Consider the following 56,951-nt stretch of genomic DNA (forward strand, 5'->3'; position numbering starts at 1 on the left):
CGCTGGAATTGCAGCGCGGCAAACCGTTCAAGGCCCGCATTGGCGCCAATGAGAGTAGTTTCGGCCCAGCACCTTCGGTGATCGAAGCGATGCAGCGCGAAGCTGCAGAGGTCTGGAAATATGGTGACCCGGAAAATTACGAACTGCGCCATACCATCGCCGGGCATCACGGCTTGAAAGCCGAGAATATCATGCCTGGTGCTGGCGTCGACGCCCTACTTGGTCTGGTCGTTCGCCAGTATGTTCAAGAGGGTGACAAGGTCATCAACTCACTCGGCGGCTATCCGACCTTCAATTATCACGTCGCAGGTTATGGCGGCGCGTTAGTGACGGTGCCTTATCGCAATGATAAATCGGATCTGGATGGCCTGCTCGCTACTGCAAAGCGCGAGAATGCAGCCATCGTCTATGTGGCCAACCCGGATAACCCGATGGGGACCTGGCACGAAGGCGCCGACATTCAGTCATTCATCGACGGGATTCCGGAAACGACGATGCTCATTCTGGATGAAGCCTATTGCGAGACCGGACCGGATTCGGCCTTCCCACCTTTCGAAGCAGATCGCCCAAATATTCTGCGTATGCGCACCTTCTCCAAGGCCTACGGTTTGGCGGGCATTCGCTGCGGTTATGTCGTCGGCAGCTCTGAAGCGATCCGCTCATTCGACAAAATCCGCGACCATTTCGCCGTCAACCGTGTCGCGCAGGCAGCAGCTATCGCAGCGCTGAAAGATCAGGCCTATCTCAAGGACGTTGTCGGCAAAATCCATGCCGGTCGCGACCGTATCGCTGCCATTGCCGCGGCCAATGGCTTGAGCGCCATCCCTTCGGCAACCAATTTCGTGGCTATTGACTGTGGACGCGATGCAGCCTTCGCCTCCGCCATTATGAATGGACTGATCGCGCGCGATGTTTTCGTGCGTAAGCCCGGCGCACCGGTTCTCGACCGCTGCATTCGCGTGAGCGTGGGAATCGACGAGCAGCTGGATGTCTTCGAAGCCGCCCTGCCCGGCGCATTGGAAGATGCCCGCCAGTCCGTCAAAAGCACCGAAACCGTTTGAACAGCGAGCCATCATGTCCAGTTTATTGAATGGCAGACCCTATAACGTTCTTTTCAGCACGCTCGGTGGCCTTTGCGGCGCGCTGGCAATTGCTGCCTATGCGGGCGCTGCCCATGGGGGTGAAAACCACCTCGGCAGCATAGCACCTTTGCTTCTGGGGCACGCGCCAGCCCTGTTCGTGCTGGCCCTATTGGCACCTGCAAGCCGCGCAGCCATGATCGGCGGCGCACTTCTGGTCGTAGGCCTTGCACTCTTCTGCGGTGATCTTTTCATGCGCGATATCACCGGCAATCGGCTGTTCCCCCTTGCCGCGCCGACAGGCGGAAGCCTGATGATTCTTGGCTGGCTCGGTGTTGCGCTGACCGGCTGGTTTTCACGACAAAAATAAAGGGCCTCACGGCCCCTTTTTCTTAAAGTGTGTCGCATTCAGTCATATTCACGCGACACATTTTAAGCTTTTGTTTTTACGCATGTCTCCCGAAACTGGTTCCCACTTCGGGAGACATGCTTTAGATCAGGAATTGCCCTTGAGGCGTGCATTGCAAAGGCTGTAATAGCCGCCGCCCTTCTGCACCCACTTCAGGCCGCCAAGTGCATTGGCATCCTTCAATGCGTGATACTGCTCAAGGCAGGTGTGCATGCGCGCCTTGCCAGCCGATTCATTCGAATATTTCGCAGAAACGGCAGTTGGGAACTTCACGCCCTTTGGAGCCGCGACGGTTGGTGCAGCAGGTTCGCTATTGCCATCCGTGCTGAGCGCAACCGGATCGGCACCAGCGCCGCATTCGGCCTTACGGAAATCGTTCCACTTCACGCCACCATCTGTGCCTGCGTCCTTGGCAGCCTGATATTTGGCGCTGCACTGCTTCATCGTCAGGCCCTTGGCGCTGTCATCAGCGGCAGGAGCTGCCGTTTTTGCAGCCTTGGCGGCTGGCGCTGCTGCGGCAGGTGCCGCCGGAGCAGCTGCGGTATCGTCGTCGCCGCACTGCGCTTTGCGGAAGTCGTTCCACTTCAGATTGCCGAGCGTTCCGGCGTCTTTGGCGGCCTGATACTTGGTGCTACATTCCTTCATCGTCAACGCGCTTGCAGGCGACGAGAAGGTAAAAGCCGCTGCACCCATAATGATGGCGGTGCCTGCCAAAGCTGTGATGGTTCGAATGGACATTGCGTCACTCCCTATCGAATACGGCCCCTTGGATCGCGAGACACCGGATTGATGCTTCCCGACCGATCTCTATTGCATATGCAGGGATTCTATATTCCTCAGCATATGCCGGAATTAAGAAGAACGCAGGCCCAACCTGTTGCTCCTGTTCATTCCTTTTCCGCGCCAACATTGCTCCTGGCAAAATTGACTGTCAATCGTTTGCTTAATATTACAGGCTCTGGCAATACAAATTTTCTAACGATCATTTTCGGCCCGTTATGGTTACCACCTTCATAGTAACGACATAGTAACGTCATCAAATTGACCCCATTCTATTTAAGCAGAAACTGCATTAAGGACGGTGGACGATGCCACAGCGTATCATGATTATCGGTGGCGCCGGTTCAGGAAAATCGACGCTGGCGCGGGAACTGGGCCAGATGCTGGACCTGCCGGTCATCCACATCGACACCATCTACTGGCAGCCCGGCTGGGTGATGCGTTCGCTGGATGAAATCGCGCGTCTGACAAAGGAAGCGGCGGATGGCGAGGCTTGGGTCTTTGAAGGCAATCATAGCCATACCATGCCCTATCGCGCCTCACGCGCCGACATGCTCATCTTTCTCGACATTTCGACGGGCCGCCGCCTCTGGCGGGTCATCAGGCGCATCGCGAAATATCATGGCCGCACCCGACCGGATATGGGCGAAGGCTGCCCGGAGCGTTTTGACTGGGATTTCATCAAATGGGTGGTCGATTATCGCAAAAATGGGCGGATTCGCGCCGTGAAATTCATGGAAGAGCCCCCAAATCACCTCATAAAGCGCCATTTACGCGAGCCCCGCGAAGTGGACGCTTTTCTCGACAGCATTCGTCGCGAAACAAAACAAAAGCAAACCAACCATAAAAAGTAGCGAGCCGATAAAGGCAGGCGTAAAATAGCAATATTGCAAATGATGCCAAGGCGCTCTGGCACTGCTATATTCCATGCGTCTCCCAAGACTTGACGCTCGTGTACGATCATCGCAACAACGACCCTATCGGCACAGCGCAATCATCTGTTAAACGAGCGCCGGACCCAATCCGGCTTTTGACTTTTGAGCCGGTTTCCCGGCTCTCGCTGCTGGAGTCCGAACGTGGCCAATATCGCAGATAGCGCCGCTCCGCTTGCCGGTGTGCCCAATACAATGAGCCACGACCGTCATCGCCTCTACGAAGACGCGATGGCCATGCTCATTGGCACGTCGTTCATCGCGCTCGGAATCAATCTCTACAGTCATGCAACTTTGATGACCGGCAGCACCGCCGGTATCGCCCTTCTCATTCACTATGCGACGGGCACAAATTTCGGCCTTCTCTATTTCCTGATCAACCTGCCGTTCTATTATTTTGCCATCCGGCGCATGGGATGGCCATTCACGATCCGCACCTTCGTTGCGGTCGGCATGTTGTCGGGTTTTGCATGGCTGATACCGCAGAGCGTCGATTTCAGCACGGTCAATCCGCTGTTTGCAGCGCTGATGGGCGGCACCTTGATGGGAATGGGTGTGTTGGCACTTTTCCGCCACCGCTCCGGCGTCGGCGGCGTCAATATTCTGGCGCTCTATCTCCAGGACGCTTATAAAATTCGGGCGGGCTGGTTTCAGCTCGGCCTTGATCTGGTGATCATGCTGGCATCACTGTTCTTCATCCCGTGGCAGAACATGGCGCTGTCCCTGCTGGGCGCAGTGGCGATGAACCTCATCATCGCGATCAATCACAAGCCGGGCCGCTATCTCGGCATGAGCTGATGCACAAAAGCCGCCTTCGAAGGCGGCTTTTGTTTCCGGTCATGACTTTCGCAGTATCAGTGCGTGGTCATCCATTCGCGTGCATCGCGAAGGGCTGCAGCCAGTTCAGTCTTGCTCATTGTAGCGGCAACCTGATTGCGCATCCGGGCGGCCTTCTCGTTGCCGCGAATGGCAGCGATGTTGAGCCACTTATGGGCTGCGACCACGTCGATCTCGCAATCACGACCGATTGCAAACTTCATGCCCATTTCCAGAAGAATGCGGTCCTGCGAGGCGATCTTTTGCTGCTGCGTAAAGCTCTGAAACTGTGCCATTTTTCTTTGTCCCTGTTAAATCCCGAGAACCGTCCGGTCTTTCTTTCGTGGCGGTTGCTACCGCTTTGAAAACGCCGTCTCTGTCGTTCCGTTCATGATGTCGAGAATAGAGCTCAGGGCTGAAATGCGCGTTAAACCAGATGCTTAACGTCTGACCAACAAAATCCCAACAAGGTGTAAACTTGGGATTTTGTTAAACATCCAAGCCTCGCGGATTGCTGGGTTTTTCCAAAAATTCAATTCAAATCCGCTCGGTGCATGGAAACCGGATGATAACCATAGGACAAACGCTGTCCGTCGGATTGGTGCATTTCGACGTTTACACATGCGCAGAGAATCCCTTCACCAACGCTCCCGCGAGAGTGAAAATTCCACTTCCGCTCTTGCGAAATCTCGTTTACGTTTACGTTTGCGTAAGTCGTGGCGATTGGGGGAGAACACTGTCGTCTTGCAAAACCGGCGCAATCCGAGGCTTTGCGATCAGGCAAAGGCCCCGGTTACGGCGACCACAGCAAATGAACGAAGCGGTTTGCGCCATATCCCGATGGAGCGGGACTGGCGCACATTGGGAGGAATGAATGATCCGCACTCTTATTCTTGGAATGACACTTGCAGCCAGTTTCGCCGCGTCCGCCTTGGCGGAGGAAGGCATTGTGGGCAGCTGGAAGCGCCCGAACGGTACCATCATCAGCTATGCGTCCTGCGGCGGCAACAAATTCTGCGGCACGGTCATGACCGGCGAGTACAAGGGCAAGTCCATCGGCACCATGTCCGGCACGGGTGGCAGCTACAAGGGCGAAGTCAACAAGCTCGACGAAGGCAAGACCTATACGGGCAAGGCATCGGTGAAGGGCAACACACTATCGCTGTCGGGATGCGTACTCGGCGGCCTGATCTGCAAGAGCGAAAGCCTGACGCGCCAATAATCGCGGCGGCAACAGTCACCAAACGAAAAGGGCGGCCTGAATAGCCGCCCTTTCCTTTTATTCCGCGTTTAGCGCGCTTTCTGGCCGAAGAGAATCTTCTGCGCTTCCTTGTCGTTAGCGAGATTGGATTTTTCGCGCTCTTCCTTACCGACAAGCAGACCGCGCGCGACGGCCGGACGCGCGTTCATGGTTTCATGCCAGCGCTTCACGTTCGGGAAATCATCGAGGTTCTGCTCGTAGTTCTTGAAAGCATTCACCCAGCCGATACTGGCCATATCCGCGATGGAATATTCGCCGGTGATATAATCCTTGCCTTCGAGCTGACGGTTCAGCACGCCATAAAGACGGTTGACCTCATTGGTATAGCGGTCGATGCCATACTGCACCTTTTCCGGCGCATAGAGACGGAAGTGCCCCGCCTGCCCGGACATCGGCCCCAGCCCGCCCATCTGCCACATCAGCCATTCGTCGACGGCCACGCGCTTGCGTTCGTCAGTCGGGTAAAACTTACCGAACTTACGTCCAAGATATTGGAGAATAGCGCCGGATTCGAAAACCGAGATCGGTTCGCCGCCCGGACCTTCAGGATCGATGATAGCTGGCATGCGGTTGTTTGGGGCAATCTTCAAGAAGTCCGGTTTGAACTGGTCGCCCTTGCCGATATTGACATATTTGACCTCGTAAGGAACGCCCAGTTCCTCCAGCATGATGCTGATTTTGACGCCATTCGGCGTTGGCCAATAGTACAGCTCGATAGGCTTTGTCTGTTCAACCATGGGCTTTCTCCAACTCGTTCGAATGTGTGCAGCAGATTTGTGCGGGAGGCGTCCCGCGTTCCAATGATGGGAAACATAAGACCCATTTCGACAGGCACAAGACCAATCCGGCGCATTTAACGGAACATCAATATTTTTGAACCGCACATGAACGACCGTATCAGCTGCGGTTCAGGCGCGCTCGCTAAACTGGGCAACAACAAGGACGGATTTGAACCTTTTGGGGGCTTTCATGTTGCTCAGGCGCCTGACGATCGTTTGTCTGCTCATTGCCGGATTGGCGGTTGTCGCCGGCGTCTTCGCAGACAGGAAACACGATAGCTATCGTGACCAGACGATGTTCGGCCCGCTGGCTTCCATGCAGGTCAAGACGGGGAAACAGCCATGACCAGAACCATTCGTTCCAGTGCCGCAATCGCGCTGCGCGTATTCCTATTCACAGCGATTTTCACCGGCCCGGCAGCAACCTTCGCCTATATGCAAATCGGCGAGCACACCAAGATGAGTGGCGTCGGCCTGGTGCTTTATGTCAGCCTGCAACGCACCGCATAATCTGCTTCATTTTATGGTCATGGACTCTGCTATACTAAGCCATGACACAGCGAATCGAACAATCATTTCTCAATGAAATCAAAACGCCGTCGCCGGTCGAGCCGGAGGTGTTTACCGATGCGAGCGCGGCGGTTGCCGCGCTGCAAAAGCTTTACGAGCGCAATACGGGTTTTCTGCGCAATGCTTTCGAGAAAGTGGCGCGCGGGGAAATACGTGCCCAGCGATACCGCGCCTTCTACCCCGAGATTTGCCTTTCCACGTCGAGCTTCGCGCATGTGGATTCGCGTCTGGCTTTTGGCCATGTTTCGACGCCGGGCGATTATTCCGCCACCATTACCCGTCCCGACCTGTTCGACCATTATCTGACCGAGCAAATCCGCCTGCTGATGCGCAATCACGGCGTGACGGTTACGGTGCGCGAATCGTCCACACCGATCCCGATCCATTTTGCCTTCATGGAAGGCACCTATGTGGAGGCCTCGGTCGCGAGCGCCTTCCAGCATCCGCTGCGCGATCTGTTCGACGTGCCGGATCTGGCGGCCACCGACGACAAGATCGTCAATGCAGACTTTGAACCCGCGCCGGGCGAACCGATGCCGCTTGCGCCCTTCACGGCACAGCGCATTGATTATTCGCTGCACCGGCTGGCGCATTACACGGCGACCAGCCCGGCGCATTTCCAGAACTTCGTGCTCTTCACCAACTACCAGTTCTACATGGATGAGTTCTGCGCCTATGCCCGCGATTTGATGGCGCAGGGCGGCGGCGGTTACGAACAATTCGTGGAACCGGGCAATCTCATTACCCGTGCGGGCGAAACCGCGCCAAGCAGCGGCACCCCATTGGGACGCCTGCCGCAGATGCCAGCCTATCACCTGCAGCGCTCCGACCATTCCGGCATCACCATGGTGAATATCGGCGTTGGACCTTCCAACGCCAAGACAATCACCGACCATATTGCCGTGCTGCGTCCGCATGCATGGCTGATGCTCGGCCATTGCGCAGGCCTGCGCAACAGCCAGCAGCTTGGCGATTACGTGCTGGCCCACGCTTATATGCGTGAGGATCACGTTCTCGACGACGACCTGCCGGTCTGGGTTCCCCTGCCCGCGCTGGCGGAAATTCAGGTCGCGCTGGAAGAAGCGGTCGAAGAAATCACCGGCCTCGAAGGCTATGATCTCAAGCGCATCATGCGTACCGGCACCGTTGCCACCATCGACAATCGCAACTGGGAACTGCGCGACCAGCGCGGCCCGGTGCAGCGTCTTTCGCAGGCACGCGCCGTTGCGCTCGACATGGAATCGGCCACCATCGCCGCCAACGGCTTCCGCTTCCGCGTACCCTACGGCACCCTGCTCTGCGTTTCGGACAAGCCACTGCACGGCGAGTTGAAGCTGCCGGGCATGGCGACCGAGTTCTACAAGCGGCAGGTGGCGCAGCATCTGCGCATCGGTATCCGCGCGGTGGAAAAGATCGCCGCCATGCCGGATGAAAGGCTGCATTCGCGCAAGCTTCGAAGCTTCTACGAGACGGCGTTCCAGTGAGGTTAGGGCAGTAGGGGAGTAAGGGAATAGGTGAGTAGGTCTTTGGGAATGCGGCCTCAGCACCAACATACTCCCGTACTCCCCTATTCCCTTATTCCCTTATTCCCCTACTGCCCTCCTTCCATCATCACGCCGTAATCCATCCCTAAAGGCATCTCATGTCGAAGAGCCGTGAGAATATCCCCTTCCTGTTGCTGCTTGCCGCTGTAGCGGTATCCATCCCGCTCGTGCTGGGATTTCTCGGTGCGGTCCATCCGGCGCTCGATTCGTTTTCGCATTTTCGGGCACATCTCGCGGTTCTGATGATCGTGCTGGCTCTGCCGCTGCTGTTCACCAAGATGCGGCGCGAAGGTGCGATGTTGCTGCTGTTCGCCATCATGGCGCTCAGCACCACGCTCGGCATGGCGCGTGATTTTCTCAGCGGTACGGCAGGCGCAACCTCAGCCGAAGCAACAGGGCCGCGCTATAGCCTCGTTCAGATCAATCTGCGGGAGGACAATCCGGAGCCAAAGCGCATCTTGCAAATGATCGCTCGCGAAAAGCCGGACATCATCACCTATCAGGAAGCCAGCGAGCAGTGGACGAAGTGGCTCGATATTCTCCAAGGGACTTATCCCTATCGCCTGCATTGCCGTAAGGATCCCCGCACTTGGGGCGTGGGTATACTGTCCCGCCGTCCTTTCGTTGAAGGCGCACAACCTGTTTGCATCGGTGATGGCGTGCTCGCTATCGCCCCCGTCGATCTCGGCGGCACGCATGTCAACGTAGCTTCACTGCATTTTTCATGGCCATGGCCGCGCTGGCAGCCCTATCAGCTTGGCTTCATAGAGCCGAGCTTAAGGGAGTTGGCTGGGCCGACGATCATCGCTGGTGATCTGAATGCCGTGCCGTGGAGCAATACCGTTCGCCGGATTGAGGCCGCGTCGAAGACCGCACATATGACAGGCATCGGGGGAAGCTGGTTCCCGTCGTTCCTGCCGGTGTCGCTGGCGCCTTTTCTCGGCCTGCCTATCGATCAGATTTTCACAAGCCCGGATATTGTTGCGCCCAGGGCTGCAGCCCGCGAAGATGCCGGGTCGGATCACCTGCCCGTTCGGCTGGACTTTTCGGTCCCAGCCCCGGTGTGCCCGGACGAAGACGAACCGGAAACGCAGTCCGTCATGCTTCAATAAAAAAGGCGGCCAATGGCCGCCTTAATAGACCAGTCCTTCGCCGACACTTTTACAGCGGCGGACGAGACGGACACGGTCTCAAATGTGAACACTTACATGTTCACATAGACCGGTCCTTCGCCGCCTTGTGGCGGCACCCAGTTGATGTTCTGGTTCGGATCCTTGATGTCGCAAGTCTTGCAGTGCACGCAGTTCTGCGCGTTGATGACGAAACGAACATCCTTGGCGCTCGGATCGGCAGCGGAATTGCCGTCCTTGTCCACCCATTCATAAACGCCTGCCGGGCAATAGCGTGTCGATGGGCCTGCAAAGACATCGTGTTCCGACGTCGTCTGCAACTGCATATCGCGGACTTGCAGATGGATTGGTTCATTCTCGTCATGATTGGTGTTCGACAGAAACACAGACGACAGACGGTCGAAAGTCAAAACACCATCCGGCTTCGGATAGTCGATCTTCTTGTGCTTTGCCGCCGGTTCGAGCGACTGCGCGTCGTTCTTGCCATGCTTCAGCGTGCCAAAGAACGAGAAGCCGAACAGCTGGTTCGTCCACATATCGAGACCGCCGAGAGCGACGCCCACCACTGTGCCAAACTTCGACCACAGCGGCTTGACGTTGCGGACCTTTTTCAGGTCCTTGCCGATCAGGCTCGAACGCCAGCTGTTTTCGATCTCGACCGGTTCGTCATTGGCGCGACCGGCTGCAATGGCTTCCGCCAGCTTGTCGGCGGCGAGAATGCCGGACAGAACCGCATTGTGGCTGCCCTTGATGCGCGGCACGTTTACGAAACCTGCCGAGCAACCGATCAGCGCGCCGCCCGGGAAGGACAGTTTCGGCACCGACTGGAAGCCGCCTTCGGTAATCGCGCGGGCGCCATAGGACAGGCGCTTGCCGCCTTCGAAAACATCCTTGATCGCCGGATGCGTCTTGAAACGCTGGAATTCTTCAAACGGCGACAGATACGGGTTCTTGTAGTTGAGGTGCAGCACAAAGCCGACCGCAACCATATTGTCTTCGAGATGATAGAGGAACGAACCGCCGCCGGTCTTCATGTCGAGCGGCCAGCCGAACGAATGCTGGACCAGACCCGGCTTATGCTTGGACGGATCGACCTGCCACAATTCCTTGAGGCCGATACCGTATTTGCCCGGCTCGCGGCCTTCATCAAGCCTGAACTTCGAGATCAGCTGCTTGGCCAGCGACCCGCGCGCGCCTTCACCAATCAGCGTATATTTGCCGAGCAGCGCCATGCCGCGCGTATAGTTCGGCCCATGCGTGCCGTCGCGCTCGACGCCCATGTCGCCAGTGGCGACACCGATGACCGCGCCTTCGTCATTGTAAAGCACTTCGGTTGCGGCAAAGCCCGGGTAGATTTCGACGCCAAGTTCTTCCGCTTTCGTGCCAAGCCAGCGGCAGACATTGCCGAGCGACACGATGTAATTGCCGTGATTGTTCATCAATGGCGGCATGGCGAAATTCGGCAAACGCACCGAACCGGCAGGGCCGAGCAGCAGGAAATGATCGTCCGTCACCGGCGTCTTGAAAGGGTGCCCCTCGTCGTCCCGCCAGTCCGGCAGCAACTGGTCGATGCCCACCGGATCGACAACCGCGCCAGACAGGATATGCGCACCGACTTCCCCGCCCTTTTCAAGGACCACGACGGAAAGCTCTGGATTGACCTGCTTCAGACGGATCGCTGCCGCAAGGCCCGCAGGACCCGCGCCGACGATCACAACGTCAAATTCCATGCTCTCGCGTTCGGGAAGCTCCTGGTTCGCATGTTCTGGGGCTTCGGACATTCATCCCTCCGTTCGGTATGCCATCATCGTCTCATTACGACAGCGAGATGATGCATCCAATTGTTTTTACGCATAATCCCCTTGCGAATACCCATCAACCAGCGCATTGGCCAGTAATGATTGGCATCCGATTGGATTTACCTGTTCCCGTCATTCGCCTTAACCTCTTACAGAGTTAGTCCCTGTCGCAAATGCGTCCAATTGTCCAAAATCAGCGTCTGACTGCGTTTAATCATATTTACTTTGACGTAAACGTCAATTTCAATTGTTTGAAATCAGAACGCCGGATTTTTTGTCGCGACCGGGGTGGTTTTCACTTCCCCGGCAAGCTTCCGGTGGTTAGCACTACAGTTGCAAATTCGTCAGGCCGTGGCGAAACGAGTGATTTTCGAGCACCGGAGCGGAGCGTACTATTGGGTACGTGAGCACCGGAGCACAGGAAATTGCTCGTTGCAGACCGGCATCACGAAGAATGCAACTGTAGTGTTAGTCGGCGGTTTGATGGCGAAAAGCAAGACGCGCTCTTGCATTCGCGGTCAAAATTCGCCACCTCATCTATTGAGGTACAAAATGACTGATGGCCGCGAGATACTGGATATGGAAGGCTTGCTCCGCTTCTATGCGGAAGCGGGCGTTGACATGCCGCTCTCGGAAACACCGATTGACCGCTTTGCCGAAGCGCAGCGTGCGCCTGCCGCGCCACGACCGGACATGCAGGCCACAGATCACCCTCGCCCGCCACAGCAGCAACCCAACCAGCAACGCCGTTCGCAAAACTGGCAGCAACCCTCGGCCGCCGCAACGCCTTCGCCGGAAAGCAGGCCTGTTCAGGCCGCAGCCGACGTGCCCGATACGGCCCAGATCGCCCTGGCCCGGGAGGCCGCGGCGCAAGCTGCGACATTGGACGAACTGCGCGAGAAGCTTGCGGCATTTGACGGCTGCAATTTGAAATTCACCGCGAAGAACCTTTGCTTTGCCGATGGCGATCCTACCTCCGACATCATGTTCATCGGCGAAGCGCCGGGACGCGATGAAGACATGGAGGGGCTGCCTTTCGTCGGCAAATCGGGCCAGCTTCTCAACCGGATGATCGAATCCATCGGCCTGAAGCGCGAGAGCGTTTATATCGCCAATACGATCCCCTGGCGCCCCCCGGGCAATCGCACGCCGACGCCGCTGGAAACCGAGCTTTGCCGCCCGTTCATCGAACGGCAGATCGAGCTTGCCGCGCCGAAAATACTGGTCGCACTCGGCGGTCCGGCTGGCAAGGCGCTGACCGGAGCAACCGAAGGCATATTGCGGCTTCGCGGCAACTGGAAAATCCACCGCACGCCATCCGGCATGGAAATTCCTGTGCTGCCGACATTGCACCCGGCCTATCTTCTGCGCACACCGGCACAGAAGCGTTTTGCCTGGCGTGATTTTCTGTCCGTGAAGTTGAAACTAGACGAATTACGCAATTGATATTTCGGCCTTTCGGTGTCATCGCCTCTCGCACGAGAGCAATGCTTGTCACCAACATGCCGCAAACTTGTTCTATTTCGCCGCTTGCCAAAGCGCCTGACGGCGACAAGTAGTTTTAAAATCCAGACTCTTCGTTTCGGAGTATTTCATGGCTGGCCAGCTCCTGCCCATCGCCGCCCTGCTTGCAAGCACGTTCCTGATGCTGCTTGCCGGTGGCCTCGCGGGTATTCTTCTGCCGCTACGCGGCGGAATGGAAGGCTGGTCCACAACCACCATTGGCTGGATGGGAACAAGCTATTCGCTGGCCTTCACCATCGGCTGTATCGTCGTGCCGCATCTGGTGCGCCGCGTCGGCCATGTGCGCGTGTTTTCCGCTTTGTTGACCTTGCTGTCGATGGCGCTGTTGTTTCATGCGCTTGTGGTCAGCCCGGCGGCCTGGATGATCTTTCGTGGTGTCGCGGGCTTCTCGCTCGCAGGCAGCTACATGATTATCGAAAGCTGGCTGAACGAGCGCGTGACCAATGAATCGCGCGGGCGCATTTTCTCGATCTATATGATCATCACTATGCTCGGGCTTATGTGCGGACAGTATATCCTGCCCTTCGGCGATGCGATGACGCAGACGCTGTTCATCGTCTGCGCGATCATCTATGCCAGCGCCCTGCTGCCAACGGCCTTGTCCAGTGCCCAATCGCCGAACCCGCTGACGCAAGTGTCGCTCGACATCAAGGGGCTTTACCGCCGCTCACCCGCCGCAGCCATCGGCTCGCTCATCGCCGGTATCGTCGCCGGTACGTGGAACTTTCTCGCCGCGATCTATGGCGAGATGAACGGTCTTTCGACCTTCGGCATTGCGACCATGCTGGCCTCCGCAATGATCGGCGGTGCCATTTTCCAATATCCGCTCGGTCGCGCTTCTGACTTCGTGGACCGGCGCTATGTCATGGTCCTGGCCGGGCTTATCGGCTTCGCATTGTCGCTGGTCATGGTGCTGTTCCACCCGACCGCGCCTTATGCAATCTATGCGATGATGTTCCTGTTCGGCTCGGTGATCTATCCGATCTACAGCCTCAATGTCGCGCATGCCAATGACTATGCCGACGCCAGCGAATTCGTCAAAATCTCCGGTGGACTGCTTATCATCTATGGTGTGGGCAGTGTGATCGGACCCGCACTTTCCGGCCCGCTGATGGATGCCATCGGCCCTTCCGGCTTCTTCGTAACCATGGCCATAGCCTTTGGCGTTTATGGCCTGCACGCCTTCTGGCGCATTCGCAGGCTCCAGCGTCCCGCGATCAGCGAGCAGAAAACCGAATACAAGTTTCACACACCGGACGGCCAGTCCACGCCGGAAACCATGCAGCTTGATCCGCGTTCCGAAGGGCCGCAGGAAACGACAAGCTGATCTTTACTGGCCTTGCGGCGCGTTGACCTTATGCGGTTCGAGCGCGAGCTTGTGTTCGCGATAGATGATGAACCCGCCCGCTGCCATCACAATGACGCTGCCGACCAGCATTTCCAGCGTCGGCACATCACCGAACAGCAGGAAGCCGATCAACAGGCCAAGCAACATCGACGTATATTCAAAGGGCGCGATGGTGGACATCGGCGCATGACGGTAGCATTCGGTGAGCAAAATCTGCGCAATGCCGCCCGCAAATCCCGCACCGACAAGCAGAGCCAGCTGTGTCCAGCTCGGCACGACCCAGCCGAAAGGCAGGCTAAACAGCGCAATGACGCTTGCCGATAGCGAAAAATAGATCACGATTGTTGCCGTGCGTTCTGTCTGCACCAGACGCCGCACCAGCAGCATGGCGATGGCGGAGGTGAAAGCTGCACCCAATGCGGATAGCGCTCCAATCGCCTCGTCCTGCCCGACATTGCCTTGCGAAAACAGCGTCATTCGCGGCCAGATAATCACCAGCACGCCGAACAGGCCAACCAGAACCGCGCTCCAGCGATAGAACCGCACGACTTCATGCAGGATGACCGCGCCGAGAATCACCGTGATCAGCGGCGAGGCATAATTGATGGCGATTGCTTCGGGCAGCGGTAGTTTCATCAGCGCAAAGAAACTCATCGTCATGGAACAGACGCCGACCAGCCCACGCCAGAAATGACTGAAACCGTGCTGCGTCCGAAACGCGCCGGAAAGCTGCCCCCGCCATTGCAGATAGAGCAGAACGGCAATCACCGCAAAAAAGGATCGGAAGAAAATCAGCTGCCCAAGCGGCACGCCGTCAGCGGCCTTGAGCATGGTGGACATGCCGACGAAAACGGCAACGGAAGCAATCTTGAGGCCGATGCCGAGCATCGGATTCGAGTTCAACCCTGCCGCCTCAACAGGTGCACTCGCACGAGCGTTCACGATGCAATTCCCCAAGCGTACCGCGTAAAAAGCGTGGCCTGAATATTATGACCACATTGATTTCTTAAGCTTGTTTGCAGAGAACCGCCACCCGGACTTGGCGTGATCGCGAAATTAAATTGACGCAAGCGCTTTTCTTGTCGTTTGCGCAAAAGCCGGGTACGAATCCAGCATGAGAGCGGTTCCTGTTTAGACGGAATCGTCGGAACCGCTCTATCCATTTGTGTTTACGCATTTCCGAACGCAAAACCGCTTCGCACTTTTGCTGGAAATGCTCTGAAGTCCACAGAAAGAGTTCCGCAATGCGTACAGAAACCGGCCAGACATTTCGTCTCGAAGATTACCGCCCGACGCCTTACGCGATACCGGAAACTAAACTCGACTTCACGCTGGAGCCGGAAAACACCATTGTCCGCGCCGAGTTGACCATCGAGCGCCGCCCGGGCACCGCGCCCGGCACACCGCTGGTCCTCGACGGCGACGAACTGAAGCTCGTCAGCATCGCCATCAACGGCACGCCGCTTGCTGATAACAGCTATGCCGCGACGCCAGATATCCTGACCATCAGCGATTTGCCGGAAGGCGAGCGTTTCACGCTGGAAATCGTCACCGCCGTCAACCCGTCGACCAACCGCCAGCTGTCAGGGCTTTATCGCTCCAGCAGCGTCTATTGCACGCAATGCGAAGCGGAAGGCTTTCGCCGCATCACCTATTATTATGACCGGCCCGACGTGCTTTCCGTCTATACGGTGCGCATCGAAGCCGACCGCGCAGCCGCGCCGATCCTGCTCGCCAATGGCAACCCCGTTGAAAACAGCGCGACGGCAGGCAATGCCGACCGGCACTTTGCAGTGTGGCACGATCCGCATCCGAAACCGTCCTATCTCTTCGCTCTCGTTGCCGGCTCGCTCGGCGTCGTGAAGGATCATTTCACCACCGCTTCGGGACGTCCGGTTGATCTCGCCATCTATGTCGAGCATGGCAAGGAGAAGCGCGCGCTTTACGCCATGGATGCGCTGAAGCGCTCCATGCAATGGGACGAGGAAAAGTTCGGGCGCGAATATGATCTCGATGTTTTCAACATTGTCGCCGTGTCGGATTTCAATATGGGCGCGATGGAAAACAAGGGCCTCAATGTCTTCAACGACAAATATGTGCTGGCCGACCCGGAAACCGCAACCGATGTGGATTATGCCGGTATTGAGGCCGTCATCGCGCATGAGTATTTTCACAACTGGACCGGCAATCGCATCACCTGCCGCGACTGGTTCCAGCTCTGCCTCAAGGAAGGGCTGACCGTCTATCGCGATCACGAATTCTCTGCCGACCAGCGCTCCCGCCCGGTAAAGCGCATCGCCGAGGTGAAGATCCTGAAGGCGCAGCAGTTCCCGGAAGATGGCGGCCCCCTCGCCCATCCGGTGCGCCCGCGCGAATACCGCGAGATCAATAATTTCTATACGGCAACGGTCTATGAAAAAGGCTCGGAAGTCGTGCGCATGATCCGCACGATCATCGGGCCGGACCTGTTCCGCAAGGGCATGGACCTCTATTTCGAGCGCCATGACGGTGACGCCGCCACCATCGAAGATTTCATCAAGGTTTTCGCCGACGTTTCCGGGCAAGACTTTGCGCAATTCGCACTCTGGTACGATCAGGCAGGCACCCCGCGCGTGGAAGCGGATTTCGATTATGATGCGGCGGCTGAAACCTTCACCATCCGTTTGAAACAAGCGCTGGCGGCGACACCCGGCCAGCCGGTGAAAAAGCCGATGCATATCCCAATCGCGTTCGGCCTCATTGGGCCAGACGGCAAGGATATGGAGGCCACTTCCGTGGAAGGTGGCGACGTGCATGACCATGTCATCCATCTGCACCATGCGTCTGAAACCATTCTTTTCCACGGCATCAAGGCGCGCCCGGTTCCCTCGCTGCTGCGCGGCTTTTCCGCGCCGGTCAATCTCACTTCACCACTCTCCGAGGAAGACCTGACATTTCTGGCGCTGAACGACAGCGATCCGGTTGCGCGCTGGCAGGCCATGACCAGCATTCTCACCCGCGCCCTGCTCGACGGCGCAAAGCGCGTTCGCGGCGGTTATCAGCCGGAGCTGAATGCCAAGGTAGTTGAACTGGTCGGTCGCGTTGCGTCCGACGAAACGCTCGACCCGGCGTTCCGCGCACTCTGCCTGACGCTTCCAAGCGAAAGCGACGTGGCGCGTGAAATGGGTGACAATGTCGATCCCGACGCTATCCTTGCCAGCCGTGACCATTTGATCGCCGCGATTGCATCGGCCTATGCGACCGATTTCGCGAAACTTTACGACGGTCTCAAGCAGACCGGCGCGTTCACGCCCGATGCGGAAGCCGCAGGCAAGCGTTCCTTGCGCAATGCGCTGCTCGATTATCTGAGCCGCCATGAGCAGAACCAGCGTCGTGCCGCCCTGCAATATGCAGATGCCGACAACATGACCGACCGCTTCGCGGCACTTACGATTCTCGTCCATCGCTTCGGCGATACGGATGAAGCACAGGAAGCCCTGTCCGGCTTTGAACAGCGTTTCGGCGGCGATGGGCTTGTCATGGACAAATGGTTCAATGTTCAGGCAACCCGACCCGGCGACAATGCGCTGAAAACGGTGCGCAAGCTTGCCGTCCATCGCCTGTTCTCGCTCGACAATCCCAATCGGGTGCGCTCGCTGATCGGCTCGTTCTCGGCGTCGAATCCGACCGGTTTCAACCGCAAGGACGGCGCGGCCTATGCGTTCTTCGCCGACACGATCCTCGCCATCGATCCCGAAAACCCGCAGCTCTCGGCGCGGCTTCTGACCTCGATGCGTTCGTGGCGGTCGCTCGAAGAAACGCGGCGCGAACACGCCCGTGCCGCTCTTGCCCGCATATCGGGTACGGCGAAGCTTTCCACCGACCTGCGCGACATCGTGGACCGCACTCTCGCCTGATTCGCTGGCGACAATCGAAACAGCATGATTCGCCCCTGCCCGCCGCCTCGTCGCGGCTGGCAGGGTGAACAGCTATGCCCGCCAGTGCTTGTCTGACAAGCTTTCGGAGCGAGCATGTTTTTCATGAGTCTTTTCATGGATTTAAGCGCGTCAGCTGACGAACTGATTCCAGTTAAGAGCTTGAGATTCATAAGAAAATCAGCAGCAGCAAACGGGCTTTTTTACGTCTCGTTAACGAAATCGCTGGACAGCGCGAATCACTTTTGATTCATTGAATGCATTCGGAGGTGGCGTATTCCGAATCACTTCACTCGCAGGCATTTCACGAGGGACCATCAGATGGCGAGCACCGACGCGTATGGCGCGCCGGCGGGGACGCATTGCGAATCCGGTCGGAAGAGAAGGAAAGGCAAGGTCTCTGGCCATGTCCGTCTTCTCGCGGGTCCGGCCTATGGCAAGTTTATCTCGATGGAACCCATTCTGCGCCGCCTCGTTCCCGCGCTGATCATCATCTTCCTCGTCATTTTGGGTGTCGCCCGCGTGTTCTCCATGCTGGCCTGGCATGACGATATCGAACAGCAGCACAAGGCTTCGCTGTCGGCGGCGACCGCCAATCTCGCGCAAATGATCGAGCGCGTGGCGAACGGCACCACGGCAGGCGCGCAGATTTCCGCCAAAGACCTTCAGGACACGATTGCCGAGTTTCGCTCGCGCGGCCTCTCCTCGCCCGGCATGACGGTTGCCGTCGTGGACGGTCAGTCGTTGGTGGTCGCAGCATCCGGTCCGCTCTCCGATTTGCCCGGGAAGCCGATCGATACAATCCTGACGGAAGCGCAACCGCTGTTCCTCTTTGCCGAGCGCGCAGGCGTATTAAAAGTAATGTTGCAGGGCGAAGCCGCCTATGGCGCCTTGTCCAAACCGCTGACCGCGCCCTACTCCATCATTGCGACTGAAGCCGAGAATACGATCTTTGCCGAATGGCGTCGCGCCGTGTCGCTCAACGTCACGCTCTTTGCAGGCACCACCGGCGTCATGTTCGCCATTCTCTACGCCTATTTCAGTCAGGCAGCGCGCGCTCGCGAAGCCGACGATCTTTCCAACCAGATCCAGCGTCGGATTGATCTGGCCATGGCGCGCGGACGCTGCGGCCTCTGGGATTGGGACATGGCGCGCGGGCGCATCTACTGGTCGCATTCCATGTATGAAATGCTGGGCTATGAAGCGCAGGACGCGGTTCTGCCCTTTGGCGACGTCGCTGCGATCATCAACCCGGAAGACGGCGACCTCTATTCTCTTGCCGAGCAAGCCGCCGCTGGAGACTTCTCCCATGTGGACCGCGTGTTCCGCATGCGGCATGCGGACGGGTCGTGGGTGTGGATGCGTGTGCGTGCCGATATTGCCGCCGAGGGCGACCTGCATCTGGTCGGCATCGCCTTCGACGTCAGCGAACAGCACCGCTTTGCGGAAGCGACAGCGGAAGCGGATATGCGTATCCGCGAAGCCATCGAGAATATTTCGGAAGCCTTCATTCTCTGGGATTCCAACAACCGTCTGGTGATGGCGAATTCCAAGTTCAGCGAATATGCGGGCCTGCCAGTCTGGACGCTGAAGCCGGGCGTGCCGCGCAATGAAGTCGACGCCCATACGCGCCCGTTCACCTTCGAGCGTCGCATGGCCAACGAACACAATCGCGCAGGCGGTCAGACTTTTGAACGCCAGCTCAGTGATGGCCGCTGGCTGCAGGTCAACGAACGCCGCACGCAGGATGGCGGCCTCGTTTCCATCGGAACCGACATTACCCAGCTCAAGCTGCATCAGGAACGTCTGGTGGACAGCGAACGCCGTCTCATGGCGACGATCCACGACCTGTCGATTGCACGCAAGGGCGAGCGCGACCGCGTGCGCGAATTGTCGGAACTTGCCCGCAAATACGGTCAGGAAAAGGAACGCGCCGAAGCCGCCAACCGCGCCAAGTCGGAATTCCTCGCCAATATGTCCCATGAGCTGCGCACGCCGCTCAATGCGATCATCGGCTTTTCGGAGATGATCCAGGCGGGCACCTTCGGGCCACTCGGCTCCGACCGCTACGAGGAATATATCAACGATATTCACACCAGCGGAAACTTCCTGCTGAATGTCATCAACGACATTCTCGACATGTCGAAGATCGAAGCCGGTCATTTCTCGCTCGACCGCGAGCAGATCGATCTTTGCCCGCTCATCAATGAGACGGTGCGCATGATTTCATTGCAGGCTGATGAGAAGAACATCACGGTCGAGACCCGCATCGAAGATGCGATGCAGCTTTATGCCGACCGCCGCGCGGTCAAGCAGGTGCTGATCAATCTTCTGTCCAACGCGGTCAAGTTCACGTCCCATAACGGGCACATCACAGTGCGCGCCCGCAAGGCCGGATCGGCATTGTTCATGACCATTCAGGACACGGGCGTCGGCATTCCGAAATCGGCATTGAAGAAGATCGGCCAGCCGTTTGAACAGGTGGAAAACCAGTTCACCAAGAGCCATAGCGGCTCCGGCCTCGGGCTCGCCATCACCCGCTCGCTGGCGGAACTGCATGGCGGCTGGCTGCGCATCCGCTCGACAGAGGGTGTCGGCACGGTGGTTGCGGTCAGCATACCCGACCGCAAGGCGGTTCAGATCAGCGGGCACAGCACCGCGATCCACGCGGCGTAAATTTAGACGCTAACGAGCTTCTCAAAGCTCGCACGCACTTCCTTCGCCAGTTCGGTCAGATGATGCTCGACACGCTTGATGTCGGGCATATCGGCGGCGCGGCACAGAAGATCGATCATGCCCGGAATGAACTCTTCACGCGGGGCATCGCTGCCGAGACACAGGCGGATGGTCTGGCTTAGATTGGTATAGAGTCGATGCGCCTCGACCAGACTGTCGGCAAGGGCTGGTTCCGCATAGGCTGGATCGAGCGATGCCAGCACCTCCTCTGTTCCGAGCGGTCGCGGCTTCTTCGTCACCTTGCCGACCAGCGCTGCAAATTGCGCGATGAATTCCAGATCGACAATGCCGCCAGGCTTCAGCTTGAAGTCCCAATCATCTCGCGGCGGTTTTTCCTGATAGATCAGGTCGCGCATTTCGCGCACATCCTTGGCGATCTTCTTCGCGTCACGCGGCGCAGACAACACCTCGTCGATTTCCGCCGTGATATGCGCAATAAAATCTTCGTCGCCATGGATCGGGCGCGCGCGGGTCAGCGCCATATGCTCCCACGTCCACGCCTCGCTGCGCTGATACTTGCCGAAGGATTCGATATGGGTCGCGACCGGGCCTTTGTTGCCCGATGGGCGCAGCCGCATGTCGACTTCATAGAGCACGCCCTCCGCTGTCGGCGCAGACAGCGCGGCGATCAGGCGTTGCGTCAGGCGGATATAATATTGCGACGGGGCGAGCGGCTTTTCACCGTCCGATTCATCAGCATCCGTGTCATGATCGTAGAGCAAGATCAAATCAACATCGGAACCTGCCGTCAGTTCACGACTGCCAAGCTTGCCCATGGCGAGCAGCGCGGATTTCGCGCCTTTGACCTTGCCGTGGCGACGCTGCAATTCGGCCTCCACGGCCTCGAATGCTTTGCCGATCATCAGCTCGGCCAGATCGGAAAAAGCGCGCCCGGCGCGCACGCCGTCAATCGCGCTTGTCAGCAGGCGAATGCCGATCAGGAAACGGTGTTCGGCGGCGAAGATGCGCAGCCGGTCCAGCACTTCCTCATAGTCGGTCGCAGCACCGAGAAAGACGCGCAGCCGTTCTTCAAGATAGGAGCGGGTCGGCATTTCTGAAAAGATTGCCGGGTCGAGCAGTCCGTCGAAAACATGCGGATTGCGGGTGATGATTTCGGCCAGCCGTGGCGCGGCGCTCATGATCATCACAAGCAGATTGAGCAGGCGCGGATTGGATTGCAGCAGGCTGAAAAGCTGGATGCCCGCAGGCAGACCTTGCAGGAAACTGTCGAACCGCAACAACGACTCGTCGGCGCGCTTGGTCTCGGCGAAGGCTTTGAGGAGCGCTGGCGTCAGTTCGGTCAGGCGCTCGCGCGCTTCCGCTGACTGCGTGGCGCGATAGCGTCCGAAATGCCAGGTACGGATGACACGGCAGATGTCGCTCGGGCGCTCATAGCCCATGGCGGCGAGCGTCTCCAGCGTACCCGGATCGTCCACATCGCCGGTGAAGACGAGATTGCCGGTCGAGGTGCCCAGTTCCGGCGCCTGTTCGAACAGGGCCGCATAGTGCTTTTCAACGATCTTGAGCGCTTCGAGGAAAACATCGGAAAACTCTGACGGATCAGCATAGCCCATCATATGGGCGACACGGGCAAAGCCTTCGTCGTCTTCAGGAAGAATATGGGTCTGCTCGTCGGCAATCATCTGGATGCGGTGTTCCACATCGCGCAGGAAATAATATTCCTTGGCCAGCGCATCACGCGCCTTTTCCGTGATCCAGCCGCGCTCCGCCAGTTGGCCGAGCATCGGCACAGTCTGATTGCCGCGCAGTTCCGGAAAGCGCCCGCCAGCAATCAATTGCTGGGTCTGGACGAAAAACTCGATCTCGCGGATACCGCCGCGACCAAGTTTCACATTGTGCCCGCGAACGGCAATGTCGCCATGGCCCTTATGGGCGTGGATTTGCCGCTTGATCGAATGAACATCGGCAATCGCCGCATAATCGAGATATTTGCGCCAGACATAAGGGGAGAGTTCAGCCAGCACCTGACGACCGGACGCGCGATCACCGGCGACAGGCCGCGCCTTGATCATGGCAGCGCGCTCCCAGTTCTGGCCGCGCCCTTCGTAATAATGCAGCGCCGCGCCAACGGGAATGGCAAGCGGCGTCGAACCCGGATCTGGACGCAAGCGAAGATCAACTCGGAAGACATAGCCATCCGCCGTGCGATCCTGAAGGATGCGGACAAGACGCCGTGTCAGACGCGAAAACGTGTCCACGCATTCATAAGGATCGCCGATGGCCGGTTTGGTTTCGTCGATGAAGACAATCAGGTCGATATCGGAGGAATAGTTCAGCTCGCGGGCGCCGAACTTGCCCATGCCCAGCACGATCCAGCCGCAATCCTTGTCGGGCTTGTTCCTGTCGGGCAGCTTGATCTTGCCCGCAGCATCCGCATCGCGCAGCAAAAAGCGCACGGCAGCACCGGTGCAGGCCTCGGCCAGATCGGTCAGCCAGCCGGTGGTGGCTTCGGTGTCGAAAATATGCGCCAGATCGCAAAGCGCGATCAGCACATGCGCTTCGCGTTTGAAGCGGCGCAGATCGGCCATAAGCGAAGCTTCGCTCGCGCCCTCCTCCATGCAGCACACGGAAACCGTCGCAAGAATGTCCTGCAATGCAGTTTCAGGCGAGGCAGAAACGATCCGGGTCAAAATAGATGGATGCCGGTTCAGCGCTTCGCGAATGAAGGGCGACAGATCGAGTACCGCTGACAGGAAGGCCGAAGCTTTCTGCGTTTCCAGCAGAGCGGCGACTTTCGGCAGTTCGTCCTCGCGGGACCGTTCAATCAGATCGGCGAGGAAAGATCGCGCCCGATCAGGATCAAGCGGCACCAGCGCACAAAGGTCTCTCTCGAAAAACAGTGCCTTTGTATCGTCAGCCGCCATGATCCCCTCATCGAATTATGCTTATTTCACCTCGCCCTGCGGCAACGGAAATTCCAGAACAGCACGCAGTCCCGGTTCGTTGCTTTCAAGACGAAGCGCGCCACCGTGCAACTTCATGACCGCCTTGGCAAGACTCAAACCGAGGCCGGAACCCGGTTGCGTGCGGCTTTCCTCCAGACGCACGAAACGTTCTGTCGCCTGTTCGCGTTTTTCCTCGGGGATGCCCGGTCCATTATCGGCTACGATGATCCGCACCCAGTTGGAATCGCGCTCCATGGCGAGCGAGACATTTGCCTCGCGTTCCTCGCAACTCGCATATTTGATCGCATTGTCCACGAGGTTGGAAACCGTCTGGCCCACCAGTTCGCGGTTGATATGCAGCACCACCTCGTCCAGAGCGCCAAGCGTCAGCTTCCCGTTCGCGTCTTCCGCCACCGGCTCGTACATCTCCGCCACATCCCGCACGATGGGCGCGACCGGCAGGTCTTCGAGGTTTTCCGTCGAATAACCAGCCTCAAGACGTGAAATCATCAGGATCGCGTTGAAGGTGCGGATCAACTGATCCGATTCGCCAATGATATCTTCCAGAGCTTCCCTATATTCCGGCCCCGCCTTCTTGCCCGCCAGCGCTTCCTCGGCGCGATTGCGCAGACGGGTCAGCGGCGTCTTGAGATCGTGAGCAATATTATCGGAAACCTGCTTCAGCCCTTCATTCAACTCCAATATGCGCCCGAGCATGACATTGAGATTGCCCGACAACCGGTCGAATTCATCGCCCGAGCCGTTGACCGGCAGACGCCCGGTCAGGTCGCCATCCATGATGCGCTGGGAAGCCTTGGACACGTCGTCGATGCGCTTCAAGGCGCGGCGTCCGACCACGAGCCAGATCAAAAGCGCGCCCGCGCCCATAATGCCAAGCGCCAGCATGAGTGAACTGCGAATGATATCGCGGAAGCGTTCTGGTTCGCCAAGATCGCGCCCGACCATCAGGCGCATGCCATTTGGCAGCGCAATTACCACGGCAACGGCGCGATGATCGCTTTCCGCCCCCTGCTCGCCATAGCGCTTATAAACGAAGGCGCGCTCAACAATGCCGTCCGTGTCCAGCACGCCGGGTTCCACGCTTTCGACATTGCCCGCCAGAATGCGCCCCGTTGGGTCGGCGACCAGATAGAGATAAGCGCCCGGCTGGCGCGAGCGATAATCGATGCTGCGCACAAGCTGCGGAATACCGCCGCGCGCATAGCTCTTGCCGATGCTGGCCACCTCTTCGCCCAGCGCCTGTTGCGTCTGGGCGGTGAGGATCGAAGCCGACAGATTGGTCATATAAAAGACTAATGCGACGGCCCCGACCACGAAGAGAAGCAGATAAAGAGCCGACAGGCGCACCGCCGTGGTGCGCATAAGCGCGGAAAACCGACCCATCAGTCCACCTTGGCGGCGGTCTGTTTGGCACGCCCGGCCTTTAGCATGTAACCGGCGCCACGCACCGTATGCAGCAGCGGGCCGTCAAAGCCCTTTTCGATCTTGGAGCGCAGACGCGAAATATGCACGTCGATCACATTGGTCTGGGGATCGAAATGATAATCCCAGACGTTTTCGAGCAGCATGGTGCGGGTCACCACCTGCCCGGCATGACGCATGAGATATTCGAGAAGGCGGAATTCACGCGGTTGCAGTGTGATATCGACATCCTGACGGCGCGCCGTATGCGCAAGCCGGTCAAGTTCGAGATCGCCGACGCGATAGATCGTGTCCGCCTCACGCGGGCTGGAACGGCGCTGCAATACTTCTACGCGCGCCAGAAGCTCGGAAAATGCATAGGGCTTGGTTAGATAGTCATCGCCGCCAGCACGCAGCCCCGTTACGCGGTCATCGACTTCGCCGAGCGCAGATAGAATTAGCACCGGCGTTTCCATGCCCTTTGCCCGCAGGCCCGCCACGACAGACAGTCCATCGCGCTTCGGCAGCATACGGTCCACGACCAGCACGTCATAAGTGCCGTTTTCCGCCAGCGCATAGCCGGTCTCGCCGTCACCGGCAATATCCGCCGAATGTCCGGCTTCGCTGAAAGCTTTCTCCAGATAACGAGCAGCTTCGCGGTCATCTTCAATAACGAGAATTTTCATGGCGCCACTTATAAATTACATTCGGAGATAAAGCACATCCCGAAAAGTGTAAGACAGTTTTCGGATAAGAGGTGCGTAAACAAAAACTTAGAGCGCAGATCTGATGCAATCAGATCGAAACGCGCTCTAAGACGATGCCAGGCAGTTACCCGCCTGGCATCGATTGTTCAGAAGTCGCTACGGATACCGGTCATCAACCCTGATCGATCGGCAAGGCCACGAAGCGGCTCTGATCGTTGCTCTGCAATTGCAGCAGCACAGCCTTGCGACCCGACTTGGAGGCTTCGCTGATGGCGTTGTTTATGTCCTTGGCACTCTTCACCGTCTGGTTGTTGACGCTGACGATGACATCGCCGGAGCGAACGCCACGGTCGGCGGCATCGCTATCGGGATCGACATCGGTAACCACCACGCCGTCACCATCTTCCGAAGGTGTCACGGTCAGGCCGTAGCTGTCGAGCGTTTCGCTCTGCTGGCCGCCCTTGTCTTCATCCGTCGTACCGCCAGCCTGCTTCAGATCCTTCGGCATCGCCTCAATGGTGATGCTGATTTCTTCAGCCTTGTTCTTGCGCCAGACGCTGAGGGCTGCCTTTTCGCCTGGATTGATACCGGCAACCTTGCGGGCCAGATCACGCGGATCCTGTACCGTTTCTCCATTTACGGCGGTGATCACGTCACCGGCCTGAATGCCAGCCTTGGCTGCGGGACCATCCTTCTGCGGTGCAGCGACGATTGCGCCCTTTTCCTCGGCCAGACCAAGCGAAGCAGCGATATCCTTCGTCACCGGCTGGATCTGCACGCCAATCCAGCCGCGCTCAACCGAGCCCTTCTTGATGAGCTGATCGACAACCTGCTTTGCAGTGCCCGACGGTATTGCGAAGGCGATACCGACGCTGCCGCCCGAAGGCGAGAAGATGGCGGTGTTGATGCCGACGACCTGACCGGACAGGTTGAAAGCCGGGCCACCCGAGTTGCCCTTGTTCACAGCCGCGTCGATCTGGATGAAGTCGTCGTAAGGACCAGCGCCGATGTCACGGCCACGGGCCGAAACGATACCCGAGGTCACCGTGCCGCCGAGACCGAACGGATTGCCGACTGCAACAACCCAATCGCCGACGCGCACCTGATTGTCATCGCCGAAAGCGACATAGGTGAACTTGCGCTTGGCATCGTCAACCTTCAGCACGGCAAGGTCGGTGCGCGGATCGGTGCCGATCAGCTTGGCGTCGAGTTCGGTGCCGTCATCCATAACGACCGTATAGGCGTCACCATCGGAAACGACGTGATTGTTGGTGACGACATAACCGTCTTCGGAGATGAAGAAGCCGGAGCCCTGTGCATAGGGGCGCTCATGACCCGGACGGCCCGGACGCTTGCCGGGGCCACGGCGACCATCGGGACGCGCATCGCCACTCGGCGGTTCCATGCCGAAATCACGGAAGAAGCGCTTCAGCGGATGATCGTCGGGCAGCTGGTCAAAACCGCGCGCACCAAAATTCTGACCGCCACGGCTATCGGCTTCCTGAACGTTCTTCTTCACGGTGACGCTGACGACGGCAGGACGTACCTTTGAAACCAGATCAGCGAAGCCGACAGTCTGCTGCGGCGGCGTCACCTGAACAGCTTCCGCGCGGGCATCGTTGAGTGCGCCAAGCGGGCCAGTCGCGACAAACGCGCCTGCAAGGGCAGCGCAAACTGCAACGGCTGCAACGCTCTTGCGGTAATGGGAAGTCTTAGCTCTGGACATCTATTTCTCCTTGCGAGCAGTAATCGGCCCGTGTTCTCGTCATCGGGAAACGAGGCCCTGTAAATCCTTTATAGAGCACAGGATATCTACAGCTACCTTACCGCTCAATTTCCGCAACATGAAAGTTTCGTAAGGTTGGGCGGGCGCAAGGGAGAAACTTGCTCATAAATATAGAGGATTATTTATTATTCAGAAGCCGGGAAAGCTCAGCTTTTTCGCTTTCGGAAAGCGGCTGCGCCGCTTCGCCAAGCCTGCGTCGCCCACGAAACGCGAAGACAAGCGCCACCGCGCCGATCAGAAGCACCATGACCGGAAATCCCCAGAGCAGAACCGTGCGGGCCGACAGGCGCGGCTTCAACAGCACGAACTCGCCATAACGGGCAACGACAAAATCCATCACCTGATCGTCCGTATCACCTGCTTTCAGGCGGTCACGGACGAGAAGGCGCAGATCGCGGGCAAGCTCGGCATTCGAATCATCGATGGATTCGTTCTGGCACACCATGCAGCGCAACTCGCCGGATATGGTGCGGGCGCGCTTTTCAAGCGCCGGGTCGGGCAGAACTTCATCCGGATTGACGGCCAGTGCCGCCGTTCCCTGAATGGCCAGAGCAACGGCAAGGGCACACGTGGCAAAGAGGTTGCGCATCTTCATGCTGCGGCCTCCGCTTCCTGCGACGAGGTCTTTCGCTTGGAGGCAGGTGCGCCGACGCGCAAGCGGCGGTCGGCCAGCGAAAACAGGCCGCCCAGCATCATAACCAATGCGCCATACCAGATCAGCGTGACCTGCGGTTTCCACCAGATACGAACGACCACCGAACCGTCGCCCGGCTCATCGCCCAGTGCCACATAGACCTGACTGAACCAGAGCGTGCGAATGCCCGATTCGGTCGTCGGCATCTGGCGTGCCGGGAAAAAGCGCTTCGACGGTTCGATCCGGCCGAGGCTGCGGGCGCTAGAATCGAGCAGCGTGAAAGTACCGCGATTCTCGGTAAAGTTGGGACCGGTCAAAGGCCGCAACCCGTCAAAACGCAACGTGTAGTCCTGAACCTTGACCGTATCGCCCGCACGCATGATGAGCACGTTTTCAGTGCCAAAGGTCGTCACGCTGACGATACCGAGCAGTGTCACGCCAAGACCGATATGCGCCAGCGCCGTTCCGAAAACGGAGCGCGGCAGCCCCTTGAAACGCGCCCAGGCCTTCGTTGCCGAAACCTTGCCGATACCGGCTTTCTGCACCAGATCGGTAAGGCTGCCGAAAATCAGCCAGGCGGCGAGACCGACGCCGCAAGCCGCCAGCAGCGATTTGGCCGATGTGGTCCAAAGCACGATACCGGCCACAACCAGCGCCAGGGCGAAAGCCGTCATCAGTCGCTGGGCAACGCCGTAAAGGTCACCGCGTTTCCAGGCGAGAAGCGGCCCGAACGGCACCGCAAACAGAAGCGGGATCATCAGCGGACCGAAGGTCATGTTGAAGAATGGCGCGCCGACGGAAATCTTCTCGCCAGTCATGACTTCCAGCAGCAGCGGGTAAAGAGTGCCGATCAGAACGGTCGCAGCGGCCGTGGTCAGGAACAGGTTGTTGAAGACCAGCGCCCCTTCCCGCGAAATCGGATGGAAAATGCCGCCAGCCGTGAGGCTCTGGACGCGAAGCGCGAAAAGCGACAGGGAACCGCCGATGAAAATGGCGAGAATGGCCAGGATGAAAAGCCCGCGCCCCGGATCGGTCGCGAAACTATGCACGGAGGTCAGCACACCGGAACGCACGAGGAAGGTTCCGAGCAGCGATAGCGAGAAGGTCAGGATCGCCAGAAGGACCGTCCAGATTTTCAGCGCCGAACGCTTTTCCATGACCAGCGCGGAATGCAGCAAGGCGGTGCCGACCAGCCATGGCATGAAGGATGCGTTTTCGACCGGGTCCCAAAACCACCAGCCGCCCCAGCCAAGCTCGTAATAGGCCCAGTAGGAACCCATTGCGATGCCGCCGGTCAGGAACACCCAAGCCACCAGCGTCCATGGCCGCACCCAGCGCGCCCAGGCTGCATCAAGACGACCTTCCAGAAGGGCGGCAACAGCAAAGGAGAAGCAGACAGAAAAACCGACATAGCCGAGATAAAGTAGCGGCGGATGAATGGCGAGGCCGATATCCTGCAAGATCGGATTGAGATCGCCGCCTTCCATCGGGGCCGGAAGGATGCGCGTGAACGGGTTCGACGTGAAGATGATGAAGGCCAGAAAAGCCACAGCGATCCAGCCCTGCACGGCCAGCACATTGGCGCGCAATGTTTCAGGCAGATTACCGGAAAATGCCGCGACCAGCGCGCTGAAAAGCGTCAGGATGAACACCCACAACAGCATGGAGCCTTCATGATTTCCCCAGACGCCGGTGATCTTATAGAGGAGCGGCTTTTGCGAATGCGAGTTTTCGACAACGTTCAGGACCGAGAAATCAGACACGACATAGGCATGGACCAGCACCGCTGAGGACAAAACGACAAGCGCGAAGACCGCAAGCGCCGTTGGCACAGCCACCGACATGAGCTGCGTGTCGCGTCGGCGGCCACCGATCACCGGCACGACCGACTGAACGATCGACAGAGCCAGCGCCAGCACCAGAGCAAAATGGCCGATCTCGACACTCATAGACAGTCTCCCGGCATAATTATTTACCTTCCCACACGCCTTTGGCCTTCAGGCTATCGGCAAGATCCTTGGGAACATAGTTCTCGTCATGCTTGGCAAGCACATTATCGGCGCGAAACACGCCGTCTTGTCCGAAACGTCCTTCGGCCACCACACCCTGCCCTTCACGGAAAAGGTCAGGCGGAATGCCTTCGAACACCACTTTCACGGTCTTGATCGTATCGGTGACGGTGAAGCGAAGCTCGCTGCCTTCCCGGCTGACCGAGCCTTCCTCGACCAGACCACCCAGACGAAAACGAGAACCGGACGTCAATTCCTGTTCCGTCAGATCAGCGGGCGTGCGGAAGAACCGGATGTCCTGATTGAAGGCCATCAGCATCAAGCCAACCGCCACGGCCAGAACCGCCAGCGCACCGCCGATCAACATCAGGCGCTTGCGTTTCCTCTGGCCGATTGTCCGGGCAAGACTGCCAGCAGGTTTCGGCTTGCGTGCGTTTTCTTCTGCGGTCGCGCTCATTTCTGTGCCTCTAGACCCAAGCCGGATGCAAAACTGCGAAGTTCGGTTCGCTGTTCTTCCGCAAGGGCGGTCATGCCCCGGTTCAGGGCATCAAGCGCCGCATCGCGGCGATGCAGGATCATATAGGAGCGCACGAGACGCTTCCAGCCTTCGACATCCCCGCTATTCTGGCGAAGACTTTCATCAAGACGTTGAACCATGCCCTCGATCATCGTCTGACGGTCTTCCGCCGACAGGGACGAAGCCGCTTCGATATCGTCGGATGACGGGCCTTTTTGCTCTGTCGGCTGGTTGGCCGAAGGATTGCTTAGCCGCGCAATGGCCTGCTCGACCTGACCACGCCAGGGAGCATCAACTGGCGCCTTGTCCAGAAGGGTCTTGAGACGGGCGGCGGCAGCATCGGGACGACCGTCCTGCATCTCGCCTTGCGCCAGATAAAATTGCGGACGCGGATCGTTCGGATCGAGCGCGACAGCCTTGTTCAGAAATGTTTCTGCCTCGGCGGTGATCGTGCCGCCGGAAACTGCGGCAAGCCCTTCGGCCAGACCCAGCAAGCGCGGGAAATTTTCGCCGTCAATGCGCATGGAAGAACGATAGGCATTCACCGCATCCGCTGGACGGCCAAGACGCATATAGATCGGCGCCAGCACATCCCAGCCGCGTGCATCATCAGGGTTTTTCGCCAGATGCGCTTCAGCCCGCGCGACCAACTCATCAACGGAACCGCGATCAGGATTATCGGAGAGACGGTCCGCAAGCGGCATGGACGGCACGTCCGGCTTGCCAAAAAGCGGATAGACGCCCCAGGCGATCAATGGGACCGCCAACACGGCAACCAAGGCCAGAACGCGGCCCGACTTTGTGGCCTTCGCTGCGCTCACAGCGTCCTGACTGACCTTTTCAGCACTCAAAATGCGGCGGGAAATTTCAATTCGCGCCTGTTCGGCGCTTTGCGGGTCGATCATGCCGCGCGCGGCATCGGATTCGACCTCGCGCAGCTGATCGCGATAAACTTCCAGGTCGTTCTTTTCAGCAGGCAAAAAAGCCTGCTTGCGCCGCGTGAGCGGCAACAAAACAGCCAAAGTGGCTGCTAACGTCAATAATGCTGCAATCAACCAAAATCCCATGGCTACGACTTAAGCGTAGGCATGGGAAAAACCAACCTCTACCTGCCACAACAGGCCGCCTAGGGCAATTCGCCGCAAAGGCCGCCCGTGAGTGATCAGGTCAGCGGCGTCCAGCTGCCGTCCGTGTTGCGGCAGGCAGTGCCGCGCACGGTCTGCTGCGAACCGCCAATATCGAAGGTGTGCGAATATTGGCGGCAATTCTGCGAGCCGACCTGATAAGGCTGTGCCGCAGTGACATCACCGGAGTTCGAACCGCCGCTCCAGGAAACGGCTTTGCCGGCTGGCGAATATTCAAGCGCACGATATTCGGCTTCCAGCGCTTTTTTGCGGTCGCCCGCGCTCAGCTGGTTTGCCGCATTGCCAAGCAGGCCGTTGCCCAGCGATGCGAGCAGGCTCGATTCCGGCTTTGCAGATGACGACGATCCGCCAAGCGATGTCAGCCCTCTGCCACCACCCGATGTGCCACATGCCGCCAAGGCCAGCGACAGCGCCACCATGGTCGGAACGACCAGAACCGGAGAAGAAAACCTCAATTCCATCATCATAACAAACCGGCCCTCATGAACCAATGAGCTTGCATATTATCGCATCATGCGATCTTGTAATTTCAATTTCTTAGAGCATTTCCCGCAAAAATGTGAGCCTGTTTTGCATACGGAAATACTAAAAAGCAAAGACGCCGTTTCAGCCTAAAAGACAACCTTAATCTTCGGCAAGCGGTAACACACTGCGAACACGCAGGCCCCCGAGCGGGCTGCGGTCGAGATGCAACTGGCCGCCATATTCGCGAACCGTATCCTGCACGATGGCAAGCCCCAGACCTGTGCCCGGCTTGGTTTCGTCCACGCGGCTGCCGCGTTTCAATGCGGCCTCCATCTTGTCGTCCTCAAGTCCCGGCCCGTCATCCTCGATCACGATTTCAAACTGCCGTTGCCCGCCCATTGCTGCCCCAACGGTGATATTCACCCGGCGGCTTGCCCATTTTCCGGCATTTTCAAGAAGATTGCCGATGATTTCCTCAAGGTCTTCCTTTTCACCGGCGAAGATCGCGTGCGGGAGATCATTGCGCAAGCTGACATGCAGCGCAGGGTTAAGCTTGGCGGTCACCCGTTGCATGCGCTCCATCACCGGCGCGACGGAGGTGCGGAACACCACACTGTCCCGTTGCGCCGCTATGCGCGCACGTTGCAGATAATGCTGGATCTGCACCTGCATGGCCTCGCTCTGCTCCTGCACGACGCGGCCCTGATCGCCGCCGATGGCGCGGCCTTCATTGACCAACACGGACAGCGGCGTCTTGAGCGAATGAGCGAGGTTGCCGACCTGCGTTCTCGACCGCTCGACGATTCGGCGGTTGTTTTCGATCAACGCATTCATTTCGCGGGCAAGCGGCGCAATTTCCATCGGCAGCGAAGCGTCGAGCTTGGATGAACGCCCCTCGCGAATATCGGTGAGCGCCTGACGCACCTTGTCCAGCGGGCGCAGGCCGAACAGGATGATGGCTGCATTGATGAGGATACTGCCAATACCGAACACCGCAAGATAGGCGGCAAGCTTCGTCCTGAAATCGGAAATCTCGTTCATGACTTCGCTGAGATTGCCCATCACGCGGAAGCGGGCCACCCGGCCCGCATTATCCAGAACGACTTCCGTTTCGACGATGAAAAGCTCTTCGCCATTAAGTCCCGGCAGGGAATAGCTGCGCATGAAGGAACTGTCGAAAGGCGCCTGTGTGATCGGCATTTCCGGGACAATGCGCCCAATCAGCGACGGCGATTCCAGCTTGCCGCTCACATTGGGGGCGAGCGGGTCCACCGACCAGTACCAGCCGGAAAGCGGGCTTGAATAGCGCAGTTCACCCAGTTCGGGACGTCCTTGAAGCACGCCTTCCGTCGATACACTGACAGCGCCGACAAGGCTGAACAGATGCGCGGTCAGAAGCCGTTCAAAATTGCTGCGGGCGGCGTCGCTGTAAAGTGATCCGATAAGCGTCGCGACCACCACCAGCGCGGCAATCACCCACAGCGTCGACAATGTGACGACGCGAACGGCGAGAGAGCGAAGCGATGGGATGACGCGAAAACGCTTCAGTTGTCGTTCCCCTTGGGTTCAGCTCCGGTATCGGAGCGCATACGATAACCCATGCCGCGCACGGTCTCGATCAGATCGACACCCATCTTCTTGCGCAGGCGTCCGACGAAAACTTCAATCGTATTGGAATCGCGATCGAAATCCTGATCGTAGAGATGCTCAACCAGTTCCGTGCGGGAAACCACTTCGTCCATATGATGCATGAGATAGGACAAAAGCCGGTATTCATGCGAGGTCAGCTTCAGCGACACGCCGTCAACACTGGCCTTGGAGGTCTTGGTGTCGAGATGCAATGGACCGCAGACGATTTCCGACGAGGCATGACCGGCAGCACGACGAATGAGCGCACGAAGCCGCGCCAGAACTTCCTCCATATGAAAGGGCTTGGCGACATAATCATCCGCACCGGCATCAATACCGGCAACCTTGTCGCTCCAGCGATCACGGGCGGTCAGCATGAGCACAGGCATGGCACGGCCGTTGCGACGCCAGCGTTCCACGACGCTGATGCCGTCGATACGCGGCAGTCCGATATCGAGAATCACCGCATCATAGGGTTCCGTATCGCCCAGAAAATGGCCCTCTTCGCCGTCATAGGCGCTATCGACCACATAACCGGCGGCAACCATCGCATCGGAAAGTTGCCGGTTCAGGTCCTTGTCGTCCTCAACAATCAGGATACGCAAGCGGGCTGTCTCCCTTCAAAGGATCAGATGCAACGCAAAAGCCGGTCTGTTTCTTCCAACGCAAACCGGCTTCTAGAGCGGCTCCTTTAAAACAGAATCGTGGAGCCGCTCTATCTATTTGTTTTACGCATTATCCTGCGCAAAACCGCTTCGCACTTTTGCTGGAAATGCTCTAAAACCCATGCCGGGAATTTTATCGATTGGGCACAGCCACTTCGACCCGACGCGGACGTTCACCGTCGCGACCGGGGACCAGCACGACGACAACGCAAACCGGCGCACCGTTCTGGGTGGAAGGGGTGGCCTTGGCGAGCTGTCCGCCCTGTTTGGCCGCAACCTGTTCGCCCACGGCGGCGCAGTCGCTGGCAGCGGCGATCAGAAGATTGGAGGTCTGCGGCGCAGCAATCGGCATAGCGCCAGCATCGGCAATGCCGCCGACGGGCAACAAGCCAAAACTCACCGCGAGCAGCGCGAAAACTTTGAGTGCAGAGTTCTTTTTCATCATGCCGCCTTGTATAGCGCGCGACAGCTGAACGATGCATGAACAGCCTGTTCCCGCTATAGACCTTAAAGAATATTTTCCCTTAGCTATCACGCTTTGTGAAATTATGAAATGCGCGATGTTGCCCTGATACGGCCGAATATCGTAACAATTCCAGCGATTGCAGCTGCCAGTTGCAGTAAAACATCCGTTAGCGCGCCGTGATCTATCGTGCCATCCGCGATCCCGAAAGCGCCCGCCAGCCCCAGAATGATCGAGACCAGACCCGCCCAGACTGTGCGGGAAAGATACCAGGATTTGTCGTCCGTCATCTCGTTTCTCCAGAAATTATAGGCCAGCCGCCAGATTGAGTATAGCCGTATCACCGGCACCGATTTTCGTGCTGACCATCGCAACGCGGAGCTCGAACGCACCGGCACCGACGTCTGCGGTGCGAATCGCCTTGGCATAGGTCCAGGACGCTGTTGCCACTTGTTCGCGCCGCACAACAGCGCCATTTTGCCAGACCTCAACCGCGTAAAGTTCGCGGTCCTCGCCGAGCGGAATGTCTTCGCCAAGCCAGCTGTCGGCGTCGATCCGCCCGCGCCGCGTCCAGCCAAAAGCGAGATCGCCATTGGCCGCACGGTCATACTTCAAATGAACCGGGCTAAGCGGCGTCAGCCCGCGCAGACCGCCGCTCTGCCGGACCGTTTCGAAATAGGCATCGGAGAAAGTCTTGCCCGCCGTTCCGACACGCCAGTTGAGTTCAAGCCCCAGTTCGGACGCAGATAGCCCCACCCCGCTCACAGCCATATCCAGAAGGATAAACGGCGTCTCGACCGGCTTGTCGGCCAGAGCCGCCGCTTCCGTACCAAGCTGCCCGCGCAACAATCGCGACAAACGCCAGCGATTGGCCCCGATTTCGTCCGCATCGAGAAACTGGAATATTTCCCAATCCCCATTAAGCGTTTGCAACAGTGCGGTATTCGCTCCGTTCAAAATCTGCGCCAGCGGACGCGATTGCAACTCACCCGCATAGAGCGTGACCTCAACCGAATGCCCCTCCTGCAAACGCCCGCTCGGACCACCGGCAAGCGGCGCGACCAGTTCGCCCATGACCGCCCGTTCGGTAATCTTCGCCCGCTCGGCAAAACCTTCAGCCGTTGGCGATGCATAGACCGCGACACCTCGCCATGGCTTGGCATGGGCTGCGATACGAAACCGGCCTGCGGGTTCCTCCGCTCCAGGCCAGAGCGGCAGATCAACGAGATGAAACACCGGTTTCATGTCGATAGCGGGCCCGCCCGAAACAGCTTGCGGCGTCTCGCCCCGGTCCGCAAAGATGATGTTTGGAGCAAGCGCCGTCGTCCTGACGGAACGCACCGAACCGTCATCAAGGCCGGTTACGACATAGTCACGCGCGCCGCCCAGCATATCGAGGCGCAGCCGGTCGCCGACGTGAAGCGCCGCCGCAGACCATGGCAGCGAAAAGGATGCCGTCCGCCGCTCGGCAAAACGGCGCGCCATCCAGCTTTCAGCCAGTGCCGTCGCCTGTCCCTGCTCCATCGAGCCGGATAGGCTGATGCTCTCGCTGCCCTGCCCCTCGTCCCGTCGTACTGCCGCGCCGACAACCTGAAAATTCCTCAGCGGGTCGCTGCAATAAAACTCGACCGTCGCCGGCAATGTGCCCGCATCTTCCAGTTCGGCGGTGAGCGCGTTGCCGTCATCCGGTTGCACCAGCATGTCACTGATCGCGACCGAAGACGACGCCCGCGCTATGCTTCTGAAAACGAACTGGCCCGCCTGCTCGAAACCATGCACGCCGAAGACATTCAGCAGCGGCTCCAGCACGCCGCGCGCTGTCGATGCTTCCGCGATGACGAAACCGGCGAGATAGCCATCGGCCTGCGAACATTCAGCCTGTGGCAGACCAAAATCGGCAAGGATCGCCGCAATCAGCTCATCCAGCGCGACACCGCTCAGACGCCCGTTCAGCCAATGGCCGAGACGCCAGTTTGCGGTATCGCCCCAGATGCTGCTGCTGAGCGGAAATTCCGGAAAAGGTCGCGTGTCCCACGCCCAGAGATAGATGCGATCCATATCCAGCATCGGCCCGCCATAGACAGGCGACACGGCATTCGCCGTTGGCCAGTGCTGGTAATGGGCGCGCAAAAACCGCTCCATGGCGGCATCGGAACGTGCACCGTTTGAGAAATACGGCGTCGCATTTTCCGACGATTTCGGGTCGGGAAAAACATTGGGCTGGTTCGGCCCCTTGTCCACCGCCGGGCAGCCCAGTTCCGTAAACCAGATCGGTTTGGATTGCGGCACCCAGCCGGTCGGGCTCGTCGCTTCAGTCCCGTCGATGCGGTTGAAATGTGGATTGCTCCACCAGGCGCGAATATCCTTGTAGCGATAGACCCATGGCTTTCCGGCCAACCCGTCGGTGATCGGCGTGCGCTGCCGCGCGCCGCGATTGCTGTCGCTGGCATAATACCAGTCATAGCCCTCGCCCGCCTCGATCTGGCTCGTCAGCCCGGCAAAATCGTAAGGTCCGTCGAAACCGTCCGGATTGCCGCCATCGAGATCATCGTCGCGCCAATCGGCGAGCGGCATGTAATTGTCGATGCCAATGGCATTGATGGCCGGGTGCGACCAGAGTGGATCGAGGTTGAAGAACAGATCGCCTGTCCCGTCCTGCGCCTGATAACCGAAATATTCGGTCCAGTCCGCGCCATAGGTGATTTGGCAGGCGCTGCCCAGTCGCTGACGCATCTCGGCTGCCAGCGAACAAAGGCTCGTGACGAAGGGAAAGCTGTCGCGTGCATCGCGAATGCTGGTGAGGCCGCGCAGTTCTGAGCCAATCAGGAAAGCGTCGACACCGCCCGCCTGCACCGCCAGATCGGTGCAATGGCGCAGGAAGCGACGATAGCCCCATTCGCCTTCGACAAAGGCCGTGACCTGTTCTGCCGCTGCTGGCGTCTTGTCGGGCGTGCCCAGCAGACCAATGGCGGGATGACAGGTGATGCGCCCGCGCCACGGATAGACCGGCTGCCCGACGCCGTCATAGGGCGATGGCAGCGTGTTGCCCGCCGGAATATCCATCATGATGAACGGGTAGAGCGTTACGCCCAAACCCCGCGCCTTGGCATCGCGGATGGCAGCGATAACGCTTTCGTCCGATGGCGTACCGCCATAGGCCGACCCGCTGCCATTCATCGAGATGAGATGCGCGGCAGAGCGCGCAACATTTTCCACCTTCCAGACATGGCTGGGCTTGCGCACCGAAAGTTCGGTCACGCCGGGGCGGATATGGCAGAACCCTGCCCTGAGATCGTCGCCAAACCATGGCACCACAATCGCGACATGGCGGAGACCCGGACAAAGCGCCTGCAATTCATCCAGCGCGGCCGACCAGTCGCTACGGGCGCGGACCGCATTGCGGTTCAGCGACCGCGTGGTTCCCGGCACCGGCTCGTCGGTAACGGGATCGGGCATCAGCCCGAATTCCGTCGAACCGGGAATAAGCGCCACGGCGCGCAGATCGCGCGCGACCTTGCCCACCGGCCGCACCACTTCGAACTCGAATTGCGGCAGCCGGTTGCCAAAACCGTCGAGCGGGATACGCTCGAAAACCACATAGGCTGTGCCGCGATAGGCGGGCGCGTTGCCGGTGCCCTGCTTGGCCTCGATCAGCGGATCGGGCTGCTGCGCGGCGTCACCGCGATAGACACGCATTTCAATGTCGGTGAGATCGAGTTCCTGCCCATCGGCCCAGACCCGACGAATGAACGCGATCTCACCTTCGGCCACCGCATAAGCGGCATTGCCGAAATAGCTGTAACTCGTGACCTTCGGTCCGCCCTTGCCGCCCTGCCGTTCGGTGGTTGCGCTTTCCTCAAAACGGGTCGCCCAGATCAGCGTGCCGGAAACGCGGGCCGTACCGTAGATGAAAGGCAGGCTGGCACCTTCCTCTGCCGTGACAACGCGACCGCTGGAAAGCCTTGCGCCTTCGCTGTGGCGGGTGGAATTGATCAGCGCCGTGTCGATGCTATAGCCCGCCATGGCCCCAAGACCCGCGCCGATTGCAGCGCCAACCGGACCGAATATGCCACCGATGGCAGCACCAGCGGCTTGCAGAACGATTGTCGCCATGGGTCAGTCTGTCCTTTCGGGGAAAATGAAAATGCCGGCAATCCGCCTGCGCCATTGCGGCACCAGCGCCGAGGCCATAACGCCATGGCCCTCATAGGCATGGATAAACCGGTTCTCGCGGCCCATGATGCCAAGATGTTTCGCGGCCACATCGGCCCGCCAGCGAAAGACGATCAGATCGCCCGGCAGCGCCTCGCGGGTCTCGCGCCGCGCCATGTGCCGGGACGCGGCATCAAGCAGCCGGTCGCCCGCTGTCACCTCGCCCCAATCGGGCGCATAGGCACCGGCGTCTTCCGGCTCGCAGCCATAGAGCGCCCGCCAGATGCCGCGCACCAGACCGAGACAGTCGCAGCTCACGCCAAGCGTCGAAGCGCCATGCCGATAGGGCGTGCTGAGCCACCGTTCGGCCTCGATCAGAACCCGTTCGGCAATCGTCATTGGACCAACGCGCTCCCGTCATATTCCTGCTCGCCGCTGACATAGCTATAGGCGGCATCGTTGCCCGGCAGATGCGGGAAGCCACGAAAATTGACGCCATTGGAAAACTTGGCCTTGCAGGTGACAAAGCTCTTGTCGCAGCCAGCGACCACGCGGAAACTATCGCCTGCCGCAATCGGCAGAACCGGCGGCTCGCTGAGGCGCAAGGTGGTTCCGCTGTGATCCAGCACGCGTATTTTCGCGCCGACATTACTGCCGTTCATCCAGGTGAGATAGCCATTCGCGAACCAGCCCGTTGCGAAACCGGCAAGACCGGTCGCTGTCACTTCAGCACCATTGGCGGTCACCACCACGCCATCCGCAAAATAACGGGGGTCGCCGAGATTCACCCCGCAGCGCCCGTCACCCAGACTGGCATCGCACAAGCGCATGATCCGCCTGCCGCGCACAGCGTCGAACAGGGCCGCAATGCCCTTCAGCTCCATGACGAAGCTTGCACCCGAACGGCTGATTTTCGCCGCCGTCCAGCGGCGCAACAGCATGTGCTGGTCCGGGGCCGACCAGTTCACCAGATAGACTTCTATCGCCGCACCGTCATAGCGCCCGTTTTCGATATCCGTCTCACTAATCTTCGCGGACGACAGCGCGCCTTCAACCTCGCCACCCGCGATGGAAAGGCCAAGCGTGGTCGAGGCCTCGGAACTGCTCAGCCCGGTCTGCGGTTCGCAGGCGACGCCATTGACCGTGAGTGTCCGGTCGTGATCGGTGAAGCCCATAACCAAACCGTCCTGACGGCGGATAATCCATGCGAAGCAATGGGTTGTCACCTCGCCTTGCAAATGTGATTCAAGCGCTGCCGGAACCGGGATCATGACTTCACCTCAATGATCGGAATGGATGGAATTTCACCAGCGCGAAACGAGGCGATGCTGGCTGCCAGGCGATCCGTGTCGAAACGCACGACCACATCGAACAGGAACCCAGCCGTCACCACAGCGCCGACGCCCGGCACATAGCTTGGTGTGAACGTGATCTGCCCGGTCGCAAGATCGACCATGAACGCCTCGCCTTCATCCATGCGCGCGCCATTGACCCCGACCGTCACCGATCCGGCGACCGGACGCGTCACCGGGCGGTCGTAGCTCTCATAGCTCTTGATGAGCTGGAAGTGCGGTGTCGCGCCATCTCCGCTGCCCAGTTTCTGATCGAGATAGGTCGGCGGAATATTGCCCGGCGCGGATGAATAATCGAAAGGATCGCGAAACCGGAACGCATAAAGCGACCCGCGCCGCGCCTCGAAAAAACCCAGCACAGTTTTGAGATCATCAAGCGAACGCAGACCCGTGCCGACATCGAAATGACGGCGGGAATGCGCCCAGCGCGCATTGCGCTTTTCCAGCCCCGAGGTGAGCGTGACAATCTCGTTGCGCCATTCCGGCCCGCCGGTTGCCCCGAAGGAAACGCCGAGCGGAAAGCGCACATCATGAAAGGCGTTCGTCATGTTCACAATCTCCTTGCGCCGCGGCGCACCGCACCCGCCAGCATGGTCGAAAGCTGTGCCTCGGATTTTCTGAACGACGATGCATCGGGCGATGTCATATTGAACACGACCTGCACCGGGCTGCCGCCGCCGCCCGTCGCAACGCCAAGACGGCCATCCGCCCCACGCGCCAGCGGGAGGATCGCTTCCGCACCTGCCTCACCAGTGAGGCCGAGCGAACCGGACCCCATGCCGAAATAGGTCGGGCTGGACACGACCCCACCCTTGGCGAAAGGCATGATCGAACTGATGCCGCTCGTCAGCCCGCCAATCGCCGAGGAAGCAAGACCTTGCAGCGGCTGCAAGCCTGCCGATAGGGCCGAACCGGCCAGACTGGTCGCGAGGCTGCGCAACACATCCTCCAACCCCTGACCGGAGGTGATCGCGCCTTTCAACGCCGAAGTCAGGCTTCGACCGAAACTCGACGAGCGCTTTTCGAGATCGGTCAAGGCGCGGTCGAACGCGCTTGTATCCGCATCGACGGATACGGTTACGGTTTCGTCTGTCAATTAAATCACCTGTCGGGAAAAGCGCGCATCAGCGCATCGAGCGCATGGCGCGTGGGCGCGTCGCGCTGCGGCGTAAGCGGTCCGAGTGCCGCCGAAAGTTCACGCGGGGTCATGGACCAGAAAGCCTGTGAGGAAAGCCGCAGCAAACCGAAACCCGCCCGCATCACCTCATCCCACGGGAAAGGCTTCGGCGAAGATTCCGATTCAACTGCGGCTCTCAAGGGTTTGGCGGAGAATCGCTTTCCGGCTTTGCAGATGTGCCGAATGTGGCGGTCAGGAGTGCGGCGACCACGCTCGCGAAACCGGCGGCACCGCCTTCGGCCCGCATATCGGCGACATCTTCTTCGCTGACGGCATGACCGCCGCCGCGCAGGCCCGCACAGAGAATACGCAACATATCGCGGGCCGACAGCCGCCCTGTCGAAAACCGCGCAATCAGTTCCGAAAGATTATCCGCTTCGAAAGCTGTTTCCAGCTCGGCAAGCGCGCCCAAAGTGAGACAGAGAATCCAGTCGCGACCATCGAGCTTTGCGGCAACCTCGCCGCGATGGCGGTTGGCCATCATAGGACGGCACCGAAGGTCATATAGCCCGCTGATTCCAGCGCAATCTCGAAGGTCATTTCGGCGTCGTGATCGCCGCCATATTCCAGTGCCGTAATCTGAAACGGCCCGGTGACGGTGCCAAAATCCGGCAGTACGATCTGCCAGTCAACTATTTCACCGTCAAAAAACAGATCGCGCACCAGAGCGTCCGATCCGGCATCCTTGAAAATACCCGACCCGCTGACCGAAACGCGCTGCACACCACTGCCCGCCAGAAGCTGACGCCAGCGTCCGGCAGAATCCGCGTCGGTTACATCGACGGTTTCCGCATTGAAGGCAATGCGCTTGGTGCGCAGACCCGCGCATGTCTCAAAGCTGCCATCACCGCGCGCCGTCTTGAGCAAGATATCCTTGCCTCTTTGAGCCGCCATTCATTTCTCCTGGATGAGAGCACATCCCGAAAAGTGTGAAACGGTTTTCGGACAAGATGTGCGTAAAAACAGATGGTTAGAGCGCCGATCTGATAAAATCAGATCGAAACGCGCTCGATAATCAAAGGCTCGGTCACCGCGCGATAGCGCATGGTGCCGAGATAGCTGCCGAGACCGTCCGTGTTGCGGGCGATCACTTCGGTCAGCATGAGATTGACGAGATGATGCCCATCCACCGTAACCGGCGGCCCCTCATCAAGGCGGCTCGCAATCTTCGCGGCGATGTCCAGCACGCGCTTGCGCCCGCTTTCCTTCGCCCAAATCTGTATGTTGACGAAATGCTCGTCGCCCTTTTCGCTGGCCGTGCTCCAGTCGCGGCTGGATGTCTCGCCAAGCGTCACATAGGGGAATGGTGTTTTCGGCGGCACATGGTCGTAAATCCGTTCGCCGCCGAGTGTTTCTTTCAGTCCGTCGTCGTCTTTCAGGGCGTCAAAGAGCGCCCTCTGTAATGCTGCCGCTCCAAGTTCCATCCGGGTCCCCGCTGGAAGTTACCATTTTAGCGCCAGCACTCTGCGCAAGCGCCTGTCTGTCGAAAATCAGATCGTCGCTGACGGCCAAAGCCTTCCAGCGCAGCGCCCGCACCAGCCCCTCCGCCGTCAGCTTCATCGCAATGTTCATCGTCCCTCCTCGACCGCCAGGCAGACGAGGTAACGCCCGGTCTCGTCCGGGTCATGCACCGCGCTGAGCCGGAACAGACGTGCGCCCTTGCGCAGCCGCATGGCGGTTGAAATATCGTCGCGAAACCGCAGCAGGATGCGGTGCGTTACCTGTGGCTGCGGTCGTGTGCCGAAATCGCGCTGCCCGACCGAAACGGGTTCGATGCGTCCCCAGACCGTCGCGATTTCCACCCATGCTTCAGCATAACCGCCCATACCGTCGGCCACCGGCTGCAACATTTCCAGAGCCAGCTCCGCAGTGAGCTGGCCCGGATCGATGAAGAGCACATTGTTCATAGAGAAATCCGTCGCCAGCCATCGACCATCTGGTTGACCATCGGTGGAAAGGACACCGCCGCGGAACCAGCATCGACGCCTGCGCGCGATTCATAAAGATGGGCGACGAGGCTCAGGATCGCCTGTTTCAAAACCTCCGGCACCGTATCGGCAGTGGTGCCGAAGCCCGCCACGAAGTCCACCTCGATGCCGCAGAAGGTCGGGGCGTCGGGATAAGGCGCCATATAGAGACGTTGCGGACGACGGCCAAGCTGCAGCTCGAACTCCTCCGGCGCGAAGCTGATTGCCGTGCCGTCTGCGCGGTAGGCGACCACTTCGGTCACGGCTGAAACCGGATATTTGAACAGCGCCAGACGGCCCGAACGCGGCCAGCGATCCACGCGCAGCCGCCAGGTCTGGTCGATCAGCGCGAGGCCGGTTTCGGCTTCCACCAGTTCCCGCGCCGTCTTGATCAGGCGCTCCAGAATGGTGTCTTCGCTTTGTGTCGAGATACGCAAAAATGTGCGTGCGTCTTCGATCGTCACCGGCTCGACTGCCGGCGGCGTGACAAGAAACATTGTCATGGAATTTCCCCTAAACGATAACTTTCAAATCAGTCAGTTACACTCAACGCCCTCTACAAGTTTCACCTCTCGCGAGCGCAAAACCACCTGCCAAAACCGGCAGTGGGGCTTCAAAAGACCTGAGAAAAATACCAGTCGGTCTTATGCCTAAGCTGCGAAGGTCAGCAGCTTGATCGCGTCGAAATCCTGTACGCCACCACCGACTCGCTTGGTGGTGTAGAACAGCACATAGGGTTTTGCGGAATATGGATCGCGCAGCACGCGCACACCGATTCGGTCGACAACCAGATAGCCGCGTCCAAAATCACCAAAGGCAATCGCCGGAACATCGGCTGCAATGTCGGGCATGTGCTCGGCCTCGACCAGACCGAAGCCCATCAGCGACGCCTTGTCGCCAATGGCGGATGGCGGCTGCCAGAGATAATTGCCGTCCTTGTCCTTCAGCTTGCGCAACACGCTCTGCGTCTTGCGGTTCATGACGAAATTGGCGTTCTGGCGATAACCGGCTTTCAGCGCATAGATAAGCTCGATCAGCTTGTCGGACGGGTCAGTCGCAGGCAGCGCACCGTCGACGCCGGTGGCGATATGGCCAAGCTTGCCCCATTCCCAGGCGCTTTCAGCGACACTGTCATAATTCAGGAAACCCCGCGGCTTGTTGACACCATCGCCATTGACGAAGGCAGCGCCTTCCTGCTCGGCGAAGGCGGTTTCCACCTCCTCGGCAATCCACTGTTCGACATTGACCGCCGCGTCGTCGAGAAGCGCTGCGGTCGCCGCTGGCATGGCGTAGATTTCCATGGTCGGGAACTGCAATTCGGCAAGCTTCGCCGATGCCGTCTGCGGACGGGCATCTGTTTCGCCGACCCAGCCCGTTGCCGGACCGGTGATGGAGAACGGCTTTTTCAGAACCGCACCTGATACCTGACGCACGCCGGAAATGCCGCGGATCGGTGACAGCACGGCCAGCCTGCGTCCGATTTCGGTTTCAAGCTCGGCAGGCACCAGATAGCCGCCATCCGGACCTGAAGCATAGGAATGCGCCTTCTGCTCGATGCCGCGCAGCGTCTGCTCGTCACCGCGACGCACATAGCCATCAAAGGCCTGCTTGTGTTCGACATTGCCAATAACCGAAGCGCCGCCAAGCTGCGGACGCGACTGTTTCGACACGTAACTATCGAGCGCATGCTTCTGCTCATCCAGTGCGCGATTGATGCGCTCGACCTTTTCGGTCAGAAGCACGTCCACGCCCGCATGTTTTTCAACCTTCTTCAGCCGTTCGTCATTGGCATCGCGGAAGGCCGAAAACGCGGTCATGAATTCCTCGAAAGCCTCGCCGACATCGCCATTCTGATGCGAGACAAGCGACTTCGTTTCCACGCTTTTGGTTTCAAGCGGGATGGCATGAATTTTTTCCATGGAGTTCCTGTTTAATTGGAGATTGTTTTCGCGGCATCGCGCATACGCTGCGCAAGACCGGCTTCCTCATGCCGGATGGCGTCCCGCGCTATCCGGTTTTCGCCGAGCGCCGCATAGCCCTTGGCTATGACCGTTCGTGCGCTCGCACGGCTCAGCCCCGCATCCCGCGTGAGCCAGCGTTCGAATTCCCTGATGGTCGGTAAATCCGATTTGACCTGACCGATGCGCGCCTGCGGCAGCATCGGAAAGGTCACCACCGAGATTTCCCAGAGATCGGCTTCCAGAATATGGCGCAGACCGGTGCGCGCATCTTTCCGCGCCTTCACCGTGCGAAAGCCGATGGACAGCCCGTCAATGCCGCCCGAGCGCAAGAGATCCAGCGCCTCGCGGGCCCGCGCCACGCCCTTGGCAAGCCTGCCTTCGACGTAGAGCCCGCGCGCATCCTCCCTGATCTGCGTCCAGACGCCGATCGGCTCCGCCGCATCATGCTGCCACAACATGCGGATGCCCGAAGTGCCGCGTTCTCGTAGTGCACGGCTGAAAGCGCCGCGCTCGATCACATCGGCGCCGAGATCCGGCAGACCGAAAATGCTGGCATAGCCGGAAAAGCTGCCGTCGATCTCGACATCTTCAAGCGCCAGCGAAGCGCGTTTGGTTTCGAGCTTCAGATCAGGCTTCGCCATCGGTGCTCCTTTCGGCGGGGAGAATGCCCGGCAGGGCTGCATGTTTAAGCCGTTCGCTGAAACGCTTGAAAACGCCCAGCGCCGACCAGGCGGCGAGGCTGGCGGATGCCGATCCCATCAGCATCAGTTCCGCCCGACCGAGCGCGGCATCAAGCGCCAGCGCTTCGGCGATTTTCACACCCGCCGCGCCACCGAAAACCATGCCGCAGATAATGCCGACGGCGAAGCGGATCGCCGCTTCGCGCCTGCCATGCGGCAGCATATAGGCGAGCGATACCGCCGAGCCCGCAACCGCACCCGCCACCTTGGCGAACCAAAGCCATGCGGCATCAGATGCAAAAACCGTGTCGTTCAGATTGCTCATGACGACCTCCTGCTTTTTGTGTGAGGCTGATAGCCAACCGCTTCGCGCTTTTCGTCATCAGTGAGGAAAGGCGCATCGGACACGCGCCGCCACAACGCTTCGCGTTCAGACGAAAGCCCCTCAATGCGGTCGGCATCGTAGTCGAGGCGCAAATTCTCGCCGAAAAGCGGCCCCAGCCAATGGCTGAACGCCTTGGTCATGCGTCCCATCAAGGGCAGCACGGTGAGGCGATAGAAAGCGCGGTTGGCCTCGGCGTAATTGGCATAGGTATTGTCGCCGGGAATGCCGAGCAGCATCGGCGGCACGCCGAAAGCCAGCGCAATGTCGCGTGCCGCGCCATTCTTGGCTTCGATGAAATCCATATCCTGCGGGCTATAACCCATCGCCTTCCAGTCGAGCCCGCCTTCCAGAAGCAGCGGTCGCCCGGCACCGGACGCGCCGGTATAGCCCTCTTCCAGTTCGGCCTTCAGCCGTTCGAACTGTTCCTCGGTCAGATTGCCGCCATCTTTCGGCGCATAGACCAACGCTCCCGATGGACGCGCCGAATTATCCAGCAACGCCTTGTTCCACGCGCCCGCAGCATTATGCGTATCAAGCGCCATCAGGGCGGCTTCGAGCGGTGCGAAACCATAGATGTCATCGAGCGGATGAAACAGTTTGAGGTGCAGACCCGCAGCCGTCTCCGTTCCAAGCGCAATACGCCGCACCGTCGAGCCGGAACGGTAGACCAGCGCTTGCGGCCAGCCATTGGCATCCGTTTCGACGCTGACACGTTCCGGCTTCAGCAGATGCAATTCAATCCGCCCGCTTGGCAGATCGACCCGCTCCACATAGGCATTGCCGGAAATCAGTAAATGGCCGTAGAGCCTTTCCAGAAAGCTCGCGCCATCCATGCCCGATTGCGGCGATGCGATCAGGTCGAGAAGCGGATGCGTGTCATGCTCCATCACGCCTTCATAGAGCAGCCATGGCACGCTACTGGCCGCATCGGCAATCAGGCGCACACAGCGATGCGCGACCGGATTGCGCATAAACCCTTCGCGAGCAAGCGTCGTATAATCCCGCGCAATCCACGACGCATTGCGTTCGACATGCAGCGCCACGAAACCGTTTGCCATTTTCAGCTCACGCCCCGCATTCACGGTTGCAGGCAGACGCGACGCAGTTTCGCGCCCCGGCCTTTTCCAAGCCCAGTTCCAAGCCATAAAGTGGCCTCTCCAGTTTTTCTAAAATTTAGCCGAAGCGCCGGATGCGGGGCTTCATATCCGTACCCAGCATCAGCTCGCCCAACGCCCAAACCATCGCGTCAAGACGATCCGGCGAGCGACCGCTGGAAAGCCCTTCCGGCGCGAAATCGCACATCTCGTCTTCCAGAGCGGAAAACCGACCCGCATGGCGCACCCGCCCCTGCTCGTACAAGGCCGCGACGGGTTCCGCCCGCAGCCACTTGCCCCGTGTCGCATGGCGTTTCAGCACCGGCACCGAAGGGTCTTCCGCCGCCAGCACCGCAGCCACCATCTCGCCGCCCTGATTGACCTCGGCGACAATCGTGTCGGCCTCCAGACGGTGATAAAGCGCGATAGCCTTGCGCGCCCATTGATGCGGCTTGGCCATCGACATGCTGTCATCGACCAGCACATGCCCTATCCCCTCCGCATCGATACCCGCCGCGACAATGCCGCAGGCATCCGATGCCTTGCCCGACGAGGCCGGTGGGTCAACGGCGACAACAATACGAACCAAGGGTGGTGCGCTTTCCTCGAAACCGCGCTCGATCAGATCGCGCGACCACAGCGCACCCGGACGCTCCTCGATCAGTTCGCCGTCGAGTTCCTGTCGCCCAAGGCGCGTGCCCGCATAACGCCGGTTGATGGTGGCGATGAAACCATCAGCCAGATTGGCGGCGTTTTCATCGGTGCGCATATGCGTCATCGAAACACCGTCATCCGCCATCAATGTTTTCAGCAACGACACCGCGCGCGGTGTGGTCGTGACGACCTGTCGTGGTGACGTTCCCAACCGCAGACCGAATTGCAGCATGTCCCAGGTTTCCTGCGGATGCTTCCATTTCGCCAGCTCGTCACACCAGGCGGCGGCAAATTGCGGCCCGCGCAAGCTGTCCGGGTCTTCCGACGAAAACAACGTCGCCGTCGCACCATTGTCCCAGATCAGACGGCGGCGCGTTGCCTCATAGCGAGGGCGGCAGAGCCGCGACACCGACAAAATCCCCGATGGCCCATCGACCATCACCTCCCGCGCATCATTGAAAGTTTCACCGACCAGCGCGATATGCCCGCTTGGCTTTTGCGTGAAAGGCGGCAGACCCAGCGCCATGCCGGAAACCCATTCCGCGCCCGCCCGCGTCTTGCCGGAACCGCGTCCGCCAAGAATGAGCCAGACGCGCCAGTCTCCGGCGGGCGGCAATTGCGCGTCACGCGCCCGGAGAAACCACTCCTCCCCCGCCGCCATCACCTGCATTCGCGTCAAGCCCGCGCTCCAGGATTTCCCTTGCGCGCCTTTTTGCAAGTTCCTCAATTCTCCTGTCTATGCGGATCAGAGCCTGTCGCGCCTCGTTGACGCTGACCGTGGAATTTTCTTCCGAGCGCGCCGGGGTGGCCGCTTCGGCAGAAAGTTCGCTCACCGTCTTCACAGCCCTTGCCAGCGCCATCAAGGCTTCCGCCTTCCCCTTGTCCGGCAACTCTTCCGCTTCGAGCAGCCGTTTCAATTCGGTCTGCAACCGCTCCAATGCCGGATCGGCTTTTACCTGCGGTTTCAGCGCCGCACCGGATGGTCCGACCAGCTGCAACCGGCGCAACCGCATCAGATAATTATCCAGCGAATAACCCAGCACCTCCGCCATTTCGGCACTGTCGATGCCGTGAGCCATCTGCAATGCATAGGCATGCCGGATACGCTTCTCGCTCCGCGCTTGTCTTGTTGTGATGTCCAACTGCGGCACCTGTGCTTATAAAAAAACCCCGGAAGCGCGGGCGCCTTCGGGGTTACGAACATGTTTGGTTCGACAGGTTATTCCCGCAATCAGCGACTGCGGTTACACTTCTTCGACCGTACCGAATGACTACCAAAGCACCGTTACGCAGTCAAGGACTTTTTTCCTATTTAACGAATATTTTCCTGTTTTATGATATGGGCTGCAGATTCCATATTTAAGCATATACTTAAAAATAACATCTACCCGGAACATCCGCTTCACCCCCAGCTCAAAGCGCAGAATTATAAAATATCGGGCAACATTATGTTTCTACTGGTTTTTCACGATTGCCATTAAAAATTTGCACGTCCAACCTTTGGCAACCAATCGTCAACTTCCACCCACTAGGCTCCTGGCCTATTAGTTTGCTATAATAAAAGAGCAAGTTCAGTGCGTTTCCCAATTCTCTAGTGCCGAAGTCAGAGTTTATGCGTCATACGGCAGACAAAGATTCCGGAAAAAAGCAGCGGAAACCCTTCCGGGTTTCGCGCCTGATTGGACTCGACGCCTGGATTGATTCAGGCCTGTACAATCTGCATTTCCGTCTCGGCGAATGGTGGGAAAACATCACCATCTTTTCGCGCCGCTTTCGCGTGCGCGGCTTCCGGCGCTTTGTCGTCGAGGTTTTGGACGAGGGTTTTACGCTCGGCGTCGCGGGTTCTGTCGTGCTTTTGATGCTGGCGCTGCCCGCTTTTGAGGAAACCAAGAAAGACTGGCGCGCGCAGGACGATTATGCCGTCACTTTCCTTGATCGTTACGGCAATGAAATCGGCCAGCGCGGCATTCTGCACCGTCAGGCCGTGCCCATCGACGAATTGCCGGATCATGTCATCAAGGCGGTGCTGGGCACCGAAGACCGACGCTTCTTCGACCATTATGGCATCGATTTCTGGGGCCTCAGCCGTGCGCTCAGCCAGAATATGCGCGCTAATGGCGTCGTGCAGGGCGGTTCGACTATTACCCAGCAGCTTGCCAAGAACCTGTTTCTCTCCAACGAACGAACGCTGGAACGCAAGATCAAGGAAGCCTTTCTGGCGCTCTGGCTGGAAAGCAATCTGAGCAAGAAGGAAATCCTTCAGCTCTATCTTGACCGCGCCTATATGGGCGGCGGCACATTCGGTATTGCAGCCGCGTCCGAATTCTATTTCGGCAAGAACATCAAGGATGTCTCGCTCGCGGAAGCCGCCATGCTGGCGGGTCTGTTCAAGGCACCGGCCAAATTCGCGCCGCATGTCAATCTGCCTGCCGCGCGTGCACGCGCCAATGTCGTCTTATCCAATATGGTGGAAAGCGGTTTCCTGAGCGAAGGTCAGGTCGCCGTCGCCCGCCGTCATCCGGCAAGCGTCATCGACCGCGCCAAGAACGAAAGCCCGGACTATTTCCTCGACTGGGCCTTCGATGAGGTCAAGCGCGTGGCAGGCCAGATGCCGCAGCACACGCTGATCGTACGCACCACGCTGGACAGCAATATCCAGCGGGCAGCGGAGGAATCGCTCGAATATCACCTGCGCCAATATGGCAAGGACTATAATGTTGCGGAAGCCGCAACCGTCGTTCTCGCCAATGACGGCTCGGTGCGGGCGCTTGTCGGCGGGCGCGACTATGGCGAAAGCCAGTTCAACCGCGCGACCAGGGCGCTGCGTCAGGCGGGCTCGTCCTTCAAGCCTTATGTCTATGCGGCAGCGATGGAAAAGGGCCTGACGCCCAAAACCATCGTCTCCGATGCGCCCGTCAGCTGGGGCAACTGGTCGCCGCGCAATTATGGCCGCAGCTTCGCGGGTCGGGTCGACCTGACGACGGCACTCGTGCGCTCGCTGAACAGCGTGCCGGTGCGCCTCGCGAAGGATTACCTGACCACGGCACCGATTGTCGCCTTGACCAAGGCAATGGGGGTGGAATCGCCGATCTCCTCGCACAAGACGATGGTGCTTGGCACATCCGAAATGACGGTGATGGATCAGGCCACCGGCTTCAATGTGTTTCCGAATGGCGGCATGGCGGGCAATCGTCACGCCTTCACGCAGATCGTTTCTTCGGACGGTCGTGTATTGTGGGATTTCACCCGCGATGCGCCAAAGCCGCACCGCGCTCTGTCTGAAAAGGCCGCTTTCGAGATGAACTCGATGCTGGTTCAGGTGCCCGAGCGCGGGACGGGCCGTCGCGCCGCACTGCCCATGACCCGCGTGGGCGGCAAGACCGGCACGACGCAGAACTATCGCGATGCCTGGTTTGTCGGCTTCACCGGCAATTTCACGGCGGCGGTCTGGTTCGGCAATGACAATTTCACGCCGATGAAGGATTTGACCGGCGGCATTCTGCCTGCCATGGCATGGCAGCGCATGATGTCCTATGCGCATCTAAACGTCGAACTGAAGCCGATACCCGGCGTCACGCCGCCTTTCCCCGCCCCGCCTAAAAACCCTGCGCCGCAGGTGGCCAACGCCAAGCCGGAAGAAACCATGGCAGCGCCGCCACGGGTGCTTTCTCCGATGGCAACCAAGGTTCTCAAGGAGTTGCACGACCGTTTCATGGCCGCACCGCCTCTGCCGAAAATTGCCGAGCGGACCAAGATTTCGGTGCTTTGAGGATATATGCTTAAAACCATTCTCAAAGCTGCTTTTGTACTGGCGCTTGCGCTCGGCGGGGGCATATTCAGCGTCCATTTCATCCTCGACCGTTTCAACGGTTTTGGAGAATTGCAGGTTGGTGCCTGGACGGCATTTCCCGATGATGGGACGGCGAATGCCGATCCCTACTCGCGCGCCCGCGCCGCCCGCAAGGCCTATCTGGCGCTCGGCGCCGCGGAGGGTCTGCCCTTCTTTGCGCGCCGCGACAGCAGCGGACGCGACTTGCAGCGCGGCTGCACCTATCGCCTGACCGGAGCCACGCCGCCAGCCCGTTTCTGGACGATCTATCCGGCAACGCCCAACCTCAGTCCGATCAAGCCGCGTGACGGCCTGCAAGCAGCGCTTCATTCAAGAGAAGTCCTCTATGAAAGCGACGGCAGTGTTTCCATCACCATTGGGCCCGATGCGCGCCCCGGCAACTGGCTGCCGGTGGAAGGCCGTGGAGGCCTTGTTCTCGTCATGACGCTTTACGACACGCCCGCCGCAAGCTCGTCGGGTCTGTCCGATCTCGTCATGCCTGTACTCGTGCGCACGGGGGACGACTGCCATGGGTAGGATCATCCGTCTCATCCTGCTCGGCCTCGTCGGCGCAGCCATCGTCCATATCTGTGTGCTGTTGCTGGTCCCGGTCTATTCCGACACGAATGCCTGGGCGCGCATCGAAAGCGCCACCACCCCCTATCGTTTCTTCGCTCTCGACGAGAACAAAGGCCCGGTCGGCGACAGCGACCCGCTGGTCAAGGAAGCGACCTGCCGTTTCGATCTGGCTGACGGGCCGGTTCATATGACCACGGCGGGCATTGTCCCCTACTGGTCCTTGTCCGTCTATGCGCCGAATGGCGACAATCTCTACAGCATCAACGATAACGTCTCCAACGAGCGCAAGCTCGATCTCATCATCGCAGATCCCGTCGGCATGGCGAGCCTCAAGGCGGACGGGTCGCAGATTGATGCCCAATCGCTAGCCGTCGAGCAGAACATTGGCGAAGGCGCCGCCGTGTTGCGTGTTTTCATGCCCGACGCGACCTGGAAGGAAGAGGTGCAACGCTTCTTCGATGACGCCCAGTGCGCGCCCTTCGAGGGCAGCTAAAGGCATCCAGATCTTCTGCGGCACGGTTAATGAGTTGCTAAGGCTTCATGCCTATTATCCGGTGTGCTGACCATTGCGGGGACCTTTGATGGCAGCGAGTGTATGCCTACCGGAGTATTCTGCGTGACAAATGATCAGTTCCGCGCCCTGGAGGAAATTTCAGGCAACCGGAGCCCGTCGAATTCAAAAGCGGGGAGCAAAGCGGACGACCTTCTGGCGGCCGCTATTTCTGCATTCGCCGGTATCACGCGCCCCGGTCGTCAGGACATGCAACAGCTGGAAGATCTGGTCACGCCGCTTTTGCAATGCGCGACTACGCGCGGCAAGCGTCACGCAGCCAATGCCCTTGCCCAGTTGGAAGAAGCCCCGCGCCGCATCATTCTCGCGCTTGCCGCCGAGCCGGTGGAAATCTCGGCCCCCATTCTCCTGCGTTCGCCGCTGCTGCGTCCGGGCGACCTGATCGACCTCATCGGCCAGAACGGGCTTACCCATGCCCGCGCCATTGCGCGTCGCCAGTCCGGCGATATTCTGCTGCAAGGCGTGTTGCGCAGTTTTGCCGATCCGGTGATCGACCGCACGCTGACGCTGCAGGACAATCTCGCGAATATCGAAGCCGAGCCGCTTGAAAAGCCGCAAATTCCCGATCTGTCGACAGCGAAAGCGCCGCTGATGAGCGGCGGCAGCTCGGAACGTCTCGCGCGCACGCTGCAACAGCCCTTCTTCAATGCGGGAACCTTGATCGGCTCTGACCGCCTGATCGAAACCGCGCTTTTGATCGACAGCCAGTTTTTCCGCAACGCGCTTGCCGATGCGCTCGACCTGTCGTTCGAGCGTGCTGACGCCGTCATCGGCAGATGGCCGGAATCGCATCTGCCGATTGCTTTGAAGGCGCTTGGCCTCCCCGCCGCCGAATGCTTTCTGGTGATGACCGCTGTTCTCGGCACCATCGACACCGACCGCGACGGGCTGCGCGAATTCGTGCAAATCTACCGTTCCATCGATCGGGAAAAAGCCATGGCGCTGGTGCGCCGCTGGAAAGCCGAGGATATGTCGGCCATGCTGCGCAGTAAATTGCGTGAAATGGCTCATGATGATGAACCGCTGGCCGAGGCCGCCAACAGCGATGGACCGGCTGCGGATAGCAGGTTCGCCAAGTAAAGTTCAGAACGTCTCGCCGTCCTGCGCGATAGTGAAGAACAGAGACGCGTCGGTCACATCTTCTAGTTCGACCAGCCACAGGTCCGGATCAAAACGGATTTCCCGCTGCATCCGGTCGCCTGCCGCTATGTCGTCGGCATCGTGGAGAATGCGCAGAAACTTGCGCTCGCCGTCATTATCTTCTTCATAGGACGTCTGCGGCGCGGGCGAATAAAGATCGCATGTGCCGAAACGCGAACTGACCTTGATGAAGATCGCGCCTGCTTCCGTCGAACCGCGCCGGGCGAGATAGGCAAAGCCACCCTCACCCTGCACCCGGCGGATCAATGCGGAAACCCAGAAATCCGATGTCAGTCGCATGGCCGCGTAACTACTTTTTTCTTTCGCATTATCCGACGCAAAACCGATTCGCACTTTTGCTGGAAATGCTTCTAGCTGATGAGCCCGATTTCACGCATCTTGGCGATGAGCGTGGAATCGATTTCGCCTGTCTGGCGCATGCCGAACAGCTTCTGGAACTCGCGAATGGCTGATTCCGTCGCTTTGCCCGGCTGGCCATTGACCGGCACCATATCATTGCCGAAAGCCTTCAGCCCGGCCTGCACACGGATGATATCCTGCGAAGAGATTTTCTCCGCCGGACCTGCCGGTGCGCCAGCCGGTGCGCTCTTCTGAACTGGCTTTTGATAGGCGGCAAGATCAGGCTTCGGCTTGGCAGGCGTCTCGCTTTTCAACACAGCCGGTTGTGCGGTTAATTGCGGACGCGGCGTCGGTACAGCCACCACTTCGATGGCCTTGGCGACCTCATCCTGTTGCGCAGGCGCCGGGCTCTCGACCTGCGCCGGAACGCTGGCCTGCTGCACGCCCAGCTTCTGCTGCAAGGCGCGCCAGCGATCCACAGCCTCACGGGTCTGCGGGCCGGTAAAGCCATCCACCGGGCCTTTATAGACGCCAAGCATGGAAAGACGCTGTTGCAGACGGGCAATCTCCAGATCGGCATTCGGCGCGAGCGCAGGCAGCATATCGTCGGTGGCCGTGACCGGCATGCGATCTGCCGAAAGGTCGGCATCGCTCACGCCCTGCGTGGTCGTCTTGCCCGTTGCCTGCGGGTCAGCCGTTGCCGTTTCTACTGGCTTTGTTTCCTGCTGACTGGCGGCGGCGGTGCCGGGCAGAACGGCGCGTGGCGTCGGCTTGAAAACGAAATCAGGTCTCGTGCGGAAGAACACGGCATTATGCGCCTCCGGCTGATACCAGAGCGCATTGGCCGACACGAAACTCATTACCACGAGAAAGGCCGTCGCTCCGCCGGTCAGAACCGGATTGCGCACGACAAAGTCACCGGCAACGATCGCCAGTGCCGAGGCCGAGTTGAAGAAGAATTGGAGGAGCCGTGTCCCCAGACTACGCTGTTTTGCGGGTCTGCGTGTGGAGCGGTTCTGCGATCCGCTCTGGGTTCTGCTCCCGGTCTTCGTCGTTCTGCCAGTCATTGCGCCTTTCTCCCTGGTGACGGTGCATATCGATCACCGTGCCAAGTTCCTGTTGTTCGTCATCTCCCGCGAGATATTGCGGACCTGTCACCGGAAGACGGACGGTCACAACCGTGCCTTCGCCGGGACAGCTCTTGAGGTTCATCGATCCCTGATGCAATTCCACGAGGCCCTTGACCACGGATAGTCCAAGGCCACTTCCTTCCTGAGCGCGCGTATAGCTGTTGTCGGCGCGCACAAAAGGCATGCCGATGCGCTGCAAGTCTTCCGGCTCGATACCGATGCCGGTGTCCGAAACGCTGATTTCCAGCATAGCGCGACCGTCAGCCACCACACGGGCGGCATCGATGGTGACGCAACCGCCGGTCTCGGTGAACTTCACGGCATTGGCCGCCAGATTGAGCAGGATCTGCTGCACCGCGCGACGGTCGGCCATCAGTTCGCCAACGCCGTTGCCGACGCGATGGCAGAAGGCAACGCCCTTCTTTTCCGCCTGCGGCAGCATGACCGAGGTGCACATTTCGGCCACGTCGCGGAAGGCAAAGTTCTGCGGCGCAATCCCGTAAGTGCCGGTTTCCAGCCGCGAATTGTCGAGAACCGCATTCACCAGTTCCAGCAGATAATGCCCCGACTGGTGGATCAGACCGGCATATTCGCGCTGCTTTTCATTGGGGAGCTGACCACCCACCCCATGCGACAGCATGTCGGAGAAACCGATGATGGAATTGAGCGGCGTGCGCAGTTCGTGGCTGACCGAGGCAAGCAGACGGCCCTTGCCGACGCGCTCCGATTCCAGTTCTGCCTTCAGTGTTGCGATTTCATCCAGAAGCTTTTGTTCGCCTTCCAGCGAACGACCGACCAGCGTGATTACGCCAGCGGCAGTCAGCCCTTCCAGACGATAGGCGCGGAAAACCGGGCTTCCAGCTTCGATGGAGCGCAGACGGATATCGACACGTTTCGATGCAATCCCCGAACGCAGATCGGCCAGAAGCGAGAGATATTGCACGCGGTCGG

At 59.2% G+C, this 56,951-nt stretch carries 56 protein-coding genes (2 of these 56 only partly in view); 17 read left to right on the forward strand and 39 right to left on the reverse strand.

The annotated features are described in order from the left end of the window. On the forward strand, nucleotides 1-1,061 hold the 3' portion of the coding sequence (locus FIC94_RS10725; protein WP_140024854.1) for a pyridoxal phosphate-dependent aminotransferase. The gene continues 70 nt to the left of window position 1, outside the view; 1,061 of the gene's 1,131 nt are visible here — the last part of the coding sequence; its start codon lies beyond the left edge, outside the window; its stop codon occupies nucleotides 1,059-1,061. Nucleotides 1,062-1,074: 13 nt separating this feature from the next. Continuing rightward, nucleotides 1,075-1,449: a DUF423 domain-containing protein gene (locus FIC94_RS10730; protein ID WP_140024855.1), complete on the forward strand. Its 375-nt coding sequence runs from the start codon at nucleotides 1,075-1,077 to the stop codon at nucleotides 1,447-1,449. Nucleotides 1,450-1,575: 126 nt separating this feature from the next. Here the strand turns inward: FIC94_RS10730 and FIC94_RS10735 are convergent, their stop codons facing one another. Continuing rightward, nucleotides 1,576-2,226 (reverse strand): antifreeze protein, encoded by a 651-nt coding sequence (locus FIC94_RS10735; RefSeq protein ID WP_140024856.1) that lies wholly within the window; start codon nucleotides 2,224-2,226, stop codon nucleotides 1,576-1,578. Nucleotides 2,227-2,576: 350 nt separating this feature from the next. Between FIC94_RS10735 and FIC94_RS10740 the strand changes: the two genes are divergently transcribed. Both FIC94_RS10740 and FIC94_RS10745 read left to right on the forward strand, forming a co-directional pair. Continuing rightward, nucleotides 2,577-3,122, forward strand: coding sequence for a P-loop NTPase family protein (locus FIC94_RS10740; RefSeq protein ID WP_140024857.1), 546 nt, complete (start codon nucleotides 2,577-2,579; stop codon nucleotides 3,120-3,122). A 222-nt stretch (nucleotides 3,123-3,344) separates the two neighbouring features. Then, on the forward strand, nucleotides 3,345-3,998 hold the full coding sequence (locus FIC94_RS10745) for a YitT family protein (RefSeq protein WP_140024858.1): 654 nt from the start codon (nucleotides 3,345-3,347) through the stop codon (nucleotides 3,996-3,998). Between the two features lie 56 nt (nucleotides 3,999-4,054). On the opposite strand, the gene FIC94_RS10750 is transcribed toward FIC94_RS10745, so the two are convergent. Continuing rightward, nucleotides 4,055-4,312, reverse strand: coding sequence for a hypothetical protein (locus FIC94_RS10750; protein ID WP_109368626.1), 258 nt, complete (start codon nucleotides 4,310-4,312; stop codon nucleotides 4,055-4,057). A 578-nt stretch (nucleotides 4,313-4,890) separates the two neighbouring features. Here FIC94_RS10750 and FIC94_RS10755 point away from each other — a divergent pair. After that, entirely contained in the window at nucleotides 4,891-5,238 is a 348-nt protein-coding gene (locus FIC94_RS10755) for a DUF2147 domain-containing protein (RefSeq protein WP_140024859.1), read from the forward strand. Nucleotides 5,239-5,306: 68 nt separating this feature from the next. On the opposite strand, the gene FIC94_RS10760 is transcribed toward FIC94_RS10755, so the two are convergent. Then, the gene (locus tag FIC94_RS10760; RefSeq protein WP_109368624.1) at nucleotides 5,307-6,014 is read right to left on the reverse strand and encodes a glutathione S-transferase N-terminal domain-containing protein; all 708 of its coding nucleotides are present in this window, start codon (nucleotides 6,012-6,014) and stop codon (nucleotides 5,307-5,309) included. A gap of 232 nt (nucleotides 6,015-6,246) precedes the next feature. Between FIC94_RS10760 and FIC94_RS22415 the strand changes: the two genes are divergently transcribed. From FIC94_RS22415 to FIC94_RS10770, 4 genes are all read left to right on the forward strand, one after another. Further along, complete coding sequence (locus tag FIC94_RS22415) at nucleotides 6,247-6,402, forward strand: hypothetical protein (protein ID WP_167836020.1); 156 nt, start codon at nucleotides 6,247-6,249, stop codon at nucleotides 6,400-6,402. Further along, a complete protein-coding gene (locus FIC94_RS22420) occupies nucleotides 6,399-6,566 on the forward strand; it encodes a hypothetical protein (RefSeq protein ID WP_171318949.1) in 168 nt (55 codons plus the stop codon). Before FIC94_RS22415 ends, FIC94_RS22420 begins: the two co-directional genes overlap by 4 nt. Before the next feature lie 41 nt (nucleotides 6,567-6,607). Further along, complete coding sequence (locus FIC94_RS10765; protein ID WP_121535546.1) at nucleotides 6,608-8,110, forward strand: AMP nucleosidase; 1,503 nt, start codon at nucleotides 6,608-6,610, stop codon at nucleotides 8,108-8,110. 158 nt (nucleotides 8,111-8,268) lie between these two features. Beyond that, on the forward strand, nucleotides 8,269-9,282 hold the full coding sequence (locus tag FIC94_RS10770) for an endonuclease/exonuclease/phosphatase family protein (RefSeq protein WP_140024860.1): 1,014 nt from the start codon (nucleotides 8,269-8,271) through the stop codon (nucleotides 9,280-9,282). A 92-nt stretch (nucleotides 9,283-9,374) separates the two neighbouring features. On the opposite strand, the gene FIC94_RS10775 is transcribed toward FIC94_RS10770, so the two are convergent. After that, nucleotides 9,375-11,081: an electron transfer flavoprotein-ubiquinone oxidoreductase gene (locus tag FIC94_RS10775; protein WP_140024861.1), complete on the reverse strand. Its 1,707-nt coding sequence runs from the start codon at nucleotides 11,079-11,081 to the stop codon at nucleotides 9,375-9,377. A 570-nt stretch (nucleotides 11,082-11,651) separates the two neighbouring features. Here FIC94_RS10775 and FIC94_RS10780 point away from each other — a divergent pair. Both FIC94_RS10780 and FIC94_RS10785 read left to right on the forward strand, forming a co-directional pair. After that, a complete protein-coding gene (locus tag FIC94_RS10780) occupies nucleotides 11,652-12,545 on the forward strand; it encodes a uracil-DNA glycosylase (protein WP_140024862.1) in 894 nt (297 codons plus the stop codon). A 148-nt stretch (nucleotides 12,546-12,693) separates the two neighbouring features. After that, entirely contained in the window at nucleotides 12,694-13,950 is a 1,257-nt protein-coding gene (locus FIC94_RS10785; protein WP_121535534.1) for an MFS transporter, read from the forward strand. A 3-nt stretch (nucleotides 13,951-13,953) separates the two neighbouring features. Here FIC94_RS10785 and FIC94_RS10790 read toward each other — a convergent pair whose 3' ends face one another. Beyond that, nucleotides 13,954-14,859: a DMT family transporter gene (locus FIC94_RS10790; RefSeq protein ID WP_140024921.1), complete on the reverse strand. Its 906-nt coding sequence runs from the start codon at nucleotides 14,857-14,859 to the stop codon at nucleotides 13,954-13,956. Nucleotides 14,860-15,215: 356 nt separating this feature from the next. Here FIC94_RS10790 and pepN point away from each other — a divergent pair, with 356 nt between their 5' ends. Then, on the forward strand, nucleotides 15,216-17,867 hold the full coding sequence (gene pepN, locus FIC94_RS10795; protein WP_140024863.1) for an aminopeptidase N: 2,652 nt from the start codon (nucleotides 15,216-15,218) through the stop codon (nucleotides 17,865-17,867). A gap of 339 nt (nucleotides 17,868-18,206) precedes the next feature. Further along, the gene (locus FIC94_RS10800) at nucleotides 18,207-20,561 is read left to right on the forward strand and encodes a PAS domain-containing sensor histidine kinase (RefSeq protein WP_140024864.1); all 2,355 of its coding nucleotides are present in this window, start codon (nucleotides 18,207-18,209) and stop codon (nucleotides 20,559-20,561) included. A 2-nt stretch (nucleotides 20,562-20,563) separates the two neighbouring features. Here the strand turns inward: FIC94_RS10800 and FIC94_RS10805 are convergent, their stop codons facing one another. The 31 genes from FIC94_RS10805 to FIC94_RS10955 form a co-directional block, all read right to left on the reverse strand. Beyond that, nucleotides 20,564-23,506, reverse strand: coding sequence for a bifunctional [glutamine synthetase] adenylyltransferase/[glutamine synthetase]-adenylyl-L-tyrosine phosphorylase (locus tag FIC94_RS10805; protein WP_140024865.1), 2,943 nt, complete (start codon nucleotides 23,504-23,506; stop codon nucleotides 20,564-20,566). A gap of 21 nt (nucleotides 23,507-23,527) precedes the next feature. Next, a complete protein-coding gene (locus FIC94_RS10810) occupies nucleotides 23,528-24,934 on the reverse strand; it encodes a sensor histidine kinase (protein WP_180917962.1) in 1,407 nt (468 codons plus the stop codon). After that, nucleotides 24,931-25,635 (reverse strand): response regulator transcription factor, encoded by a 705-nt coding sequence (locus tag FIC94_RS10815; RefSeq protein WP_109368612.1) that lies wholly within the window; start codon nucleotides 25,633-25,635, stop codon nucleotides 24,931-24,933. Before FIC94_RS10815 ends, FIC94_RS10810 begins: the two co-directional genes overlap by 4 nt. Before the next feature lie 193 nt (nucleotides 25,636-25,828). Further along, the gene (locus FIC94_RS10820) at nucleotides 25,829-27,382 is read right to left on the reverse strand and encodes a Do family serine endopeptidase (protein WP_109368611.1); all 1,554 of its coding nucleotides are present in this window, start codon (nucleotides 27,380-27,382) and stop codon (nucleotides 25,829-25,831) included. A gap of 178 nt (nucleotides 27,383-27,560) precedes the next feature. Continuing rightward, entirely contained in the window at nucleotides 27,561-28,037 is a 477-nt protein-coding gene (locus FIC94_RS10825; RefSeq protein ID WP_124915580.1) for a cytochrome c-type biogenesis protein, read from the reverse strand. Continuing rightward, complete coding sequence (locus tag FIC94_RS10830; protein WP_140024867.1) at nucleotides 28,034-30,025, reverse strand: heme lyase CcmF/NrfE family subunit; 1,992 nt, start codon at nucleotides 30,023-30,025, stop codon at nucleotides 28,034-28,036. The genes FIC94_RS10825 and FIC94_RS10830 overlap by 4 nt, the downstream gene beginning before the upstream one ends. Before the next feature lie 19 nt (nucleotides 30,026-30,044). After that, nucleotides 30,045-30,542: a cytochrome c maturation protein CcmE gene (gene ccmE / locus FIC94_RS10835; protein ID WP_109368608.1), complete on the reverse strand. Its 498-nt coding sequence runs from the start codon at nucleotides 30,540-30,542 to the stop codon at nucleotides 30,045-30,047. Continuing rightward, a complete protein-coding gene (ccmI, locus tag FIC94_RS10840; RefSeq protein ID WP_140024868.1) occupies nucleotides 30,539-31,669 on the reverse strand; it encodes a c-type cytochrome biogenesis protein CcmI in 1,131 nt (376 codons plus the stop codon). The genes ccmE and ccmI overlap by 4 nt, the downstream gene beginning before the upstream one ends. A 95-nt stretch (nucleotides 31,670-31,764) precedes the next feature. Then, a complete protein-coding gene (locus FIC94_RS10845) occupies nucleotides 31,765-32,214 on the reverse strand; it encodes an RT0821/Lpp0805 family surface protein (RefSeq protein ID WP_121535510.1) in 450 nt (149 codons plus the stop codon). 157 nt (nucleotides 32,215-32,371) lie between these two features. Further along, complete coding sequence (locus FIC94_RS10850; protein WP_235891991.1) at nucleotides 32,372-33,703, reverse strand: ATP-binding protein; 1,332 nt, start codon at nucleotides 33,701-33,703, stop codon at nucleotides 32,372-32,374. Nucleotides 33,704-33,756: 53 nt separating this feature from the next. Continuing rightward, complete coding sequence (locus FIC94_RS10855) at nucleotides 33,757-34,446, reverse strand: response regulator transcription factor (RefSeq protein WP_140024869.1); 690 nt, start codon at nucleotides 34,444-34,446, stop codon at nucleotides 33,757-33,759. A gap of 193 nt (nucleotides 34,447-34,639) precedes the next feature. After that, entirely contained in the window at nucleotides 34,640-34,948 is a 309-nt protein-coding gene (locus FIC94_RS10860; protein WP_109368603.1) for a hypothetical protein, read from the reverse strand. A gap of 104 nt (nucleotides 34,949-35,052) precedes the next feature. Beyond that, a complete protein-coding gene (locus tag FIC94_RS10865) occupies nucleotides 35,053-35,259 on the reverse strand; it encodes a hypothetical protein (protein ID WP_140024870.1) in 207 nt (68 codons plus the stop codon). Between the two features lie 16 nt (nucleotides 35,260-35,275). Next, entirely contained in the window at nucleotides 35,276-39,082 is a 3,807-nt protein-coding gene (locus FIC94_RS10870) for a baseplate multidomain protein megatron (protein ID WP_140024871.1), read from the reverse strand. A gap of 3 nt (nucleotides 39,083-39,085) precedes the next feature. Beyond that, nucleotides 39,086-39,520: an NlpC/P60 family protein gene (locus FIC94_RS10875; RefSeq protein ID WP_140024872.1), complete on the reverse strand. Its 435-nt coding sequence runs from the start codon at nucleotides 39,518-39,520 to the stop codon at nucleotides 39,086-39,088. Then, nucleotides 39,517-40,392, reverse strand: coding sequence for a phage/gene transfer agent baseplate hub protein (locus FIC94_RS10880; protein WP_140024873.1), 876 nt, complete (start codon nucleotides 40,390-40,392; stop codon nucleotides 39,517-39,519). Before FIC94_RS10880 ends, FIC94_RS10875 begins: the two co-directional genes overlap by 4 nt. After that, a complete protein-coding gene (locus FIC94_RS10885; protein WP_140024874.1) occupies nucleotides 40,389-41,021 on the reverse strand; it encodes a DUF2460 domain-containing protein in 633 nt (210 codons plus the stop codon). The genes FIC94_RS10880 and FIC94_RS10885 overlap by 4 nt, the downstream gene beginning before the upstream one ends. A 2-nt stretch (nucleotides 41,022-41,023) precedes the next feature. Further along, the gene (locus tag FIC94_RS10890) at nucleotides 41,024-41,569 is read right to left on the reverse strand and encodes a phage tail tape measure protein (RefSeq protein WP_140024875.1); all 546 of its coding nucleotides are present in this window, start codon (nucleotides 41,567-41,569) and stop codon (nucleotides 41,024-41,026) included. A gap of 5 nt (nucleotides 41,570-41,574) precedes the next feature. Further along, nucleotides 41,575-41,733, reverse strand: a complete 159-nt coding sequence (locus tag FIC94_RS10895) for a rcc01693 family protein (RefSeq protein ID WP_371830903.1) — start codon at nucleotides 41,731-41,733, stop codon at nucleotides 41,575-41,577. 53 nt (nucleotides 41,734-41,786) lie between these two features. Then, nucleotides 41,787-42,134, reverse strand: coding sequence for a gene transfer agent family protein (locus FIC94_RS10900; protein WP_235891993.1), 348 nt, complete (start codon nucleotides 42,132-42,134; stop codon nucleotides 41,787-41,789). Continuing rightward, nucleotides 42,131-42,544, reverse strand: coding sequence for a phage major tail protein, TP901-1 family (locus FIC94_RS10905; protein ID WP_140024876.1), 414 nt, complete (start codon nucleotides 42,542-42,544; stop codon nucleotides 42,131-42,133). The genes FIC94_RS10900 and FIC94_RS10905 overlap by 4 nt, the downstream gene beginning before the upstream one ends. A gap of 98 nt (nucleotides 42,545-42,642) precedes the next feature. Continuing rightward, nucleotides 42,643-43,074 carry a DUF3168 domain-containing protein gene (locus tag FIC94_RS10910; RefSeq protein ID WP_140024877.1) on the reverse strand — a complete coding sequence of 144 codons (432 nt, stop codon included), beginning with the start codon at nucleotides 43,072-43,074 and terminating at the stop codon, nucleotides 42,643-42,645. Further along, complete coding sequence (locus tag FIC94_RS10915) at nucleotides 43,034-43,222, reverse strand: hypothetical protein (protein WP_140024878.1); 189 nt, start codon at nucleotides 43,220-43,222, stop codon at nucleotides 43,034-43,036. Before FIC94_RS10915 ends, FIC94_RS10910 begins: the two co-directional genes overlap by 41 nt. After that, nucleotides 43,219-43,557 carry a phage head closure protein gene (locus FIC94_RS10920; RefSeq protein ID WP_140024879.1) on the reverse strand — a complete coding sequence of 113 codons (339 nt, stop codon included), beginning with the start codon at nucleotides 43,555-43,557 and terminating at the stop codon, nucleotides 43,219-43,221. The genes FIC94_RS10915 and FIC94_RS10920 overlap by 4 nt, the downstream gene beginning before the upstream one ends. Further along, nucleotides 43,554-44,120 carry a head-tail connector protein gene (locus FIC94_RS10925; protein ID WP_140024880.1) on the reverse strand — a complete coding sequence of 189 codons (567 nt, stop codon included), beginning with the start codon at nucleotides 44,118-44,120 and terminating at the stop codon, nucleotides 43,554-43,556. The genes FIC94_RS10920 and FIC94_RS10925 overlap by 4 nt, the downstream gene beginning before the upstream one ends. A 147-nt stretch (nucleotides 44,121-44,267) precedes the next feature. After that, nucleotides 44,268-45,536: a phage major capsid protein gene (locus FIC94_RS10930; RefSeq protein ID WP_140024881.1), complete on the reverse strand. Its 1,269-nt coding sequence runs from the start codon at nucleotides 45,534-45,536 to the stop codon at nucleotides 44,268-44,270. 11 nt (nucleotides 45,537-45,547) lie between these two features. Then, on the reverse strand, nucleotides 45,548-46,219 hold the full coding sequence (locus FIC94_RS10935; protein WP_140024882.1) for an HK97 family phage prohead protease: 672 nt from the start codon (nucleotides 46,217-46,219) through the stop codon (nucleotides 45,548-45,550). Beyond that, nucleotides 46,206-46,583: a DUF6107 family protein gene (locus FIC94_RS10940; protein WP_140024883.1), complete on the reverse strand. Its 378-nt coding sequence runs from the start codon at nucleotides 46,581-46,583 to the stop codon at nucleotides 46,206-46,208. Before FIC94_RS10940 ends, FIC94_RS10935 begins: the two co-directional genes overlap by 14 nt. Continuing rightward, complete coding sequence (locus tag FIC94_RS10945) at nucleotides 46,580-47,788, reverse strand: phage portal protein (protein WP_140024884.1); 1,209 nt, start codon at nucleotides 47,786-47,788, stop codon at nucleotides 46,580-46,582. The genes FIC94_RS10940 and FIC94_RS10945 overlap by 4 nt, the downstream gene beginning before the upstream one ends. Before the next feature lie 28 nt (nucleotides 47,789-47,816). Further along, entirely contained in the window at nucleotides 47,817-49,061 is a 1,245-nt protein-coding gene (locus tag FIC94_RS10950; protein WP_442945217.1) for a DNA-packaging protein, read from the reverse strand. Next, nucleotides 49,015-49,470, reverse strand: coding sequence for a hypothetical protein (locus FIC94_RS10955; protein ID WP_371830906.1), 456 nt, complete (start codon nucleotides 49,468-49,470; stop codon nucleotides 49,015-49,017). Before FIC94_RS10955 ends, FIC94_RS10950 begins: the two co-directional genes overlap by 47 nt. A gap of 533 nt (nucleotides 49,471-50,003) precedes the next feature. On the opposite strand from FIC94_RS10955, the gene FIC94_RS10960 reads away from it, so the two are divergent. From FIC94_RS10960 to FIC94_RS10975, 4 genes are all read left to right on the forward strand, one after another. Then, nucleotides 50,004-52,160 (forward strand): penicillin-binding protein 1A, encoded by a 2,157-nt coding sequence (locus FIC94_RS10960; protein WP_140024886.1) that lies wholly within the window; start codon nucleotides 50,004-50,006, stop codon nucleotides 52,158-52,160. 6 nt (nucleotides 52,161-52,166) lie between these two features. Next, nucleotides 52,167-52,757 carry a DUF1214 domain-containing protein gene (locus FIC94_RS10965; RefSeq protein ID WP_140024887.1) on the forward strand — a complete coding sequence of 197 codons (591 nt, stop codon included), beginning with the start codon at nucleotides 52,167-52,169 and terminating at the stop codon, nucleotides 52,755-52,757. After that, a complete protein-coding gene (locus FIC94_RS10970) occupies nucleotides 52,750-53,292 on the forward strand; it encodes a DUF1254 domain-containing protein (protein WP_124915572.1) in 543 nt (180 codons plus the stop codon). The genes FIC94_RS10965 and FIC94_RS10970 overlap by 8 nt, the downstream gene beginning before the upstream one ends. 123 nt (nucleotides 53,293-53,415) lie before the next feature. After that, the gene (locus FIC94_RS10975) at nucleotides 53,416-54,450 is read left to right on the forward strand and encodes a DUF2336 domain-containing protein (protein WP_140024888.1); all 1,035 of its coding nucleotides are present in this window, start codon (nucleotides 53,416-53,418) and stop codon (nucleotides 54,448-54,450) included. A gap of 3 nt (nucleotides 54,451-54,453) precedes the next feature. Here the strand turns inward: FIC94_RS10975 and FIC94_RS10980 are convergent, their stop codons facing one another. The 3 genes from FIC94_RS10980 to FIC94_RS10995 form a co-directional block, all read right to left on the reverse strand. After that, nucleotides 54,454-54,810 carry a DUF1491 family protein gene (locus tag FIC94_RS10980; RefSeq protein WP_121535498.1) on the reverse strand — a complete coding sequence of 119 codons (357 nt, stop codon included), beginning with the start codon at nucleotides 54,808-54,810 and terminating at the stop codon, nucleotides 54,454-54,456. Between the two features lie 71 nt (nucleotides 54,811-54,881). Beyond that, entirely contained in the window at nucleotides 54,882-55,937 is a 1,056-nt protein-coding gene (locus FIC94_RS10990; RefSeq protein ID WP_140024890.1) for a peptidoglycan-binding domain-containing protein, read from the reverse strand. Continuing rightward, on the reverse strand, nucleotides 55,852-56,951 hold the 3' portion of the coding sequence (locus FIC94_RS10995) for a sensor histidine kinase (protein WP_140024891.1). Its footprint extends 745 nt past the window's final position; only the last 1,100 of its 1,845 coding nucleotides appear in the window; the start codon falls outside the window, past its right edge; it ends in the stop codon at nucleotides 55,852-55,854. Before FIC94_RS10995 ends, FIC94_RS10990 begins: the two co-directional genes overlap by 86 nt.

Source organism: Ochrobactrum teleogrylli (assembly GCF_006376685.1).
In the GTDB taxonomy this organism is placed as follows: domain Bacteria; phylum Pseudomonadota; class Alphaproteobacteria; order Rhizobiales; family Rhizobiaceae; genus Brucella; species Brucella teleogrylli.

Coding starts and splice junctions, on each gene's coding strand:
- FIC94_RS10970 (WP_124915572.1), top strand. CDS start 52,750: ATGGGTAGGATCATCCGTCTCATCCTGCTCGGCCTCGTCGGCGCAGCC.
- FIC94_RS10760 (WP_109368624.1), bottom strand. CDS start 6,014: ATGGTTGAACAGACAAAGCCTATCGAGCTGTACTATTGGCCAACGCCG.
- FIC94_RS10950 (WP_442945217.1), bottom strand. CDS start 49,061: ATGCAGGTGATGGCGGCGGGGGAGGAGTGGTTTCTCCGGGCGCGTGAC.
- FIC94_RS10990 (WP_140024890.1), bottom strand. CDS start 55,937: ATGACTGGCAGAACGACGAAGACCGGGAGCAGAACCCAGAGCGGATCG.
- FIC94_RS10830 (WP_140024867.1), bottom strand. CDS start 30,025: ATGAGTGTCGAGATCGGCCATTTTGCTCTGGTGCTGGCGCTGGCTCTG.
- FIC94_RS10785 (WP_121535534.1), top strand. CDS start 12,694: ATGGCTGGCCAGCTCCTGCCCATCGCCGCCCTGCTTGCAAGCACGTTC.
- FIC94_RS10750 (WP_109368626.1), bottom strand. CDS start 4,312: ATGGCACAGTTTCAGAGCTTTACGCAGCAGCAAAAGATCGCCTCGCAG.
- FIC94_RS10730 (WP_140024855.1), top strand. CDS start 1,075: ATGTCCAGTTTATTGAATGGCAGACCCTATAACGTTCTTTTCAGCACG.
- FIC94_RS10965 (WP_140024887.1), top strand. CDS start 52,167: ATGCTTAAAACCATTCTCAAAGCTGCTTTTGTACTGGCGCTTGCGCTC.
- FIC94_RS22420 (WP_171318949.1), top strand. CDS start 6,399: ATGACCAGAACCATTCGTTCCAGTGCCGCAATCGCGCTGCGCGTATTC.
- FIC94_RS10860 (WP_109368603.1), bottom strand. CDS start 34,948: ATGAAAAAGAACTCTGCACTCAAAGTTTTCGCGCTGCTCGCGGTGAGT.
- FIC94_RS10940 (WP_140024883.1), bottom strand. CDS start 46,583: ATGAGCAATCTGAACGACACGGTTTTTGCATCTGATGCCGCATGGCTT.
- FIC94_RS10820 (WP_109368611.1), bottom strand. CDS start 27,382: ATGTCCAGAGCTAAGACTTCCCATTACCGCAAGAGCGTTGCAGCCGTT.
- FIC94_RS10880 (WP_140024873.1), bottom strand. CDS start 40,392: ATGATCCCGGTTCCGGCAGCGCTTGAATCACATTTGCAAGGCGAGGTG.
- FIC94_RS10915 (WP_140024878.1), bottom strand. CDS start 43,222: ATGAACATTGCGATGAAGCTGACGGCGGAGGGGCTGGTGCGGGCGCTG.
- FIC94_RS10920 (WP_140024879.1), bottom strand. CDS start 43,557: ATGAACAATGTGCTCTTCATCGATCCGGGCCAGCTCACTGCGGAGCTG.
- FIC94_RS10770 (WP_140024860.1), top strand. CDS start 8,269: ATGTCGAAGAGCCGTGAGAATATCCCCTTCCTGTTGCTGCTTGCCGCT.
- FIC94_RS10780 (WP_140024862.1), top strand. CDS start 11,652: ATGACTGATGGCCGCGAGATACTGGATATGGAAGGCTTGCTCCGCTTC.
- ccmE (WP_109368608.1), bottom strand. CDS start 30,542: ATGAGCGCGACCGCAGAAGAAAACGCACGCAAGCCGAAACCTGCTGGC.
- FIC94_RS10775 (WP_140024861.1), bottom strand. CDS start 11,081: ATGTCCGAAGCCCCAGAACATGCGAACCAGGAGCTTCCCGAACGCGAG.
- FIC94_RS10875 (WP_140024872.1), bottom strand. CDS start 39,520: ATGACGATTGCCGAACGGGTTCTGATCGAGGCCGAACGGTGGCTCAGC.
- FIC94_RS10935 (WP_140024882.1), bottom strand. CDS start 46,219: ATGGCGAAGCCTGATCTGAAGCTCGAAACCAAACGCGCTTCGCTGGCG.
- ccmI (WP_140024868.1), bottom strand. CDS start 31,669: ATGGGATTTTGGTTGATTGCAGCATTATTGACGTTAGCAGCCACTTTG.
- FIC94_RS10755 (WP_140024859.1), top strand. CDS start 4,891: ATGATCCGCACTCTTATTCTTGGAATGACACTTGCAGCCAGTTTCGCC.
- FIC94_RS10900 (WP_235891993.1), bottom strand. CDS start 42,134: ATGATGGCCAACCGCCATCGCGGCGAGGTTGCCGCAAAGCTCGATGGT.
- FIC94_RS10905 (WP_140024876.1), bottom strand. CDS start 42,544: ATGGCGGCTCAAAGAGGCAAGGATATCTTGCTCAAGACGGCGCGCGGT.
- FIC94_RS10980 (WP_121535498.1), bottom strand. CDS start 54,810: ATGCGACTGACATCGGATTTCTGGGTTTCCGCATTGATCCGCCGGGTG.
- FIC94_RS10945 (WP_140024884.1), bottom strand. CDS start 47,788: ATGGCTTGGAACTGGGCTTGGAAAAGGCCGGGGCGCGAAACTGCGTCG.
- FIC94_RS10870 (WP_140024871.1), bottom strand. CDS start 39,082: ATGGCGACAATCGTTCTGCAAGCCGCTGGTGCTGCCATCGGTGGCATA.
- FIC94_RS10815 (WP_109368612.1), bottom strand. CDS start 25,635: ATGAAAATTCTCGTTATTGAAGATGACCGCGAAGCTGCTCGTTATCTG.
- FIC94_RS10805 (WP_140024865.1), bottom strand. CDS start 23,506: ATGGCGGCTGACGATACAAAGGCACTGTTTTTCGAGAGAGACCTTTGT.
- FIC94_RS10845 (WP_121535510.1), bottom strand. CDS start 32,214: ATGATGATGGAATTGAGGTTTTCTTCTCCGGTTCTGGTCGTTCCGACC.
- FIC94_RS22415 (WP_167836020.1), top strand. CDS start 6,247: ATGTTGCTCAGGCGCCTGACGATCGTTTGTCTGCTCATTGCCGGATTG.
- FIC94_RS10790 (WP_140024921.1), bottom strand. CDS start 14,859: ATGCTCGGCATCGGCCTCAAGATTGCTTCCGTTGCCGTTTTCGTCGGC.
- FIC94_RS10910 (WP_140024877.1), bottom strand. CDS start 43,074: ATGGAACTTGGAGCGGCAGCATTACAGAGGGCGCTCTTTGACGCCCTG.
- FIC94_RS10930 (WP_140024881.1), bottom strand. CDS start 45,536: ATGGAAAAAATTCATGCCATCCCGCTTGAAACCAAAAGCGTGGAAACG.
- FIC94_RS10895 (WP_371830903.1), bottom strand. CDS start 41,733: ATGCGGGCGGGTTTCGGTTTGCTGCGGCTTTCCTCACAGGCTTTCTGG.
- FIC94_RS10735 (WP_140024856.1), bottom strand. CDS start 2,226: ATGTCCATTCGAACCATCACAGCTTTGGCAGGCACCGCCATCATTATG.
- FIC94_RS10885 (WP_140024874.1), bottom strand. CDS start 41,021: ATGACGAACGCCTTTCATGATGTGCGCTTTCCGCTCGGCGTTTCCTTC.
- FIC94_RS10825 (WP_124915580.1), bottom strand. CDS start 28,037: ATGAAGATGCGCAACCTCTTTGCCACGTGTGCCCTTGCCGTTGCTCTG.
- FIC94_RS10800 (WP_140024864.1), top strand. CDS start 18,207: ATGGCGAGCACCGACGCGTATGGCGCGCCGGCGGGGACGCATTGCGAA.
- FIC94_RS10925 (WP_140024880.1), bottom strand. CDS start 44,120: ATGACAATGTTTCTTGTCACGCCGCCGGCAGTCGAGCCGGTGACGATC.
- FIC94_RS10765 (WP_121535546.1), top strand. CDS start 6,608: ATGACACAGCGAATCGAACAATCATTTCTCAATGAAATCAAAACGCCG.
- FIC94_RS10955 (WP_371830906.1), bottom strand. CDS start 49,470: ATGGCTCACGGCATCGACAGTGCCGAAATGGCGGAGGTGCTGGGTTAT.
- pepN (WP_140024863.1), top strand. CDS start 15,216: ATGCGTACAGAAACCGGCCAGACATTTCGTCTCGAAGATTACCGCCCG.
- FIC94_RS10960 (WP_140024886.1), top strand. CDS start 50,004: ATGCGTCATACGGCAGACAAAGATTCCGGAAAAAAGCAGCGGAAACCC.
- FIC94_RS10740 (WP_140024857.1), top strand. CDS start 2,577: ATGCCACAGCGTATCATGATTATCGGTGGCGCCGGTTCAGGAAAATCG.
- FIC94_RS10865 (WP_140024870.1), bottom strand. CDS start 35,259: ATGACGGACGACAAATCCTGGTATCTTTCCCGCACAGTCTGGGCGGGT.